This is a genomic window from Variovorax sp. RTB1 (assembly GCF_035018765.1).
GTDB lineage: Bacteria > Pseudomonadota > Gammaproteobacteria > Burkholderiales > Burkholderiaceae_C > Variovorax.
Genome location: NZ_JASJXG010000012.1, coordinates 57,672 through 111,010, shown reverse-complemented (window position 1 = coordinate 111,010; position 53,339 = coordinate 57,672). Strand labels below are relative to the sequence as shown.

54 protein-coding genes, 2 tRNA genes, 1 pseudogene and 1 riboswitch (1 of these 58 only partly in view) are annotated in these 53,339 nt (G+C 63.1%); of the genes and pseudogenes, 25 read left to right on the top strand and 32 right to left on the bottom strand.

Translation table 11 applies throughout. The features are described 5' to 3' along the window. From QN397_RS10620 to hemP, 4 genes are all read left to right on the top strand, one after another. The coding region (locus tag QN397_RS10620) for an energy transducer TonB (protein ID WP_323500852.1) at nucleotides 1-399 on the top strand (399 nt) is incomplete at its 5' end. A 12-nt stretch (nucleotides 400-411) separates the two neighbouring features. Then, nucleotides 412-1,128, top strand: a complete 717-nt coding sequence (locus QN397_RS10615; RefSeq protein WP_323500851.1) for a MotA/TolQ/ExbB proton channel family protein — start codon at nucleotides 412-414, stop codon at nucleotides 1,126-1,128. 5 nt (nucleotides 1,129-1,133) lie between these two features. Then, nucleotides 1,134-1,547, top strand: coding sequence for a biopolymer transporter ExbD (locus tag QN397_RS10610; RefSeq protein WP_323496518.1), 414 nt, complete (start codon nucleotides 1,134-1,136; stop codon nucleotides 1,545-1,547). Nucleotides 1,548-1,682: 135 nt separating this feature from the next. Beyond that, nucleotides 1,683-1,898 (top strand): hemin uptake protein HemP, encoded by a 216-nt coding sequence (gene hemP / locus QN397_RS10605; protein WP_323496519.1) that lies wholly within the window; start codon nucleotides 1,683-1,685, stop codon nucleotides 1,896-1,898. A gap of 196 nt (nucleotides 1,899-2,094) precedes the next feature. Here hemP and QN397_RS10600 read toward each other — a convergent pair whose 3' ends face one another. Further along, nucleotides 2,095-2,502: a heme-binding protein gene (locus QN397_RS10600; protein ID WP_323496520.1), complete on the bottom strand. Its 408-nt coding sequence runs from the start codon at nucleotides 2,500-2,502 to the stop codon at nucleotides 2,095-2,097. 162 nt (nucleotides 2,503-2,664) lie between these two features. Between QN397_RS10600 and QN397_RS10595 the strand changes: the two genes are divergently transcribed. Beyond that, entirely contained in the window at nucleotides 2,665-3,375 is a 711-nt protein-coding gene (locus tag QN397_RS10595; RefSeq protein WP_323496521.1) for a Bax inhibitor-1/YccA family protein, read from the top strand. Between the two features lie 81 nt (nucleotides 3,376-3,456). On the opposite strand, the gene rlmD is transcribed toward QN397_RS10595, so the two are convergent. The 4 genes from rlmD to surE are packed head-to-tail and all read right to left on the bottom strand — an operon-like array spanning nucleotide 3,457 to nucleotide 7,460. After that, nucleotides 3,457-4,890: a 23S rRNA (uracil(1939)-C(5))-methyltransferase RlmD gene (gene rlmD / locus QN397_RS10590; RefSeq protein WP_323500850.1), complete on the bottom strand. Its 1,434-nt coding sequence runs from the start codon at nucleotides 4,888-4,890 to the stop codon at nucleotides 3,457-3,459. 46 nt (nucleotides 4,891-4,936) lie between these two features. Continuing rightward, nucleotides 4,937-5,890 (bottom strand): peptidoglycan DD-metalloendopeptidase family protein, encoded by a 954-nt coding sequence (locus tag QN397_RS10585; protein ID WP_323496523.1) that lies wholly within the window; start codon nucleotides 5,888-5,890, stop codon nucleotides 4,937-4,939. Between the two features lie 10 nt (nucleotides 5,891-5,900). After that, the gene (locus QN397_RS10580) at nucleotides 5,901-6,683 is read right to left on the bottom strand and encodes a protein-L-isoaspartate(D-aspartate) O-methyltransferase (RefSeq protein ID WP_323496524.1); all 783 of its coding nucleotides are present in this window, start codon (nucleotides 6,681-6,683) and stop codon (nucleotides 5,901-5,903) included. Between the two features lie 9 nt (nucleotides 6,684-6,692). After that, nucleotides 6,693-7,460 (bottom strand): 5'/3'-nucleotidase SurE, encoded by a 768-nt coding sequence (gene surE / locus QN397_RS10575; protein WP_323496525.1) that lies wholly within the window; start codon nucleotides 7,458-7,460, stop codon nucleotides 6,693-6,695. A gap of 126 nt (nucleotides 7,461-7,586) precedes the next feature. Between surE and QN397_RS10570 the strand changes: the two genes are divergently transcribed. Beyond that, nucleotides 7,587-8,573 (top strand): NADPH:quinone oxidoreductase family protein, encoded by a 987-nt coding sequence (locus QN397_RS10570; protein ID WP_323496526.1) that lies wholly within the window; start codon nucleotides 7,587-7,589, stop codon nucleotides 8,571-8,573. Between the two features lie 157 nt (nucleotides 8,574-8,730). On the opposite strand, the gene QN397_RS10565 is transcribed toward QN397_RS10570, so the two are convergent. The 10 genes from QN397_RS10565 to uvrC form a co-directional block, all read right to left on the bottom strand. Continuing rightward, entirely contained in the window at nucleotides 8,731-9,069 is a 339-nt protein-coding gene (locus QN397_RS10565; RefSeq protein ID WP_323496527.1) for an H-NS histone family protein, read from the bottom strand. 140 nt (nucleotides 9,070-9,209) lie between these two features. Beyond that, nucleotides 9,210-9,285 (bottom strand) — tRNA-His (locus tag QN397_RS10560). A 30-nt stretch (nucleotides 9,286-9,315) separates the two neighbouring features. Further along, nucleotides 9,316-11,229: a SurA N-terminal domain-containing protein gene (locus QN397_RS10555; RefSeq protein ID WP_323496528.1), complete on the bottom strand. Its 1,914-nt coding sequence runs from the start codon at nucleotides 11,227-11,229 to the stop codon at nucleotides 9,316-9,318. Nucleotides 11,230-11,316: 87 nt separating this feature from the next. Next, nucleotides 11,317-11,392: transfer RNA gene (locus tag QN397_RS10550), tRNA-Val, on the bottom strand. A 16-nt stretch (nucleotides 11,393-11,408) separates the two neighbouring features. After that, the gene (locus QN397_RS10545; RefSeq protein ID WP_187052611.1) at nucleotides 11,409-11,681 is read right to left on the bottom strand and encodes an HU family DNA-binding protein; all 273 of its coding nucleotides are present in this window, start codon (nucleotides 11,679-11,681) and stop codon (nucleotides 11,409-11,411) included. A gap of 251 nt (nucleotides 11,682-11,932) precedes the next feature. Beyond that, nucleotides 11,933-13,018, bottom strand: a complete 1,086-nt coding sequence (locus tag QN397_RS10540) for a tartrate dehydrogenase (RefSeq protein ID WP_323496529.1) — start codon at nucleotides 13,016-13,018, stop codon at nucleotides 11,933-11,935. 22 nt (nucleotides 13,019-13,040) lie between these two features. Next, nucleotides 13,041-13,928, bottom strand: coding sequence for an alpha/beta hydrolase (locus tag QN397_RS10535; protein WP_323496530.1), 888 nt, complete (start codon nucleotides 13,926-13,928; stop codon nucleotides 13,041-13,043). A 62-nt stretch (nucleotides 13,929-13,990) separates the two neighbouring features. Next, nucleotides 13,991-14,866, bottom strand: coding sequence for a DMT family transporter (locus QN397_RS10530; protein WP_323496531.1), 876 nt, complete (start codon nucleotides 14,864-14,866; stop codon nucleotides 13,991-13,993). 13 nt (nucleotides 14,867-14,879) lie between these two features. Continuing rightward, a complete protein-coding gene (gene pgsA / locus QN397_RS10525) occupies nucleotides 14,880-15,446 on the bottom strand; it encodes a CDP-diacylglycerol--glycerol-3-phosphate 3-phosphatidyltransferase (protein ID WP_187052614.1) in 567 nt (188 codons plus the stop codon). 56 nt (nucleotides 15,447-15,502) lie between these two features. After that, on the bottom strand, nucleotides 15,503-17,482 hold the full coding sequence (uvrC, locus tag QN397_RS10520) for an excinuclease ABC subunit UvrC (RefSeq protein ID WP_323496532.1): 1,980 nt from the start codon (nucleotides 17,480-17,482) through the stop codon (nucleotides 15,503-15,505). Between the two features lie 74 nt (nucleotides 17,483-17,556). Here uvrC and earP point away from each other — a divergent pair, with 74 nt between their 5' ends. From earP to QN397_RS10505, 3 genes are all read left to right on the top strand, one after another. Next, nucleotides 17,557-18,681, top strand: a complete 1,125-nt coding sequence (gene earP / locus QN397_RS10515) for an elongation factor P maturation arginine rhamnosyltransferase EarP (protein ID WP_323496533.1) — start codon at nucleotides 17,557-17,559, stop codon at nucleotides 18,679-18,681. A gap of 128 nt (nucleotides 18,682-18,809) precedes the next feature. Beyond that, nucleotides 18,810-19,364: an elongation factor P gene (gene efp, locus QN397_RS10510; protein ID WP_068632364.1), complete on the top strand. Its 555-nt coding sequence runs from the start codon at nucleotides 18,810-18,812 to the stop codon at nucleotides 19,362-19,364. Nucleotides 19,365-19,553: 189 nt separating this feature from the next. Beyond that, nucleotides 19,554-20,417 carry a TIGR00730 family Rossman fold protein gene (locus QN397_RS10505; protein WP_323496534.1) on the top strand — a complete coding sequence of 288 codons (864 nt, stop codon included), beginning with the start codon at nucleotides 19,554-19,556 and terminating at the stop codon, nucleotides 20,415-20,417. On the opposite strand, the gene QN397_RS10500 is transcribed toward QN397_RS10505, so the two are convergent. Genes QN397_RS10500 through pncB form a run of 5 tightly spaced genes read right to left on the bottom strand, consistent with a single transcriptional unit; the run spans nucleotide 20,405 to nucleotide 26,560 of the window. Then, entirely contained in the window at nucleotides 20,405-21,613 is a 1,209-nt protein-coding gene (locus tag QN397_RS10500) for an MFS transporter (RefSeq protein ID WP_323496536.1), read from the bottom strand. The two genes, QN397_RS10505 and QN397_RS10500, sit on opposite strands and share 13 nt — an antisense overlap. Continuing rightward, the gene (locus QN397_RS10495; RefSeq protein ID WP_323496537.1) at nucleotides 21,610-22,971 is read right to left on the bottom strand and encodes a DNA recombination protein RmuC; all 1,362 of its coding nucleotides are present in this window, start codon (nucleotides 22,969-22,971) and stop codon (nucleotides 21,610-21,612) included. The genes QN397_RS10500 and QN397_RS10495 overlap by 4 nt, the downstream gene beginning before the upstream one ends. 9 nt (nucleotides 22,972-22,980) lie before the next feature. After that, a complete protein-coding gene (locus QN397_RS10490; RefSeq protein WP_323496538.1) occupies nucleotides 22,981-23,967 on the bottom strand; it encodes a D-glycerate dehydrogenase in 987 nt (328 codons plus the stop codon). 21 nt (nucleotides 23,968-23,988) lie between these two features. Continuing rightward, a complete protein-coding gene (locus tag QN397_RS10485) occupies nucleotides 23,989-25,326 on the bottom strand; it encodes a sodium:proton antiporter (protein ID WP_323496539.1) in 1,338 nt (445 codons plus the stop codon). A 25-nt stretch (nucleotides 25,327-25,351) separates the two neighbouring features. Next, nucleotides 25,352-26,560 carry a nicotinate phosphoribosyltransferase gene (gene pncB / locus QN397_RS10480; RefSeq protein ID WP_323496540.1) on the bottom strand — a complete coding sequence of 403 codons (1,209 nt, stop codon included), beginning with the start codon at nucleotides 26,558-26,560 and terminating at the stop codon, nucleotides 25,352-25,354. A gap of 213 nt (nucleotides 26,561-26,773) precedes the next feature. Here pncB and QN397_RS10475 point away from each other — a divergent pair, with 213 nt between their 5' ends. Both QN397_RS10475 and QN397_RS10470 read left to right on the top strand, forming a co-directional pair. Beyond that, complete coding sequence (locus QN397_RS10475; RefSeq protein WP_187052622.1) at nucleotides 26,774-27,007, top strand: CsbD family protein; 234 nt, start codon at nucleotides 26,774-26,776, stop codon at nucleotides 27,005-27,007. A 43-nt stretch (nucleotides 27,008-27,050) separates the two neighbouring features. Next, nucleotides 27,051-27,455: a hypothetical protein gene (locus tag QN397_RS10470; RefSeq protein ID WP_323496541.1), complete on the top strand. Its 405-nt coding sequence runs from the start codon at nucleotides 27,051-27,053 to the stop codon at nucleotides 27,453-27,455. A gap of 68 nt (nucleotides 27,456-27,523) precedes the next feature. Here the strand turns inward: QN397_RS10470 and QN397_RS10465 are convergent, their stop codons facing one another. Further along, nucleotides 27,524-27,988: a thioesterase family protein gene (locus QN397_RS10465; RefSeq protein WP_323496542.1), complete on the bottom strand. Its 465-nt coding sequence runs from the start codon at nucleotides 27,986-27,988 to the stop codon at nucleotides 27,524-27,526. A gap of 186 nt (nucleotides 27,989-28,174) precedes the next feature. On the opposite strand from QN397_RS10465, the gene QN397_RS10460 reads away from it, so the two are divergent. Together QN397_RS10460 and QN397_RS10455 are read left to right on the top strand one after the other, a co-directional pair. Then, complete coding sequence (locus QN397_RS10460; RefSeq protein ID WP_187052625.1) at nucleotides 28,175-28,726, top strand: phasin family protein; 552 nt, start codon at nucleotides 28,175-28,177, stop codon at nucleotides 28,724-28,726. A gap of 142 nt (nucleotides 28,727-28,868) precedes the next feature. After that, entirely contained in the window at nucleotides 28,869-29,624 is a 756-nt protein-coding gene (locus tag QN397_RS10455; protein WP_323496543.1) for a 3-hydroxyacyl-CoA dehydrogenase, read from the top strand. A 24-nt stretch (nucleotides 29,625-29,648) separates the two neighbouring features. Here the strand turns inward: QN397_RS10455 and QN397_RS10450 are convergent, their stop codons facing one another. Next, nucleotides 29,649-30,575 (bottom strand): YihY/virulence factor BrkB family protein, encoded by a 927-nt coding sequence (locus QN397_RS10450; RefSeq protein WP_323496544.1) that lies wholly within the window; start codon nucleotides 30,573-30,575, stop codon nucleotides 29,649-29,651. An 86-nt stretch (nucleotides 30,576-30,661) separates the two neighbouring features. Between QN397_RS10450 and dnaG the strand changes: the two genes are divergently transcribed. Continuing rightward, on the top strand, nucleotides 30,662-32,593 hold the full coding sequence (gene dnaG / locus QN397_RS10445) for a DNA primase (protein WP_323496545.1): 1,932 nt from the start codon (nucleotides 30,662-30,664) through the stop codon (nucleotides 32,591-32,593). Nucleotides 32,594-32,786: 193 nt separating this feature from the next. Here dnaG and QN397_RS10440 read toward each other — a convergent pair whose 3' ends face one another. Then, nucleotides 32,787-33,029, bottom strand: coding sequence for a hypothetical protein (locus QN397_RS10440; protein ID WP_323496546.1), 243 nt, complete (start codon nucleotides 33,027-33,029; stop codon nucleotides 32,787-32,789). On the opposite strand from QN397_RS10440, the gene rpoD reads away from it, so the two are divergent. Then, a complete protein-coding gene (gene rpoD, locus QN397_RS10435; RefSeq protein ID WP_323496547.1) occupies nucleotides 33,022-35,250 on the top strand; it encodes an RNA polymerase sigma factor RpoD in 2,229 nt (742 codons plus the stop codon). The genes QN397_RS10440 and rpoD overlap by 8 nt on opposite strands. A gap of 103 nt (nucleotides 35,251-35,353) precedes the next feature. Continuing rightward, nucleotides 35,354-36,583, top strand: coding sequence for a multidrug effflux MFS transporter (locus QN397_RS10430; protein WP_323496548.1), 1,230 nt, complete (start codon nucleotides 35,354-35,356; stop codon nucleotides 36,581-36,583). 25 nt (nucleotides 36,584-36,608) lie between these two features. Here QN397_RS10430 and QN397_RS10425 read toward each other — a convergent pair whose 3' ends face one another. Continuing rightward, nucleotides 36,609-37,547: a LysR family transcriptional regulator gene (locus QN397_RS10425; protein WP_323496549.1), complete on the bottom strand. Its 939-nt coding sequence runs from the start codon at nucleotides 37,545-37,547 to the stop codon at nucleotides 36,609-36,611. Between the two features lie 107 nt (nucleotides 37,548-37,654). Between QN397_RS10425 and hpaH the strand changes: the two genes are divergently transcribed. Genes hpaH through QN397_RS10405 form a run of 4 tightly spaced genes read left to right on the top strand, consistent with a single transcriptional unit; the run spans nucleotide 37,655 to nucleotide 41,806 of the window. Next, nucleotides 37,655-38,458 carry a 2-oxo-hept-4-ene-1,7-dioate hydratase gene (gene hpaH, locus QN397_RS10420; RefSeq protein ID WP_323496550.1) on the top strand — a complete coding sequence of 268 codons (804 nt, stop codon included), beginning with the start codon at nucleotides 37,655-37,657 and terminating at the stop codon, nucleotides 38,456-38,458. Between the two features lie 7 nt (nucleotides 38,459-38,465). After that, nucleotides 38,466-39,938 (top strand): aldehyde dehydrogenase family protein, encoded by a 1,473-nt coding sequence (locus tag QN397_RS10415; protein WP_323496551.1) that lies wholly within the window; start codon nucleotides 38,466-38,468, stop codon nucleotides 39,936-39,938. A 12-nt stretch (nucleotides 39,939-39,950) separates the two neighbouring features. After that, nucleotides 39,951-40,859 carry an extradiol ring-cleavage dioxygenase gene (locus tag QN397_RS10410; protein WP_323496552.1) on the top strand — a complete coding sequence of 303 codons (909 nt, stop codon included), beginning with the start codon at nucleotides 39,951-39,953 and terminating at the stop codon, nucleotides 40,857-40,859. Further along, nucleotides 40,856-41,806, top strand: coding sequence for a fumarylacetoacetate hydrolase family protein (locus tag QN397_RS10405; protein WP_323496553.1), 951 nt, complete (start codon nucleotides 40,856-40,858; stop codon nucleotides 41,804-41,806). Before QN397_RS10410 ends, QN397_RS10405 begins: the two co-directional genes overlap by 4 nt. On the opposite strand, the gene QN397_RS10400 is transcribed toward QN397_RS10405, so the two are convergent. The 5 genes from QN397_RS10400 to thiC are packed head-to-tail and all read right to left on the bottom strand — an operon-like array spanning nucleotide 41,763 to nucleotide 47,548. Continuing rightward, nucleotides 41,763-43,451 (bottom strand): bifunctional hydroxymethylpyrimidine kinase/phosphomethylpyrimidine kinase, encoded by a 1,689-nt coding sequence (locus tag QN397_RS10400; RefSeq protein ID WP_323500849.1) that lies wholly within the window; start codon nucleotides 43,449-43,451, stop codon nucleotides 41,763-41,765. The genes QN397_RS10405 and QN397_RS10400 overlap by 44 nt on opposite strands. Then, nucleotides 43,448-44,302: a thiazole synthase gene (locus QN397_RS10395; RefSeq protein ID WP_323496556.1), complete on the bottom strand. Its 855-nt coding sequence runs from the start codon at nucleotides 44,300-44,302 to the stop codon at nucleotides 43,448-43,450. The genes QN397_RS10400 and QN397_RS10395 overlap by 4 nt, the downstream gene beginning before the upstream one ends. A 16-nt stretch (nucleotides 44,303-44,318) precedes the next feature. Beyond that, entirely contained in the window at nucleotides 44,319-44,606 is a 288-nt protein-coding gene (gene thiS / locus QN397_RS10390; RefSeq protein WP_323500848.1) for a sulfur carrier protein ThiS, read from the bottom strand. After that, nucleotides 44,603-45,640: an FAD-dependent oxidoreductase gene (locus QN397_RS10385; RefSeq protein WP_323496558.1), complete on the bottom strand. Its 1,038-nt coding sequence runs from the start codon at nucleotides 45,638-45,640 to the stop codon at nucleotides 44,603-44,605. Before QN397_RS10385 ends, thiS begins: the two co-directional genes overlap by 4 nt. Before the next feature lie 12 nt (nucleotides 45,641-45,652). After that, nucleotides 45,653-47,548 (bottom strand): phosphomethylpyrimidine synthase ThiC, encoded by a 1,896-nt coding sequence (thiC, locus tag QN397_RS10380; RefSeq protein WP_323496559.1) that lies wholly within the window; start codon nucleotides 47,546-47,548, stop codon nucleotides 45,653-45,655. Between the two features lie 79 nt (nucleotides 47,549-47,627). Beyond that, a riboswitch (TPP riboswitch) is annotated at nucleotides 47,628-47,730 on the bottom strand. A 169-nt stretch (nucleotides 47,731-47,899) separates the two neighbouring features. Here thiC and QN397_RS10375 point away from each other — a divergent pair. From QN397_RS10375 to QN397_RS10365, 3 genes are all read left to right on the top strand, one after another. After that, nucleotides 47,900-48,628: a Coq4 family protein gene (locus QN397_RS10375; protein WP_323496560.1), complete on the top strand. Its 729-nt coding sequence runs from the start codon at nucleotides 47,900-47,902 to the stop codon at nucleotides 48,626-48,628. 22 nt (nucleotides 48,629-48,650) lie between these two features. Then, on the top strand, nucleotides 48,651-49,124 hold the full coding sequence (locus QN397_RS10370; protein WP_323496710.1) for a C40 family peptidase: 474 nt from the start codon (nucleotides 48,651-48,653) through the stop codon (nucleotides 49,122-49,124). A gap of 64 nt (nucleotides 49,125-49,188) precedes the next feature. Next, complete coding sequence (locus tag QN397_RS10365; protein ID WP_323496561.1) at nucleotides 49,189-49,632, top strand: universal stress protein; 444 nt, start codon at nucleotides 49,189-49,191, stop codon at nucleotides 49,630-49,632. 14 nt (nucleotides 49,633-49,646) lie between these two features. Here the strand turns inward: QN397_RS10365 and QN397_RS10360 are convergent, their stop codons facing one another. Then, entirely contained in the window at nucleotides 49,647-49,862 is a 216-nt protein-coding gene (locus tag QN397_RS10360) for a hypothetical protein (protein WP_187052642.1), read from the bottom strand. An 83-nt stretch (nucleotides 49,863-49,945) separates the two neighbouring features. Further along, complete coding sequence (locus tag QN397_RS10355) at nucleotides 49,946-50,908, bottom strand: helix-turn-helix domain-containing protein (RefSeq protein ID WP_323496562.1); 963 nt, start codon at nucleotides 50,906-50,908, stop codon at nucleotides 49,946-49,948. 192 nt (nucleotides 50,909-51,100) lie between these two features. Between QN397_RS10355 and QN397_RS10350 the strand changes: the two genes are divergently transcribed. Continuing rightward, entirely contained in the window at nucleotides 51,101-52,171 is a 1,071-nt protein-coding gene (locus QN397_RS10350) for a carbon-nitrogen hydrolase family protein (RefSeq protein WP_323496711.1), read from the top strand. Nucleotides 52,172-52,314: 143 nt separating this feature from the next. Then, a pseudogene (locus QN397_RS10345) lies at nucleotides 52,315-52,947 on the top strand (phenylacetaldoxime dehydratase family protein). A gap of 76 nt (nucleotides 52,948-53,023) precedes the next feature. On the opposite strand, the gene QN397_RS10340 reads toward QN397_RS10345, so the two are convergent. Next, nucleotides 53,024-53,339, bottom strand: partial view of a DEAD/DEAH box helicase gene (locus QN397_RS10340; RefSeq protein WP_323496563.1) — the final stretch only. Its footprint extends 1,655 nt past the window's final position; the window shows 316 of its 1,971 coding nt (coding positions 1,656-1,971); its start codon lies off the right edge, out of view — the gene reads right to left on this strand; it ends in the stop codon at nucleotides 53,024-53,026.

Below are 53,339 nucleotides of genomic sequence, written 5' to 3'. Positions count from 1 at the left end.
GCGCCGGTTGGTGTAGTGGAGCCGCCGCCGCCTGCACAGCCGCCGGCTCCAGCCGCGCCGCCTTTGCCTCCCGCCCCCCCAGCGCAGCCGCCCGCACCGCCGGCGCCCAAGCTGGTCGAACTGAGCGCGGGCCAAGTGCAATGGATACGCAAGCCGTCGCCCGGCTATCCCGCGATGAGTAAAAAGCTCAACGAGAGTGGGACCGTGATCATCGCGGCCTACTTCAGCAGCAACGGTTCGGCCAAACGCGCAGAGATTGCGAAATCGAGCGGCTTTGAGCGGCTCGATCGTGCTGCCGCCGACGCCGTGTTGCGCTCACAAATCACCCCTATCGTTAGCGGCAACTCAGAGACAGTTTTTCTGTTCAATGCGCCAATCAGTTTTACCCTTTCCGAATAGCCTGGACCCCGAATGAACAATCAATTTGGCCTGATGAACCTCTGGAATCAGGGCGACATCGTCACCAAGGCCGTCGCCGTGATGCTGATCGGCATGTCGCTCGCATCCTGGATCGTCATCATCATCAAAGCGGTCGACGTCATCAAATACAAGCGACTGGCAAAGCACTCATCGGATTTTTGGCACAGCGAAGATTTTGCGACGGCGTTGCAAAAACTCGGCAAGGACGACAGCAATCCGTTTCGCGCGCTGGCACTCGAGGGCCGTGAAGCCACTGCGCACCATCGCAACACCAAGGCGCATCTCCACGACACGCTCGATGTGAGCGACTGGGTCACGCGCAGCTTGCGCAATGGCATCGACGAGTTCACCGCACGCCTTCAAACCGGCTTGGCGATCCTTGCATCTGTGGGGTCCACGGCGCCTTTCATCGGCCTGTTCGGTACGGTCTGGGGCATCTACCACGCGTTGATGAGTATCAGCACGGCGGGCCAGGCCACCATCGACAAGGTCGCCGGGCCGATCGGCGAAGCGCTGATCATGACGGCGCTGGGCCTGGCGGTCGCCATCCCGGCCGTACTCGGCTACAACGCACTGGTACGCGGCAACAAGTTCGTGCTGACCAAGCTCAACAGCTTCGCGCATGACTTGCATGCCTACTTCGTGACCGGTGCACGCGTCCAGAGTGGCGGCAACGAAGCCATCGTCGTGCCGCTCAAGAAAGGCTGATCGACATGGCTTTCGGAACCCAAGATGAACCCGATGAAGTGATGAACGAGATCAATATGACGCCGCTGGTCGACGTCATGCTGGTGCTCCTCATCATCTTCATCATCACCGTGCCGGTAATGAAGCACGCCGTGGCCATCGATCTGCCTCGCGCCACGAGCGAGCCCGAGCAGAGCAAGCCGCAGAACATACTGTTCAGCGTGGCGGCCGATGGCACCTATTACTGGAACGAACAGAAGATAGAAGACAGCGAGTTGCCGGGTCGACTGAGCGCCGAAGCGGCCAAGGAGCCACAGCCGGAGTTGCATATCCGTGGCGACAAGGCAGTGCGCTACGAGCGAGTCGCCAAGGCGATGTCGGAAGCACGTGAAGCAGGTGTGCGAAAGATTGGCTTTATCACTGAGCCGGATCAGAAATGAAGCGCTTCGCAAGTCAATTTAGTTGATCGCCACGATTGACTTTGTATTTGAGAATAGTTATCATTTACTTATCGATTCAGAAGCAGGCCTCAGACGCGGTTTCGTTAGTCAGCCTCACCCGTGCAAAGGATTCATATGCCAACCCCAGCCAAGGCGTTTACCGTTTTGAACCATCCATCGCTCGACAACTCGGGGCGCGGCACAAGTCAGACGACAGCTTCCAGTCCAGCAGCAGGCCTGGTCGAAAGCGCAGAACTTCTTCGCGGCAACAAAACAGTCGGCATCCTGCACAACGGTTCGCTTTACCGGCTGCAGGCCACCAAACTCGGCAAGTTGATCCTCACTAAATAGTTAGGGACCGACACGCCACTGCGCAAGTTTCATCGTGGGGCGACTCAAGGAGATTCATCTCCGAAGGGTCGTTTTTTGCTAGCCAACGGTTCGCCGACCAGCCAAGCTTTTTTTCACGCTGAACGTTCATGAAAAACGCCGACTCAAGAGTCGGCGTTTTGCCTTTGTCAGCGAGCGGAACTCGACGCCTGGAGGATCAAAGCCCCAAGGCGGCGATCCCGGCCTTCGCGATTTGCGCATCTTCATTCGACTTCACGCCGCTCACGCCGACAGCGCCGATCACGATGCCGTCTTTCACGATCGGAACGCCACCTTCGAGCAAAGCATGGACGCCGGGCACAGTCAAAAATGCAGTGCGACCGCCGTTGATAACGTCTTCATACCCTTTGCTCTCACGACGGCCTAACGCGGCCGTGTGGGCCTTGGCTGGCCCGATGTGCGAGGAAAGGGCTGCGGCGCCGTCCATACGCTGAAGCCACAGCAAATGTCCGCCGTCATCGACGATGGCAATAGTCACGGCCCAGTTGTTTTTGAGCGCTTCGGACTCCGCTGCGGCGGCAATGACCTTGACGTCGGCGAGTTCGAGGAATGATTTGGTTTTCATGGTCAAAAGCAGGATGTGAAAGGCGAAAGCATAACGGCGAGAGCCCGCCAGCTCTTACATTCCGTAGCTCTACGCGAATGTAGATTTTTGTCTCGCAACGCTCTTGCAGCCCCCTAGAATGCGCCCACCTGCTGGCTAGCAGCAATCCAAGGAGTTTCAGCAATGAACGACCGCGTCAAGACCCTCGAAACCGCCGCCGGCCAAGGGCCATTCGGCCAGACCTTGCCACAAGCCGACCGACAGCGCGTATTGCGCAACACTTACTGGTTGCTTGCGCTCAGCCTCATTCCAACCGTGCTCGGCGCCTGGTTCGGCGTGGCCACTGGTATTACTGGCGCACTTACCGGAGGGCTCGGCTTGATGGTGTTCCTCGGCGGTGCGTTCGGCTTCATGTTCGCCATCGAGAAGACCAAGAATTCCGCCGCCGGCGTGCCGGTACTGCTCGGTTTCACCTTCTTCATGGGCCTGATGTTGTCGCGGCTTATCGCGATGGTTCTCGGCTACAAAAACGGGTCCGAACTCATCATGACGGCCTTCGGCGGGACCGCCGGTGTGTTCTTCGTGATGGCCTCGCTGGCCACCGTCATCAAGCGCGACCTGTCGGGCATGAGCAAGTTTTTGTTCGTCGGCGTACTGGCGCTGTTGATCGGTGGCGTCATCAACGTCTTCGTCGGTTCGACCACCGGCATGCTGGTGATGTCGGTCGCGGCCATCGGAATCTTCTCGGCCTACATGCTGTATGACCTGAAGCAGATCATCGACGGTGGAGAGACGAACTACATCACCGCGACGCTGGCGCTATATCTGGACCTGTTCAACGTCTTTCAGAGCTTGCTCGCACTGCTCGGGATCTTCGGCGGGGAACGCGACTGACAGCGATGTCGGATTACGCGCAACAGCACAAGACGACGCGCCAATAGCGCAATGAATGAAAAGGGCCTTCGAGCCCTTTTTTCATGCAAGTTCGAAAACCGCGATCGACTCCACATGTGCCGTATGCGGGAACATGTTGACCACGCCAGAAAACGTGCATCGGTAGCCCGCCTGATTCACCAGCAGCCCCGCATCGCGTGCCAAGGTCGACGGATTGCAGCTCACGTAGACGATGCGTTGCGGCGGCGCCCAGCCATCGGTACGCAGTTCGGGATTTTCGTGCAGTTCGACCATCGCCTTGGCCAGTGCGAACGCGCCTTCACGCGGTGGGTCGATCAGCCATTTGTCAGCCGCACCGTCGGCCACCAGCATGGCAGCAGTCATCTCGAACAGATCGCGCGCAACGAACTTCGTCGCTGACAACGCGCGGCGGCTGGCCGTCGCGGGTCGATTCGCCTCGAAGTTGGCTGTGGCACGCGCCACCAGCGTGTCGCTCCCTTCGATGCCCAGCACCTCGCGCGCCACACTGGCAAGCGGCAACGTGAAATTTCCAAGGCCGCAGAACCAGTCGATCACGCGTTCGGTCGGCTGCACATCGAGGAGACGCAAAGCACGCCCGACCAGCGACCGATTGATGTGCGGATTAACCTGCGTGAAGTCGGTCGGCTTAAAGGGCATCGTGATGCCGAACGCCGGCAGGTCGTAAGCCAGCGGCGTGCCGCCCTCTTCCAATAGCTTCACGGTGTCCGGGCCTTTGGCTTGCAACCACCATTGGACGCCGCGGTGCTCGCTCGCGAATGCCTTGAGCCGCTCGACGTCTGCGGCCGAGAGAACGTGAAGGTGTCGCAGCAACAGCGCGATCACGCCGAGACCACCATCAGGTGCATCGCCGCAGGCCAACTCGATCTGAGGACAGGTCTCGCGCGCGTCCATCGAACCGATCAAGGCACGCAGTGGCATCAGCATGTCGCTCACCTGCTTCGGCAGCACGGGGCATATCTTCATATCCGCCAGATACCGGCTTTTTCGCTCATGAAAGCCGATGAGCACCGTGCCTTTCTTGACCACATGGCGCACCGACAAGCGTGCGCGATAACGGTAATGCCAGGCCGGTCCTTCGAGCGGACGGAGCATGGTCTCGGGCTTGACCTTGCCGAGGTGCCAAAGGTTGTCTTCCAGTGCGCGCTGCTTGACCGCCACTTGGGCAACCGCGTCGAGATGCTGCATCTTGCAGCCGCCACAAGCGCCGGTGTGCATGCCGAAGTGTGGGCAGCCCGGCCGCACCCGCTGCGACGACTCGCGACGAATGGCCGTCACCGTGCCCTGCTCCCAATTGTTCTTGCGGCGGTGCACATTGAACTGCACTTCTTCGAAAGGCAGTGCGCCTTCGATGAACACCACGATGCCGTCGGCGCGGTGCGCCACGCCCTGAGCTTCGAGGTCGAGCGACTCGACGTTCAGCCACTCGGGCTCGGGATAAATCTTCGTCTTCTTTTCTTCAGTCTGTTCCGTCATGCCGCGATTGTCTCAGTGAGGCATGCACAAACCGGCCGGAGCACGCTTAACGAGATGGCAAATACCGCGCCGGATCGACCGGCTTGCCCTGACGCCGAATCTCGAAGTGCAGCTTGACGCGGTCGGCGTCGCTGTTGCCCATCTCGGCGATCTTCTGTCCCTTTTGCACCGACTGGTCTTCCTTGACGAGCAAGGTCTGGTTATGAGCGTAAGCCGTCAAATAGGTGTTGTTGTGCTTCAGGATGATGAGGTTGCCGTAGCCGCGCAGGCCGGCGCCGGCGTATACGACACGTCCGTCGGCAGCCGCGATGATGGGCTCGCCCACCTTGCCGCCGATGTCGAGTCCCTTGTTCTTGGCTTCATCGAAACCGGCGATCAGCGAGCCTTGCGCCGGCCAGATCCAGCCGACGTCTTCATCGCCCGATGCGGCCGCAGCAGGCGTCACGGAGGACGTGGTGACGGGCGGCTTCGTGGGCGTAGCTGCAGCGCTTGCCTGGCCCGTTGCCGCCGGCGTTGGGGCCGTTGCGGATCCGGCCGCAGGCGCGGGCCCACTGATCGTCGATTGCGGCACCACGGGGCGTGTAATGACGCCTGATGCGTCGGTGCTACTCGGTCCGCCCGCGACTGCAGTGCTGCCCGGCGGAATCACGCGGAGCACCTGCCCAACTTCGATCAAGTCCGGGTTGTCGAGGTTGTTCCACTTCGCGACGTCTTGCCAGCGCTGACCGGTGTCGGTCCCGATGCGACGAATGGTGTCGCCCGGCCGCACGGCGTAGTAGCCCGGCTTGCCGTAGTTCTCGATACCCGCCAGCGGCTTGCCATTGGCATCGGTGGTGACGAGCGGGCCGCCAGGCGTTGTGGGCGTTGCCGATGGCGCCTTGCTCATCGTGCCGCGGTCTTCGACCGGTGCGGGTCCGCGCGGTGCGGCACAACCCGCGATCACGAGCGACAAGACCAGCGCAATGCCGGTAACCCAGCTCCGACTTCCAATACCCTGCATGTGTTCTTCCTTAAGCGATTCCGGATTTTAGGGGGACAAAGTTAACCGCCTCGAGAACGCGGCGCTCGATCCCCCGAGCCGTCTTGTCGATGACAACAAGGGCTTGACCTCCGCCCGCAGATTGCGTCGGCGCGACGATGCGGCCACCCACCGCGAGCTGTGCGATCCATGCCTCGGGCACGGCCTCGCCACCAGCCGCGGCGATGATCCCGGCATAGGGCGCGCCCCTGGCATATCCAACCATGCCGTCACCGAACAGCAAGTGCACTGTCGCGAGCCTGAAGTGCCGCAGATTGGTCCTCGCCTTCTCATGCAGACCGCGAAGCCGTTCGATGCTGTAGACCTCGATCGCGACGTGGCTCAGCACGGTCGCCTGGTAGCCGCAGCCGGTGCCGATTTCAAGCACACGGCCCAGCTTGTCGTTCGGCTTGCCGACCAGCGCCGGGGCACCGAGGAGCAGTTCGATCATTCGCGCCACGACGTTGGGCTTCGAAATGGTTTGGCCCAGCCCGATCGGCAAGCTGGTGTCTTCATACGCCTGGTTGACCAGCGCGCTGTCGACAAAGCGATGTCGCTCGACCGTACCCATGGCACGCAGCACCCGCGTATCGGCAATGCCCTGTGCAGCGAGCCGCTGCACCATGCGCGCCCTGATGGCATCTGAAGCCATCGACGGCGTGGCCGTGATTGTGGGTACCGTCGGCCTTGACGGTGCCGCAGGCAAGCGCCCGCGCGTGGCTGCGGCGGCGGTCGGCGTGAGCCGCACCGGAAAACTGGGGCGCTGCGTGGCCACGTGCGCGCTTCAGGCGTCCGCCGCGCTCAAACGCGATACAGAGTCGCGCCAGGCACCGAGTTCGGCATGGTCGGTCAGGTCTATTTGCAACGGCGTGAGCGCCACATGCCCTGCCGCAGTCGCATGAAAGTCGGTGCCCTCACCACTGTCTTTTGCACCACCTGCGCCGGCGATCCAATACATCGTTTCGCCACGCGGGCTGTCTTGAGTGATGACTTTTTCTGCCGAGTGACGTCGGCCCAAACGACACACCTTGAGCGGCTTGATTTCGTCGAGCGGCCGGTTCGGAATGTTGACGTTGAGCAAGAACGCGCCACCGTCGAGCATGCGTTCGCGCTCGATGCGTTGCACCAGCAAGCGGGCGATCTGTGCCGCTGCATCGATGTGTGCCCAGCCTTTTTCGATCTGCGAGAACGCTATCGCGGGAATGCCGAAGAGATAGGCTTCCATGGCCGCGCCGACGGTACCTGAATAGATCGTGTCGTCACCCATGTTGGCACCGTTGTTGATGCCGGAGACGACGAGGTCGGGCCTGTAATCCAGCAGTCCCTTCAGCGCGATGTGGACGCAATCGGCCGGCGTGCCGGTGACATAGCGAAAGCCGTTGTGCGCGTCGCGCACGTAGAGCGGCGCTGCGAGCGTGAGCGCGTTCGACTTCGCGCTGTTGTTGTGTTCGGGTGCGACGACTTCGACATCTGCGATGTCCTTGAGCGCGGCGTGCAATGCAACGATGCCCGGCGCCTGGAAGCCGTCGTCGTTGGAAATGAGTATTTTCATGACGTCGGAGAGTACGCTTTATTGTAAGTGGCGGCTGCGTCACGGCAGGGACAACGGCACTCCAACACGCCGCCTATCATCGCCCGCATTTGCCCCACCGATCCCCCGGACCTCAGGAGACACAACATGCATGCATGGCTTTGCGAAAACCCTATCGGCGTCGATGCGCTGACATGGAAAGAACTGCCGACGACGCCGCCCGGCCCCGGGCAGGTCCTGATAGAGATCAAGGCCGCCAGCCTGAATTTCCCCGATCTGCTGATCGTGCAGAACAAATACCAGATGAAGCCGCCGCTCCCATTTGTCCCCGGCTCCGAATACGCGGGCATAGTTCAGGCGGTGGGCGAAGGCGTCACGCATCTGAAGGTCGGCCAAAACGTGGCATGCCTGTCGGGCACCGGCGGCTTCGGCACGCACACCCTGGCACCTGCAGCGCTGTGCATGCCGCTGCCAGATGGATTCGGCTATGTCGACGCAGCGGCATTCATCATGATTTACGCCACCTCTTGGCACGCTCTGATAGATCGTGCGCAATTGAAGGCTGGCGAGACGGTGCTGGTGCTTGGTGCGGCTGGTGGTGTCGGCACCGCGGCCATTCAAATTGCCAAAGCTACGGGCGCCAAAGTGATTGCGGCCGCATCGACGGATGAGAAATGCGCGCTTTGCAAATCGATCGGCGCCGATGCGACGATCAACTACACCACGCACGCATTGCCCGGCGGCTTTCGCGATGCCGTTAAGACGGCCACCGAGGGCAAAGGCCCCGACGTTATTTACGATCCGGTCGGCGGCGATTTCGCCGAGCCCGCATTTCGATCGATCGCGTGGCGCGGTCGTTATCTGGTTGTCGGTTTTGCGTCTGGTCCGATCCCATCGTTGCCATTGAATTTGATGCTGCTCAAAGGTGCATCGTTGGTCGGCGTGTTCTGGGGCGATTTCGCCAAACGGGAGCCCAAAGCCAATGCTCAGATGATGGCCGAATTGGCGCAGTGGTACGGCGCGGGCAAGATCAAACCGGTTATCGACAGCACGATGCCGATGTCAGAACTCAAAGCCGCCTACGCGCACATGGGCTCACGTGGCGTCAAAGGCAAACTGGTGATGGTTAACTGATATGCCGGCGACGCCGTTCACGCGGCGCTGCAATAGCGACGGCCCTATAGTCTTTCGGCAATACCGCTGCGCCGCAGCATCGGCTGAAACCGTCCACCCATGAAAAAGCCCGCTGAAGCGGGCTTTTTATTACTTAACCGATTCCTCGGGTGAAGCGTCAGATCTCGAAATCCGAAAGCGATTTTCCGGCGGCCAGCGCTTCAGTCACCCAACGCGGCTTGCGCCCTCTTCCGCCCGACCATGTTTCACCGGCCGGGCCCCTGTATTTGGCAACGCCTTTAGCGGCAGGTACGACGTTCGGCCGTTTAGCCGGGCCACGCCCAGTCAGCTTTAGGTCAGCCGCCGAGATTCCGTATTCAGCGATCTTCTTGCGCAGCTCTTCGACAACGCCTGCACGTTCATGATTTCGCAGTTCTTCTGCTTGCTTGCGCAATTGGGCGATCTGTTCATCATGCTTCTGAATCTGAGAATTGAGATCGGCGAGGGTGGAAGCCATCAGAATATTCCTTGGATTGAATGAGTCAAGGCGAAAATTCTAATTCAATTTGCAATTGCGAAATCGATCGGCAATAAAAAAAACGCGCCGGTCACAGGAACCGGCGCGTTTTCGCAATTTTTTCAATTTTCACATAAATCTGGGGTGGCTGATGGGACTCGAACCCACGACGACCAGAATCACAATCTGGGACTCTACCAGCTGAGCTACAGCCACCGGAGAGCGCGCAATTGTAGCGTCAAAAGGCTATCGAATCGCTGGCAGCGCCGAATCGGCGGGCTTCTTCGCCACGATTTCCGCTTTGAACCTTTGCTTCAGCATGTCGTAGTACGCCGTGCTTTCGGCACTGGCAACCGCTTGGGCGATTTGTCCGGCCTCTTGTTGGGCGACCTCCGGCGTCGGGGCAGCGCGAGGAATGCTTTTGAGGACGTTCACCACCGCATAGCCTTCAGCGCCCAGATCGACACCCATCAACGCCGGCAGTTTGGTCGTGTCGGCGCGAAGTGCGGCCTCGACGACCGGGATCGGTTGCGACTGCACATCCAGCCGCGACACGGTAACCGGTGCGCCGAAGGTTGCAGCTTTGGCATCCGCTTGCCATGCCGCCAGCTTGGCAGCGCCCTCGGACTTGGCCAGGGCCGATGAACGCTCAGCCAGCAGTTGTGTACGCACCTTGTCTTTGACCTCGGCGAAAGGCAATGTGCGCGCCGTGGCGTACTGTGTCACACGGCCCGCAGCGAGCTGGTTGGCGCCGACCTCGATCGCGTCCGTGTTGTGCTTGCGTTCGAGCGAATCGGGCGTGAATAACGCGGCCAGGAAATTTCGGCTCGCCAGCGCGCCGGTCGCGCCCGGGGCGGGCGTGCGCTGCACGTCCGCAGCTTTCAGGATCAAGAGCTTGAGCTTGTCCGCTGCAGGTTTCAAGCTGTCCGGCTGCTGGTACACGAGATCCTTGAACGCATCAGCGGCCTTGGCAAACTCCACGGTGGCCTGCTGGGTACGCAAGTCGTTCTCGACGCCAGCACGGGCTTGTTCAAAGGGTTGAACCGACGATGGCTTGATGTCGGTCAGTTTGATGATGTGATAACCGAACTGCGTCTCGACCACATCGCTGATGTCGTTCTTCTTGAGCGCGAACATGGCATCTTCGAAGGGCTTGACCATGGCGCCGCGCATCACGAAATCGAGGTCGCCACCCTTCTCTGCCGAACCGGGATCCTGCGAGTTTTTGCGTGCAACTTCGGCGAAGCTGTTGGGCGCCTTCTTGACTTCGGCCAGCAGCTGCTCGGCCTTGGCCTTGGCCTTCTCGCGATCCGCGGCGGGCGCAGTGGCGGGTGCAGTGATGAGGATGTGGCTCGCGCGTCGCTCTTCCTTAGTGCCTAGCCGATCCTTGTTTTGCTCGTAGTAGCTCTTGACGTCGGCCTCATTGAGCACGATGTTCTTTTTTGCGGCGTCCATGTCGAGCACGATGTACTCGATGCTCGCCTGCTCGGGCCGCTGGAACTGAGTAGCGTGCTGGTCGTAATAGGCCTGCAAGTCGGCGTCGGTCACCGTCAATTTAGCTGCAAAGTCGGTCGGATTGAAGCGCGCCACCTGGACTTCACGCTTGTCATAGAACGCATTCAACGCCGCATCGGCCTGGCCTCGAGTCGCGAAGGCCGTACCCGATACGCCCAACAGCACTTGCTGGGTAGAGAGGTCCGAACGCACAGCTGCTTCGTACTGCTCCGGCGTGCGGCCAGTGGCACGCATGAACTGCGCGCGATCGAACTTGCCATCTGCACCGCGAAACGATGCCAGACCCGTGTCCTCGGCGAACAGGCGCGACAGGCGCTCTTCCGACACGGTCATGTTGCTCTTCGCCGCCGCGGCAGCGAGCACACGGTCTCGCACCATGCGCTCGAGCGTTGCATAGCGAGCAGCGCCAGTGTCGAGCAGCGCAGCATCGACGCTCGGGTTCTGCTGACGAATGCGATCGATCTCGTTGCGGTGTTCCTGGTCCCATTGAGGTTGCGTTATCGCCTGGCCATCGACCGTAGCGACCTTCTCGCCCTGACCGTCGCCCTGGTAGCGCTCCACTCCGAACAACACGAACGAAGGAATGATCAACAAGAACAAGAACACCATCACGAACTTGTTGTACTTGCGGAAGAAATCGAACATTGAAAACTCTCTTTCACGACCACGTGTGCCGGTCGGCTCTGCAATAAAAAAGGCGAACAACCTGTTCGCCTTTGCATCGGATCGTGGTGGTGGGTGCTGAGGGGCTCGAACCCCCGACCTACGCCTTGTAAGGGCGCCGCTCTACCAGCTGAGCTAAGCACCCCACCGGAAACGATGTCTCAGTTCAACGCGTCTTTCAACGCCTTGCCCGGACGGAACTTCGGAATCTTGGCGGCTTTGATTTTAATCGCCTCGCCGGTGCGCGGATTGCGGCCTATGCGGGCTGCTCGTTTGCCAACGGCAAAAGTGCCGAAACCAACGAGCGAAACGGAGCCGCCCTTCTTGAGCGTGGTGCGAATGGCGCCGATGGTGGATTCCAGCGCGCGGGTAGCGGCTGCTTTGGAAATGTCGGCGTTCTTCGCGATGTGCTCAATCAGTTCGGTCTTATTCACAAGGGCCCCTTGTAGGTATTGAAAATTGATCGGGTGTCGTCAGCGGCGCAGCCATCCTCTCGGCGACACGAATGCCGTTTCGTTCTGGCAAGAGAATGGGCTTTCTGACGAGTCGACAGCGCACTGCCGAAAAAGATTACAACCACTGCTGTACGGGGTGTCAATACGACACGACGCTGCTCAGCTCTGTGAGGGTCGCGATTTTAGGGGCGTTTTCGCGAACTGCTTTCAAGTCCTTTTGAACTGTTGTCTCAAAGCGCCGCGGCGATCGCTTTTCCCACGTCGGCGGTGCCGGCGTCGCCGCCGATGTCCGCTGTGCGCGGTGCGCCGCTCTGCGGTGCCAGCACCTTTTCGATGGCTGTGAGAATCGCGTCATGCGCGTTCTTGTGGCCGAGGAATTCGAGCATCATTGCACCGCACCAGATCTGGCCGATAGGATTGGCGATGCCTCTGCCGGCGATGTCCGGCGCCGAGCCGTGCACCGGCTCGAACAACGATGGCGTGGTGCGTTCGGGGTTGAGGTTGGCGCTCGGTGCAATACCGATGGTGCCGGTGCAAGCCGGACCCAGATCCGACAGGATGTCGCCGAACAGATTGCTCGCAACCACCACGTCGAAAAAGTCGGGGCGCTGCACGAAGTGCGCAGTCAGGATGTCGATGTGAAACTTATCCAGCGTTACTCCCGGGTAGTTCTTGGCCATCTCGACCACACGCTCGTCCCAGTAAGGCATGGTGATCGAGATACCGTTCGACTTGGTCGCGCTGGTGAGGTGCTTTTTGGGCCTCGACTGCGCCAGTTCGAAAGCGAACTTCAGCACGCGGTCCACGCCGACGCGTGACATCACGGTTTCCTGCACCACGATCTCGCGCTGCGTGCCTTCGTACATGCGCCCGCCGATGCTCGAGTACTCGCCCTCGGTGTTCTCGCGCACGATGTACATGTCGATCTCTCCGGGCAGCCGCGGCGAGCCGTCGCGGCGCACCACCGGCGCGATGATGCCGGGCATCAGCCGCGCGGGCCGCAGGTTGATGTACTGATCGAACTCTCGTCGGAACAGCAACAGCGAGCCCCACAGGGACACATGGTCCGCAATTTTTTGCGGCCAGCCAACGGCGCCGAAGAAGATCGCGTCATGCCCGCCGATCTGCTTCTTCCAGTCGTCCGGCAGCATCTTCCCGTGCTTCTCGAAATAGTCCCAGCTCGAAAAATCGAAGTGGTCGAACTTAAGATCGATGCCGAACTTGCGCGCAGCAGCATCGAGCACACGCAGGCCTTCGGGCATGGTCTCCTTGCCGATGCCGTCGCCGGCAATGACTGCGATTCTGTGACTGGTCATGATCTCTGTCCTTGTGGGTTGGTTATGTTTTGTTCAGGGGCGAAAAGAAGTCGAATGCTTCGGCGAGCACTGCATCGGGCGCTTCTTCAGGGACGTAATGGCCGCACGGTATCGAATGGCCCGACACGTGGTGCGCGACCTCGCGCCACAGCGCCAGCACATCGAAGCATTTGCCGACCGCGCCATGTTCGCCCCACAGCACGCGCAATGGCGACGCGAGCTTGCGGCCGGCAGCAACGTCCTCGCGATCGTGCACGAGGTCGATCGTGGCCGATGCCCGGTAGTCGGCGCAGATCGATTCGGCCGTGCCATCGATGCCGATGCAACGCTCATATTCCGCCATGACCTCCGGCGCGAAAGGTGCGAGCCCCGCGTGCCGCCCGCCCATCACGCTGCGCACATAACGGACCGGATCAGATGCGATGAGCGCCTCCGGCAAGGGCGGCGGCTGGATCAAGAAGAACCAGTGCCAATAGGCACGCGCGAACGCTTCCGAAGTGTTCGCGTACATCGACAGCGTCGGGGCGATGTCGAGCAGCAGCATGCGATCGACTGCCTCACCATGATCGGCGGCGAGCCGGTGCGCCACGCGCGCGCCGCGGTCGTGCGCCAGCACGCCGAAGCGTGAAAATCCGTGATGCGCCATCACGGCCATGGCATCGAGTGCCATTTCGCGTTTGCTGTAAGCGACATGGTTTGCATCGTCGGCCGGTCGCCCCGAATCGCCATAACCGCGCAGGTCCATCGCGATGACGGTGAAGCGCTCTGCCAGCGCAGGTGCCACACGGTGCCAGATGACATGCGTTTGTGGATGACCGTGAAGCAGGAGCAAGGGCGCACCGCTGCCGCCGATGCGGCCGTGCAGCACGACGCCTTCTCTCTGTACGTCGAAGGGTGTGAACTGAGTCATCGCGCTGAACATCATCGGATTGTGCGTCGCACGGTCACCTGCATGGAATCGTCAGCGCCGGTTCAGCGTTCCGCGCGCACTACCAGGCTGACACCGATGGCGGTCAGCGCGATACCTGCCAAGGTGACCGCGGTGATCGGCTCATCGAACAGCAGCCATGCCATGACGGCTGTGCAAGGCGGCACCAGATAAAGCAGGCTTGTTACGGCTGTCGCAGTGCCGCGCTGAATGAGGATGTAGAGCAACGAGCTGCCGCCCAATGTCAGTGCCAACACCGACCACGCCAAGGCGCCGATCGAATGCGAGTTCCACTGAATCGCCTCGGATTCGAGCATTGCGAAAGGCAAGGTCACGATCAGCGCCGCGCCGAGTTGCACCACGCTGGCGCTGCGCACATCGCATGGCGCCAAAAACCTCTTTTGGTACAGCGTGCCTGCGGTGATGCAGAGCAATGCGAGCAAGGCGAGGCTCATCGTGACGCCCGTCACCTCGCCGCCCTGCCCGACTTTGCGAGCCACGACAAGGACCAGTCCGGCGAAGCCGAGCAACAAACCCACCCATTGGCGGCGGCTGACGGCGCCGCCTCGCATCGACATCCAGATAGCCGTCAGCACAGGCTGGACCCCGACGAGCAATGCCACCAACCCCGAGCCCATGCCGAGCTTGACTGCAGCCCATACGCCCCCGAGATAACCCGCCTGAATGAGCGTGCCTGTCACCGCGAGATGTCCCCATTGGGAGCGCGATGCAGGCCAGGTCACGTGCGCCAGCCGGACCCATGCATAGAAGCAGACAAGCGACAGCGCGTAGCGCATAGCGAGAAACTTGAACGGCGGCGCGAAGGGCATGCCGTAGCGCGCAACGATGAAGCCGGTACTCCATATCAAGACGAACACGACCGGCATCGCTCGCAACCAGCCCGCGCCGCGGGCCGTCATGTTCTCGCGAAAGTCATTTGGCCCGCGCCCTGATCTCCGGAATGGCTTTCTGCAGGTAGTACACCATCGACCAGACCGTAAGCACGGCAGAAATCCAGATCAGCCAGTGACCCCACAACCCGGTGTCGATCAGGCCGAAGAGCCTTCCGTTGAACAGCAGGAACGGTATTGCGACCATCTGCACAACCGTCTTCACCTTGCCGAGCATGTGCACGGCGACGCTTTTTCCCGCCCCTATCTGCGCCATCCACTCGCGCAACGCAGAGATGGCGATCTCACGGCCGATGATGATGAGCGCGACGAACACATCGGCCCTTTGCAGATGTACCAGCACGAGCAGCGAAGCACAGACCAGAAACTTGTCGGCCACGGGATCGAGGAATGCACCGAAAGCCGATGTCTGGTTGAGCTTGCGTGCCAGGTAACCGTCGAGCCAATCGGTCAAGGCGAAGATGATGAACATCACCGTCGCGATCAAGTTGCGCATCGGCTCGGCGATGGGCAAATAGAACACGCCGACGATCAACGGGATCGCGACGATGCGCGTCCAGGTCATGATGGTCGGCAGAGTCCAGAACATCGGTCGATTGTGACGTGGTTCGATGACGGGGTTACGGCGCTTCTTGCAGACCTGTGTCAGTGAAGCGCCCGATAGATCTCTTCGGCCAGGTCCGTCGCAATGCCGTCGACCGACGCGATGTCTTCGACGCTCGCTGCCGCCACACCCCGAATGCCGCCAAAACGTTGCAGCAAACGCGCACGCCTCTTGGGACCGATGCCCGGAATGTCTTCGAGCTGACTGCCGCCCACACGCACCTTGGCGCGCTTGGCACGCATGCCTGTGATGGCGAAGCGATGCGCTTCATCGCGGATTTGCGCGACCAGCATGAGCGCGGCGGAATCGCGGCCCAGGTAGACCTTCTCGCGCCCATCGGCGAACACCAGTTCTTCCAGCCCGACCTTGCGCCCCTCGCCCTTTTCGACACCGACAATCAGCGAAAGTGGAAGCCCCAGCGCGCCGAAGACTTCGCGCGCCATCGACACCTGGCCTTTGCCGCCATCGACCAGCACCAGGTCGGGCATGCGCGCGGCACGGGTTTTGGCGGGCGCATCGGTGCCAGCGCCGCTCGCATCGCCCGCGGTCGGCGCATCCGTCTCTGCCGCCATGACTTCAGCCAGCTTGCTGTAACGACGGTGCAGAACTTGCCTCATGGCGGCGTAGTCGTCGCCCGGCGTGATGCCCTCGATGTTGTAGCGGCGGTATTCGCGGTTCTGCATTGTGTGATGCTCGAACACCACGCACGATGCCTGCGTGGCCTCGCCGGCCGTGTGCGAGATGTCGAAGCACTCGACGCGGAAGTTGTCGAGATCGTCAGGAGCGAGTTCGAGCGCATCGGTCAGTGCCCGCGTCCGCGCTTGCTGGGAGCCTTCTTCGGCCAGCAGGCGCGCCAGCTGCAGGCCGGCATTGGTCTGCGCCATTTCCAGCCAGCGCCGACGCTGCTCGCGCGGCTGGAACACGGCCGTGATCCGCGTGCCCGACTGCTGCGACACCGCCTCGATCAGCTCGCGGCTGACGAGTTCGCTCAACACCAGCGTGGCCGGCACCGGCACGTCGATGTAATGCTGTGCGATGAATGCCTCGAGCACCTGGACCTCGACCGAATCGACGGCAGCAGCCGGTGCGCCCGTATCGGCTACATCGGCTTGCTCGGCTTCGAAGTCATCGCTGTTGATGGCGGCCGCGTCTTCCACATGCACGGGGAAGTAGGGCCGGTCGCCGAGGTGCCGACCACCGCGCACCATCGCCAGGTTGACGCAGGCCTTGCCGCCCTGCACCTTCACCGCCAGGATGTCGACGTCCTTGTCCGAGGCGATCTCGATCGACTGCTGGTGCAACACGCGCGACAGCGCCGACATCTGGTTGCGCAGCTCGGCCGCCTGCTCGAACTCGAGCCGCTCCGCGTGGCTCGTCATGCGGCCTTCGAGCGCAGTCAGCACGAGGTGCGTGTCACCCATCAAAAAGGCTTCGGCGTTGGTCACGTCGTGCGCGTAGTCCTCGGGCGTGATGTTGCCGACGCACGGCCCGGTGCAACGCTTGATCTGATACAGCAGACACGGCCGCGTCCGGTTCGCATACACGGTGTCCTCGCAGGTGCGCAGCTTGAAAACCTTCTGCAGGAGCTGGATCGTTTCTTTCACCGCCCACGCGCTCGGATAGGGCCCGAAGTAGCGATGCTTGCGATCGGTTGCGCCGCGGTAGTAGGCGAGGCGCGGAAACGTGTGCGAAGCGATCTTCAGGTACGGATAGCTCTTGTCGTCGCGAAAGAGAATGTTGTAGCGCGGCTTGAGCGACTTGATCAGGTTGTTTTCGAGCAGCAACGCCTCGGCTTCCGAGCGCACCACGGTCGTCTCCATGCGCACGATCTTCGAGATCATGTGGCCGATGCGCGTGCCGCCGTGGCTCTTCTGGAAGTAGTTGGCGACCCTCTTCTTCAGGTTGCGCGCCTTGCCCACATAGAGCACGGCGCCCGCCGCATCGAAATAGCGGTACACGCCCGGCAATTGCGGCAGGGCCGCCACTTCACTCAACAGTTGATCGGAATGCACGTCTGACATGGCGGCTATTGTGGCGCGGCGGCACGGGCTACATCAGCCATGCCGCGCGTCGGCCCTGACGCTAAAGTGCCCGCATGCAATGGGACATCTTCTGCAAGGTCATCGACAATCACGGCGATCTGGGCGTGTGCTGGCGCCTGTGCTGCCAGCTTGCAATGCGCGGGCAACGTGTCCGCCTGTGGCTTGATGAGCGGTCAGCGCTGCAGTGGATGGCGCCGAAGGGACGCGCCGGCGTAACGGTCATCGACTGGAGTGATCCAGACGCAGTGAAGGCCGCCGCCTCGGACACCTCTTCCGACGTACTGATCGAGGCCTTCGGCTGCGACCCGGCGCCCGAACTGATCGAGCGTTTTGCAAACGCGCAAGACGCCACTGCATTGCCGCAAGGACGCCGGCCGTGGATCAATCTGGAATACCTCTCGGCCGAACCCTATGTCGAGCGTTTGCACAGTCTGCCCTCTCCTGTCTTTCGCGGTCCAGGCGCCGACCTGACCAAGCGCTTCTTCTATCCCGGCTTTACGGCAGGCACTGGCGGGTTGCTGCGTGAACCCGACCTCATGGCCGAACGCACACGATTCGATCGTGCAGCTTGGCTGGCGCAGCGACAGATCGACTGGCATGGCGAACGATTGATTTCTCTCTTCTGCTACGAGCCCCCCGCCCTCGCTGGTCTGCTGAACCAGTTGGCGACCGCGATGGAGCCGACGCGGCTGCTAGTGACTGCCGGCCGTGCGACCTTGGCAGTGCAAGCGTGCCTGTCGAGCAATGCCAAGCATGATGCCGCTTCAACAAGCGAAGGCGCCTTGTCCATCTCCTACCTGCCGCATCTCACGCAGCCAGATTTCGACAGGCTGCTGTGGTCTTGCGACCTCAACTTCGTACGAGGCGAAGACTCCTTCGTGCGCGCCCTCTGGGCCGGCGCGCCCATGGTCTGGCAGATTTATCCGCAGGACGACGACGCGCACCACGTCAAGCTCGGCGCATGGCTCGACTGGCTCGATGCTCCACCGTCGCTGCGAGCGTTTCATAGGACATGGAACGGCTTTGGCGGTGTCGATTCTGGCGAAGCGGCACTGCCCGCACTCGAAGCCGAAGCGCTCGCTGAATGGCAGGCCACGATCAACGCGGCGCGTGACCGCCTCCTCGCACAAGACGACCTCGTCACCCAACTGATGCAGATGTGCGCCGGGAAAAGCTAAAATAGCTGGCTTTGCGGTCAGACCGCCGAACCCGCCGCGGGAACCATGCATCACCAGGTCGCACTGGACAAAGACCGCCACACTGGCTTTCCGATGCACCGAGCGGCCCAACATCCAGAGACCCTGATATGAAAATCGCTCAAGAAATCCGCGCCGGCAACGTGATCATGCACGGCAAGGACCCCATGGTCGTCCTCAAGACCGAATACAGCCGCGGCGGCCGCAATTCCGCCACTGTCCGAATGAAGCTCAAGAGCTTGGTCGCCAACTTCAACACCGAGCAGGTTTTCAAGGCCGACGACAAGATCGACCAGATCGTGCTCGAGAAGAAAGAGTGCACCTACTCGTACTTTGCCGACCCGCTGTACGTCTGCATGGACACCGAGTTCAACCAGTATGAAGTCGAAGCCGAGAACATGGGCGACGCGCTCAACTACCTTGAAGACGGCATGACACTCGAAGTCGTGTTCTACGACGAGAAGGCCATTTCGGTCGAACTGCCGACCAGCGTCGAGCGCGAAATCACCTGGACCGAGCCTGCCGTCAAGGGCGACACGTCGGGCAAGGTGCTCAAGCCGGCCAAGATCTCGACCGGCTTCGAAGTACCGGTGCCGCTCTTCGTGGCGCAAGGCGACAAGATCGAAATCGACACGCGCACCGGCGAATACCGCAAGCGCGTCTGAGCGCTCCTTTAGCGTTTCGCCCGCTGTCGAAAAAGCTCCCTCGGGAGCTTTTTTTATGTCTTACCCGACCTTCTCTCTTGCCCAGTCTCTGACCGTTCCCCAAGCTGCCGAGTGAGCTGGCCCGTATCCTGCTGTGGCCTCTCCTGCAGACGCAGCAAGCACAATCAGCAAGACTCCCGGAGCCAACGCATGAACAACACACACAACCTCCACGACAAACGCCTGGCCGACGCCTGGGCGACGCTGCAAACCCACTCCGACAAGGGCTTGCCGCTCGATCCGGACCCGTCCCGCCTTGCGTTCGCCGACCCGGAATTCCTGTTGCGCCGCGAGACCCGCGGCCTTCGCATGCAGCTGGAGCTGATGAAGCCCGACATCGAGATGCGAGCGCACGGCATCGAGAACACCGTGGTCGTATTCGGCAGCGCGCGCTTTCGGAGCGAAGAAGAATCCGGCGCGCTGATCGCCCAGGCGGAAGCGGCGGGTGACGACGTCGCCGTGGCTCGGCTGCGCCGTCTGGCACGCGGTTCGCACTACTACGAGCAGGCTCGAGCCTTCGGCAAGATGGTCGCGCAGTACAGCAACGACAAGGAACCGGAAGACAAGCTCTTTATCTGCACCGGCGGCGGCCCCGGCATCATGCAGGCCGCCAATCGAGGCTCTTACGAAGGCGGCGGTCTCAACATCGGCCTCGCCATCGCCCTGCCGATGGAAGAGGAACCCAACCCGTACGTCACGCCAGCGCTGAGCTTCAAGTTCCATTACTTCGCGATCCGCAAGATGCACTTCATGATGCGGGCGAAGGCACTGGTCGCGTTCCCCGGCGGCTTCGGCACGCTCGACGAGCTGTTCGAGGTCATCACGCTGGTCCAGACCAAGAAGTCGAAGCCGGTGCCGATCGTGCTGTTCGGCTCCGACTACTGGAAGCAGCTGCTCAACTTTGATTTTCTGGTGGACGAAGGCGTGATCTCGCCCAACGACGTCAAGCTCTTCGAATACGTCGACGCACCCGCCGATGCTTGGCAAGCCATCAAGGCTTTCTACAAGCTCTGAGCCGTCTGTGCCTCCGGTGCCGGTGCTTCGGGCGGCGGCACCTTGAGGCCCCATACAGAGCGCGTGCCGGCAGCCACCACGCCGCCGACGATCCAGAACACGCCCGCCACGCCGATCAAAGCGCCAGCCGCACCAAATAGCATCGGCATCGCCACGCTCGATGCGTTCAGCGTCATCAGGCGCAAGCCGAGTGCCTCGCCGTGACGTGAATGCGGCGTTGTCTGGTGCAGCATGCTCATCACCATCGGCTGCACTGCGCCCAGTGCCAGGCCGAGCGCGACCGAGCAGCAACCCATGCCGAAGGCCGTGGTCATGAATGGATAGACAGCGAACACGAGCGCTGTGACGACGTTCGATACGGTGATCACGCTGCGCTCGCTGGCACGTGATGCAATGGCCGGCAGCACCACGCGCACGACGGCTGCGGCCACCGCGAACGCACCGAGGATCGACCCGATGACCGAGGCACTCAGGCCGCGTTGGTGACCGAGAAGCGGCAGCACGAATGTGTGGACGTCCCACGACGCGGACTGCAGCCAATTGACGAACAACAGCCGACGGAACATCGGCTCCGACAACAGATCCCAGGCGCGCGGCTTCGTTGCGCCGAGGACCGACGGCGGCATCGGCAGGTCGCGTGCACTGCGCGCCAGCCACCAGCAGGCGAGCGGCAGCAGCGCCAGCAGTCCGAATGCCACACGGTAGCCGACGATGTCGCCGGGCGCGCCGCCCGCATGGTCGATCAGCAGACCGACGGCGAACGGACCGACAAAATTGGCGGCAGCCGGCGCGATGGCCAGCCAGCTGAAAACCTGCTTCAACTGAGCCGGACTTTGTGCAGCGCGGCCGACGTGTCGTTGCAATGCGATCACTGCGATGCCGGTTGCGCCACCGGTGAGAAGTGCGGCGACGCACAACGCCGGAAAGACCGGAAACGCCGCACACAAAGCAGCGCCCAGTGCCGCAGAGACAACAGCGATCAAGAGAGGCTTGCGCAAGCCATGCCGGTCTGCGAAACGCCCGGCCGGCAGCGCCAGAAAAACCTGCGTCAGCGCGAACAGCGCCAGCATGACGCCGACGGCCGCCGGGCTATAGCCCTGCTGCAGCGCGAGCAGCGGTGCGGCGAGACGCGTGCCGGTCATCACGGCATGCAGGCAGACCTGCGCCAGGATCAGGCGCAGCAGTTCAGCTGTCACGGCGTCTCATCATCTCCCTCGAGGGCCGGTGGCAGCAGCACCTGCGCCTGGGCTTCAGGCAACGCCTCTACCTGGCGCAGCGCGCGGTGCATGACATTGCTGCGCGTCTGCGCCTGGTCCAGCGTGTTGAGCACCGTCTGCGCCTGGTTCTTGACGCGCGCGAGCACATCGCCGAACTTGCCGAACTCGGCTTTGACCGCGCCGAGCACCTGCCACACCTCGCTGGAACGCTTTTCGAGCGCCAGCGTACGGAATCCCATCTGCAGCGAATTGAGGATGGCGAGCAAAGTCGTCGGACCCGCCAGCGTGATGCGATGCTTGCGCTGCAGCCCCTGCATGAGGTCAGGGCGGCGCAGCACCTCGGCATACAGCCCCTCGGTCGGCAAAAAGAGGATCGCGAAGTCGGTGGTGTGCGGCGGCGCGATGTACTTTTCTTCGATGGCCTTCGCCTCCAGCCAGATGCGTGCCTCCAAGGCACGGCCAGCCAGTTCTGCGGCGATCGGGTCGGCGCGCTGCTGCGCGTCGAGCAGGCGCTCATAGTCTTCGTTGGGAAACTTGGCATCGATCGGCAACCACAGCGCGTCTCCTTCTGCGGTGCGGCCCGGCAGCCGGATGGCGAAGTCCACCGTATGACGCGCACCGGGACGCGTCACGACCTGCGCGGCGTACTGGTCGACAGTGAACACCTGTTCCAGCAGCGCACCCAGTTGCGCCTCGCCGAAGATGCCGCGCGTCTTGACGTTGGTGAGCAAGTGCTTGAGATCGCCCACGCCCTGCGCCAGCGTCTGCATTTCGCCCAGACCCTTGTGCACCTGTTCGAGTCGGTCGGCCACCTGCTTGAAGCTTTCGCCGAGGCGCGCCTCCAGCGTGCTTTGCAGCTTCTCGTCGACGGTCTTGCGCATCTCTTCGAGCTTGGCGGTATTGCTCTGCTGAAGCTGCGCGAGCTGCGTTTCCATGGTGGTGCGCACCTCGGCCAAGCGCCGTGCGTTCGATTCCGAGAGGCCTTGCAACTGCGTGTTGAGCGTGTCGGCCAGGGTCTTTTGCAGCATTGCCAATTGCTGGCCGAACGCGTCGATCTGCGCGTTCTGCGTGCGGGTCGATTCGGCACCCTGCTGAAGCAAAGCATGCTGGAACGTCGCGAAGACCTGTGCCGTTTCCTGCCGCGTGCCACGCGCGTTCTCGCCGATCTCTCGGCGTAACTCGCGCTCGATGCGCTCGTTGCCAGCGCCGAGCGTCGCGATCAGTTCGGTGTGATCCTGCTTGGGCGCACGACGTGCCAGCAACCAGACGAGGAGCACCAGCTCGACAGCCGCCAGCACCATCGACACGAGAAGGATCAATGGGAAATCGAATGGCATGTCGACGGTTTATGTTCCTGCCGGGGCCAGGGGTGTGACTGGCGTCACCGGCCCCTTGCCCTCGAAGAACGCGATCAGGTTGTCCGCTGCCAATTCGGCCATGGCACGCCGCGTCGGTACCGTCGCACTGGCGATGTGCGGGGTCAGCACGACATTCGGCACGGTGAGCAGATCGGGATGCACTTCGGGCTCGCCTTCGAACACGTCGAGGCCCGCCGCGGCGATGCGCTTGTCGCGCAATGCAGCAGCCAGCGCCGCATCGTCGACGATGCCGCCGCGTGCGATGTTGACCAGCGTGGCGGTCGGCTTCATCAGCGCAAGTTCAGCGGCACCGATGGTGTGATGCGACGCTGGTGTGTAAGGCACCACCAGCACCACGTGATCGGCGGTCTTCAGCAATTCTTCCTTGCCCACATAGCTGGCCTTGCACTCGGCTTCGAGTGCAGCGTCGAGCCGCGAACGGTTGTGATAGATCACCTTCATGCCGAAGCCGTGCGCACCGCGTTTGGCGATGCCCTGTCCGATGCGACCCATGCCGATGATGCCGAGCGTGGCGCCATGGATGTCGGAGCCCGAAAACATGTCGTAGGCCCACTTCGTCCACTTGCCGGCGCGCAAGTAGTGCTCGCTCTCGGCGATGCGGCGCGCAGTGGCCATCAGCAGCGCGAAGCCGAAGTCGGCGGTGGTTTCGGTCAGCACGTCGGGTGCATTGGTGCCCGTGACGCCGCGAGAGACCATGGCCTCGATATCGAAGTTGTTGTAGCCGACGGCCATGTTGGCGCAGATCTTCAGCTCGGGGCAAGCGTCGAGCAACTCGCCATCGATGCGCTCGCTGCCGGTGGTGAACACGCCGGCTTTGCCCTTGAGTTTGTCGATAAGCCGGGCTTTCGACCACACGTCGTCGGCCTGATTGGATTCGACGTCGAAGTGCTGCGACAGGCGATCGATGGTCTCGGGAAATATGGCTCGCGCGATCAGGATTTTTGGTTTGCTCATGGTGATCCTTTCAGTGGACGTTCAGCGAAAAAACAGGAACGTGCAGACGACAAAAAGCGGCAGCAAGATGGTGCACGACCACGCGATGTAGCCGAAGAAGCCCGGCATGCGCACGCCCCGGCTCTCGGCGATGGCCTTGACCATCAAGTTCGGTGCATTCCCGATGTAGCTGACCGCCCCCATGAACACCGCGCCAGCCGAGATGGCGGCCAGGGTCGATGCGCGTGCGGTCATCAGCACGTCCGCGTCGCCGCCGGCGGTGTTGAAAAAGACAAGGTAGGTGGGTGCGTTGTCAAGAAACGCGCTCAGCAAACCGGTGGCCCAGAAATACATCGGCGGGTTCGGTTCACCACCGGGCAGCGTGACGGCTGCGACCACCGCGGCGAACGGCCCAGCCGCCCCTGCCTTGAGCATCATGATGACCGGCGCGATGGTCACGAAGATGCCGGCGAAGAGCTTGGCCACTTCGCGCATCGGCTCCCACTCGAACTGGTTGGCAGCGTGAACCGGGGCGGCGGTGAGCTTGAGCGAAATCAGCGTCAGCACCACCAGGCCCACATCGCGCACCAGTCCCGGCAGCCCGACCGACGTGCCGTACACATCGAACACCATGTCCGACTTCCACAGGCCGCTCATCAACACCAATCCGATCACGCCGGCCAGCAAAATGAAGTTGACGCCACCGTCGATGCCGATGCGCCCGGTGTCGGGCGTCGGGTCTTGCGGCAGCACGCCTTCTTTGCGGTACCAATGGCGGTCTAGCAAATAGAAGATGGCGAGCAACGCGGCGACCAGCAGCAGTGTCTCGGGCAGGATGTTGCGCGCAGTCCAGAAGAAATCCACGCCTTTCAAAAAGCCGAGGAACAGCGGCGGATCGCCCAGCGGCGTCAGCGAGCCACCGATGTTCGACACGATGAAGATAAAGAACACCACCGTATGCACTTTGTGCACCCGGTTGTCGTTGGCGCGGATCAGCGGACGTATCAACAACATCGAAGCGCCGGTGGTGCCCATGACGCTCGCCAGCAGCCCGCCGATAGCAAGGATGGCCGTGTTGGTCCGCGGGTCGCCGTGCAGATTGCCGCTGATATGAATGCCGCCCGATACCGTGAACAGCGCGACCAGCAACAGGATGAACGGAACGTACTCAGCGAGCAATGCATGCACAAGCTCATGCGCAGCCGACGAGGAGCCGAACACGGCCATCAACGGCAACAGAAACGAAAGCGCCCAACCCAACGCCACCTTGCCGTAATGCCCGTGCCAGAAGTGCGGCGCAATGAGTGGCAGCAATGCGATCGACAGCAGCAACCCGGCAAAGGGCAGCGCCCACATCACGGACAGCGTGGCTCCTTCCATCAGCGCTGTCCCGTCGTGCGGGCCGTCACGCGGGCTGCTCGATCTCAAACACCTGGCGCAGGTAGGCCAGATATTTCTCGTCTTCGCACATGTTCTTGGATGGTGTGTCCGACAGCTTGGCAACCGGCTGGTCATTGCAGCGGATCATCTTGATCACGATCTGCAGCGGCTCGTAGCCGAGGTCGTTTGTCAGGTTGGTGCCGATGCCGAAGGCGAGCAGGCACCGCCCGCGAAACTGCTGGTAGAGCTCGATGGTGCGCGGCACCGTGAGTCCGTCGCTGAAGATGAGCGTCTTGGTGCGCGGGTCGACACGGTTGGCCGTGTAGTGCGCCAGCATGCGCTCGCCCCACTGGAACGGGTCGCCGCTGTCGTGTCGCGAACCGTCGAACAGCTTGCAGAACAGCAGGTCGAAGTCGCGCAGGAAGGCGCTCATGCCATACACATCGGACAGTGCAATGCCGAGGTCGCCGCGGTATTCGCGCCCCCACATTTCGAAGCCGAAGACCTGGCTGTCGCGCAGCCGCGGGCCGAGCGCCTGACACGCCTGCAGGTACTCGTGCGCCATGGTCCCGAGCGGGATCAGGCCGAGCTTCATCGCGAAGAGGACATTGCTGGTGCCGGCGAACTGCGGCGGCTCGCCGGTGATTCTGGCGGGCACCAGTACCGGACCGAGCTTGGAGCTCAGCGTGCGCAACACCTCTTCATGCCATTCCTTGGAGAAGCGTCGGCGCGTGCCGTAGTCGGCGATCTTCAGATCGACCAGACCCTCGCCCTGCAGTTGCTCGATCTTGTTCTCCAGCCGGCGCCGCCCCTCGTCAACATCAGCCTGCGGCTGGGTGTTGCGAAAGTAGACCTCGTTGACGATGGCCAGCACCGGGACCTCGAACAGGATCGTGTGCAGCCACGGCCCCTTGATGCTGATCTCCAGTTCGCCCGACGGCTGCGGGACGATGTCGATGTACTTCTCATTGAGCTTGAACAGTCCGAGGAAGTCGACGAAGTCGCTTTTGATGTAGCGCATCGAACGCAAGTAGTCGAGCTCGGCGTCGAGAAACTGCAGGGAGCACAGCGAGCGCACTTCATCGCGAATCTCGTCGGCAAAGCGAGCCAGATCGACGCCGGGGTTGCGGCACTTGAAGCGGTATTCGACCTGCGCCCCAGGAAAGTGGTGCAGAACGACTTGCATCATCGTGAACTTGTAGAGGTCGGTGTCCAGCAGGCTTTGAATGATCATGGTGCAGCGCGTGTGTCTCTCTTCAAGGTGCAAGGCTTTGCGACTGGGCGTCGACGATGACGTCGCTAGGGGTGGCTCGATTATCACGGGGCGCGTCGGCATGTGCCTACGGTCGGTTGCCGGGGCGTCCTACCGGCTCGCAACCATGACGCTACGTACATTTTCTCCACGGCAACAAGGCACGCCGGACCATCCAAACCGAAGGAGAGAGTCATGAACAAAGACACCGTTGAAGGCAACTGGAAACAGCTCAAGGGCAAGCTCAAGGAGCAGTGGGGCAAGCTGACCGACGACGATTTCGACGTCATCGCCGGCAAGCGCGACCAGCTGCTCGGACGCATCCAGGAGCGTCACGGCATCAGCCGCGACGAGGCCGAAAAGCAGGTCAAGGATTGGGAGGGCCGCGATGGCCGTACGCCTGACGCACTCTGGTTCGAAAAAGTCTGAACCGCTGAATCTTCAATTTATCAACTCAACGAGGGAAACTCTCATGAAAAAACATCTGCTCATGCTGGCACTCGCATCGTCTTGCTTCGTGATGACGCACGCCAGTGCCATGACAAAGGACGAGTACAAAGTCGCCAAGCAAAAAATCGAATCCGACTACAAGGTCGCCAAGGCGCAATGCGACACGATGAAGGACAACGCCAAGGACGTGTGCATGAAGGAAGCCAAGGGCACGGAGAACGTCGCCAAGGCTGACCTCGAGCAGCAATACAAGCCGAGCGACAGCCATGCTCGCAAGGTCGCTGAAGAAAAGGCCACGATGACCTACGACGTCGCCAAGGAAAAGTGCGACGACCAGAAGGGCGACGCCAAGAGTGCATGCGTGAACCAGGCCAAGGCCGATCACGACAAGTCCAAGGCCGACATGAAGGCGATGAAGAAAGGCTGATCCAGCGGTCGTCCTTTGGGACGGCTTTTTGGCGATCAGCAAGAAAAAGGCGCTTAGTGCGCCGTTTTTTATTCCGCTCGGAGTTCTTCGACAACGCGCCGCAACGCCTCGGGCAAGGGCATGGGCCTCTGCGTCGAGCGGTCAACATACACATGCACCAGGTGCCCTTGTGCTGCAGCCATCTCGGCGCCCCGGGCGAACAGTGCGATCTCGTATCGAACACTGGAACTGCCGGCCTGTGCGACACGCAGGCCAGCTTCCACCGTTTGCGGAAACGCCAGCGGCGCGAAATAGTTGCATTGCGTCTCCACAACGAAGCCGATGATCTGGCCCGCGTGAATGTCCAGTACGCCGCGCTCGATGAGCTCCCCATTGACCACGGTGTCGAACCAGCCGTAGTACACGACGTTGTTCACGTGGCCGTACATGTCGTTGTCGGCCCAACGCGTGGGGATGGCCCTGAAAGTGCGGTAGGCGCTGCGACTCTGAGGTTGGGGACGGGCAATGACAGGAGGCAGTGGACGTTCGCTCATGGCACCGAATTCTGCCAGCCACTGCATCGGCAGGCGTTTTAGAAAGCCTGTTCTAAATTGCTGCACAGCAGCAAAAAACGCTTGAAAGCTTGAGTCAGCTGCCTATACTTCAGTCCATGCTGCACCGCAACATAGACGGCTCGGCAACGTACCAAGCACCCCTTTTCAACACTACTGGAGATCATCATGGCCCTCAACGCTGACCAACTCATCGCTTCGCAAAAAGCTTCGCTCGAAACCCTGTTCGGCCTGACCACCAAGGCATTCGAAGGCGTCGAGAAGCTGGTCGAACTGAACGTGACCGCCTCAAAGGCAGCACTGACCGAAGCTGCTGGCACCGCCAAAGCCGTGATGGGCGTCAAGGACGCGCAAGAACTTTTGGCTCTGCAAGCCAGCCTGTTCCAGCCTCTCGCCGAAAAGACCGCTGCCTACAGCCGTCACCTGTACGACATCGCTCAGGGCACCAGCGCCGAATTCACCAAGGCATTCGAAGCCAAGGCCGCCGAAACGCAAGCCACCATCGTCGGCATGGTCGACAGCGCTTCGAAGAACGCACCTGCAGGCTCTGAAACCGCCGTCGCCATGATGAAAAGCGCTGTGGCTGCCGCCAACAACGCATTCGAATCGGTGCAGAAGGCTGTCAAGCAAGCTTCCGACGTTGCCGAAGCAAACTTCACGGCCGTGTCGACGCAAGCCGTCAACGCTGCCAAGACCGCTACCGCCAAGACCAAGCGTTAATTCACAAGTTGTCTCCTTGGGTCCTCACGGATCCAATTCAGGGCCCTGTTTTCGGACAGGGCCCCTTTTTTTGTCCGATCGCTTTTGTGCACCCTGCAGGCGGCGTCTTCGATAATGCGACCCTCACTATTTGGAGATACGCATGCAGATCGAAGGCAAGGTTTTCATCGTCACCGGCGGCGCGTCGGGGTTGGGCGAGGGCACGGCGCGGATGCTGGCCGCCAACGGTGCCAAGGTCGTGATCGCCGACATGCAGGACAAGGGTGAAGCGGTCGCACAAGACATCGGCGGCGTGTTCGTCAAGTGCGACGTGAGTAAGGAAGCCGACGGGCAAGCCGCTGTTGCTGCCGCGCTCAAGCTCGGCAAGCTTTTCGGCCTCGTCAACTGCGCCGGCATCGCGCCGGCCGAAAAAACGGTGGGCAAGAACGGCGCGCACGCGCTGGCTGTTTTCAGTAAGACGGTGACGGTGAACCTCATCGGTAGCTTCAACATGATCCGCCTCGCGGCCGAAGCCATGGCCAAGAACGAGCCCGAGTCGACCGGCGAGCGCGGAGTGTTGATCTCGACGGCTTCCGTGGCCGCCTACGATGGGCAAATGGGCCAGGCCGCCTACGCTGCGTCGAAGGGCGGCGTGGTCGGCATGACACTCCCGATCGCGCGCGATCTTGCGCGCAACGGCATCCGCAACATGACGATCGCTCCCGGCATCTTCGGCACACCAATGCTGTTCGGCATGCCGCAAGACCTGCAGGATGCGCTGGCCGCCAGCGTGCCGTTTCCGTCGCGCCTCGGCACGCCGGAGGACTACGCCAAGCTCGCGAAGCACATCATCGAAAACGACATGCTCAACGGCGAAGTGATTCGCCTCGACGGGGCGATCCGGCTTCCGCCGCGGTAAGTGCCTCGCCCATGACTGTCCGCGTCAAGCGTCGTCTCCAACGCCGATGCGGCCTTCGATCGGCTCGGTGCTTCCGGTGCGCTCCAGCCGTTCATATTGCGAGATGACCTGGGCGCCGAAGAGCACCAGCGTCGCAGCGATTTCCAGGCTCAGAAGCACCACGATGGCCGTCGTCAGCGAGCCGTACACGACATTGACTTGCGACAGCGACGAAAAGTACCAGACCAGGATGCGTCGCGTGACTTCCCACAGCAATGCCGCAGTGATGCCGCCCAGCAGCGCGTGGTGCAGCGACAGCCGTCCGACCGGCATCACCAGATAGAGCGAGGTCAGCATGAAGATCTCGCCGCCGAGGCCAAGCAAGTACAGCAGCACGCCCGACACACCTGAGAGCGACCAGCTGCGCCCGAACAGGTCGACGCTCGATTGCCCGATGAGCTGCAGCGCGCCCGACACCAGCGTGACCAGCAGCAGCCCGACGCACAGGCACAGGATGTAGACGTAGGGCATGACCACCGACAACAGCGCATGGCGCCGATGAGTCGATTTTCGGTGATGGAAGATCACTGCCATCGCCGCTTCGAGCACAGTGAAGGCCAGCGAGCTGAAGAAGATCATCGTCACCAGCAGCACCGGCCCAAGCACGTCACGATGGTCGAGAAAATTCGACAGCTCCTGCACGACGGCCTTCGACTGGCCCGGCAGCAGCCATTCGAGATAGCGGCCGATCGTCATGAGCAACTCGCGCTGATCTATGAAATGCGACAGCGCGATGACGCTGACGATCAGGAGAGGGACGATCGACAACAGCGCGTAATAGGCGACCGCGCCCGCGAGCAGCAAGCCCTGGTTGGCGCGAAAAGCCTTGAGCGCGTCCCAGATGAAACGGAACGGATGGCGCAGCAGCGGCGCCGCATGACGGACTGCTTGTTGTAAAGGGCGAGGGGTCATGAGGCGGGGATGAACCGGATGAAGAAGTATGCCGGCTGAGCGCGGGGCCGCGAGCGCATGCGTATGATTTGGCGCTCCCGTCCCACATGACCATCCCCGCCTCTTTCATCCAGGAACTCATCGCACGGGCGGACGTGGTGGAGATCGTCGGACGCTATGTGCAGTTGAAGAAGGCCGGCGCCAATTTCATGGGGCTGTGTCCGTTCCACGGCGAAAAATCACCCTCGTTTTCAGTGAGCCCGACCAAGCAGTTCTATCACTGCTTCGGCTGCGGAGTGCATGGTAACGCGATCGGTTTTCTGATGGAACACGCTGGCATGGGCTTCGTTGAAGCGGTGCACGATCTGGCCGGCCAATACGGCCTGCAGGTGCCTGAAGACGATGCCTCGCCGGAGGAGCGCGCCCGCGCCGCCGGGCAGCGCCAAAAGCAGGCGACTTTGTTCGACGTGCTCGAAAAAGCCGGCGAGGCCTACCGCAAGCATTTGCGCAATGCACCGGGCGCCATCGACTACCTGAAGCGCCGCGGCGTCTCTGGCGAGGTCGCCAAACAGTTCGGCATCGGCTATGCGCCGGCCGGCTGGCGCGCGCTGGCCAGCGTCTTCCCCAACTACGACGATCCGTTGCTCGCAGAGAGCGGGTTGGTCATCGTCAGCGAAGGCACGCAAGGCGTGAACGCGGAGCAGGCCAGCGAAGGCGAAGCGCGACGCTACGACCGCTTTCGCGACCGCGTGATGTTCCCGATTCGCAACGTCAAAGGCGAGTGCATCGGCTTCGGCGGACGCGTGCTGGGCGACGAAAAACCCAAATACCTCAACTCGCCCGAGACGCCGGTATTCAGCAAAGGCCGCGAGCTCTACGGCTTGTACGAAGCACGCGCAGCCTTCCGGGAGCGCGGCTTCGCGCTGGTGACCGAGGGCTACATGGACGTGGTTGCGCTGGCGCAATTGGGCTTTCCGAACGCCGTCGCCACGCTCGGTACGGCCTGCACGCCGGAGCACGTGCAAAAGCTTTTTCGCTTTACCGAATCGGTCGTATTCAGCTTCGACGGCGACGCGGCCGGCCGGCGCGCAGCGCGCAAGGCGCTCGACGCTGCGCTGCCATATGCGAACGATGTCAGGAGCATGAAGTTCCTGTTCTTGCCGGCCGAGCACGACCCCGACAGCTTCATTCGCGAGTTCGGCGCCGACGCTTTTGCTCGCTTCATCGACGACGCGACACCCTTGTCGCGCTTCATGCTCGAAGCCACGCGCGAAGGTTGCGACCTGGCAACCGCCGAAGGGCGCGCTCACATGACCAGCAACGTGCGACCGCTGTGGGGCGCCCTGCCCGACGGCGCCTTCAAGCGCCAGTTGCTGGGCGACATTGCAGGCATGGTTCAGATGGGCGTCGAGGCGCTGAACGAACTTTGGGGTTCGACGGCAGGGCCTCGAAATGCGCCGCCATCCGCGTCCGCGCCGACAAGTCGTTACAGAAACGACGGCGACCGAACCGCATCCGATGGTCGATATGGCGGCAAGCCATCGCAAAGTCGGCCGCCGAGCCGCGGGCGCGTGCTGCCGCTCACCCGCCCCGACCTGGCGGTGCGGCTGCTGCTTTCGAACATGACCGAATGGGAAGGCCTCTCGCATGAACAGCACGCCATGCTGTGCGACCTGCCCGGTGAACACGGCCGTTTGTTTGCGTGGCTCGACAGCCAACTGCACGAGCACGGAGCTCAGCCGTGGGCGGCGTTGCGCGAAGGCCTGCGCGAGCAGCCGTTCGAGGGGCTGGCGACGCGGCTCATGACAGCCCCCGACGGCGGCCCGATCGGCGATCCCGAGGGAGACCAGGCGGCCGATGCAGCGCGCGAACTGCGCAGCGTGCTCGACTTCATGCTGGACGATCGGCTAAAAGCGCAGCAGAGCGAGGCGATCGCGGCGGTCGGCACCGACCCGCAGGCGCTGGAGCGCTACAAAGCGCTCGAATCGCGCCGGCTGACGCTGCGCGCTCGCCTGAAAAGCAACACAGACACTGCTTGAAAAAAGTGCAGCGCGCTATAATGTCAGGCTTCGCTATCAGCGAATTCGGCAAGAGCGACAGCAGCACCTCCGGTCCGGCCCCATGCGCAATGCACTCCCCTAGCGGGAACGGGCCAATACACCGCAAGGACTGCACACCAAATGTTCGCCCGACATCTTGCCGGTGTGCTTAGTTAGTTTGGCCCATGAGGATTCATTTCCTCTGTGCCCCCTTGTATGCCTGCACCGGGTCTGTGGTGCGCGTGTGATTCCGCTTGTTAATTCTTGATGTTCGAGGTTGTATGCCCAGTTCAAAGAAGCCTGCCGTGTCCGCCAGCCACCCCGCTGCTAAAAAACCGTTGAAGGCGACCATTGCACCCTCAAGTGCAAAGGTAACCAAAGCGGGTGCCGCCGCCTCAAAGCCGGCTGCCGCAACGAAAGTGAAAACAGTGCCCACGACCAAATCGAATCCTTCCGCCGACCTGAAGAAGCCCGCTGCAACCGCCGTAGCTGCGACGCCAGCCGCACCCGCTCCAAAGAAAGTGGGCCGTCCGCCCAAGGCAGCCGCTGCTTCAGGCGCGGCTGCACCCGCTGCCACCGGCGCCAAGCGCGGCCGAAAGCCCAAGGCTGGCAACGAAGCACCCACGAGCGACGTCGACCTGTCGGACATAGAGGACGATCTGGCCGGTGAACCCGTCGTGACGTCGACCGAAGAAAAGGTCAAGCCACTGCGCATGAAGATCAGCAAGGCGAAAGAACGCGCCTTGATGAAGGAGTTCGGCCTCGACGAGACCGTGCTGTCTGAAGAAGACCTGGCCAAGCGCCGGTCGCGCCTCAAGACCCTGATCACGCTCGGCAAGACCCGCGGCTATCTGACGCACGGAGAAATCTCCGACCACTTGCCCGACAAGCTGGTCGACGCCGAAACGATGGAAGTCGTGGTCACCATGCTCAACGACATGGGCGTGGCCGTTTACGAGCAGACACCCGATGCCGAAACGCTGCTGCTGAACAACACGGCGCCGACTGCCGCGACCGTCGAAGAAGCCGAAGAAGAAGCGGAAGCTGCCCTTTCGACCGTCGACAGCGAATTCGGCCGCACGACCGACCCTGTTCGCATGTACATGCGCGAAATGGGCACCGTCGAACTGCTGACGCGTGAAGGCGAAATCGAAATCGCCAAGCGCATCGAAGGTGGCTTGATGGCGATGATGGAAGCGATCTCCGCATCGCCCGCCACCATCGCCGAAATCCTGCGGCTGGCCAACGAAATTCGTGCCGGCGTGGGCAAGGCCGTCATCACCACCTTCGTCGACGGTTTCTCGAACCCCAACGAAGCCGACGACTATGTGGCCGAAGAAGACTTCGACGAGTTCGACGCTGAAGACGACGACGACGGCAAAGGCGGCTCCAAGGCGCTGACCAAGAAGCTCGAAGAACTCAAGCGCGATGCGCTCGAACGCTTCGACCGCATGGCCACGATGTTCGAAAAGATCCACAAGATCTACGAAAAAGAAGGCTACGGCACGCCGTCGTATGTCAAGGCGCAAGCGGCCCTGAGCGAAGAGCTTATGACCATCCGCTTCACCGCAAAGACGATCGAAAAGCTGTGCGACATGGTGCGCAGCCAGGTCGACGATGTGCGGAAGAAAGAGCGCGAGCTGCGCCGCATCATCGTGGACAAGTGCGGCTTTCCGCAGGACGACTTCATTCGCGACTTCAGCGGCTACGACAAGAACGGCAACCGCGTCGCCTCCCACCTGCTGAACCAGAAATGGGTCGAAAAGCAGGCGGCATCCGGCAAGCCATGGAGCGTGGTGCTCGCGCGCAACATCCCACCGGTGCAGGAACTGCAGCAAAAGCTCGCCGACATCCAGGCGCGCGTCGTGGTGCCGTTGCCTGAGCTGAAGGACATCAACAAGCGCATGAACGAGGGCGAATATTCGTCGCGCGCCGCCAAGAAGGAAATGATCGAAGCCAACTTGCGCCTTGTGATTTCCATCGCCAAGAAGTACACCAACCGCGGCCTGCAATTCCTCGACTTGATCCAGGAAGGCAACATCGGTTTGATGAAGGCGGTCGACAAGTTCGAATACCGTCGCGGCTACAAATTCTCGACGTACGCGACCTGGTGGATTCGTCAGGCCATCACGCGATCGATCGCCGATCAGGCCCGCACCATCCGTATTCCGGTGCACATGATCGAGACGATCAACAAGATGAACCGCATCAGCCGGCAGCATCTGCAGGAGTTCGGATTCGAGCCCGATGCATCCATCCTGGCCGCCAAGATGGAGATCCCGGAAGACAAGATCCGCAAGATCATGAAGATCGCCAAAGAGCCGATCTCCATGGAAACGCCGATCGGCGACGACGACGATTCGCACCTGGGCGACTTCATCGAGGACAGCAGCAACACGGCGCCGATCGAGGCTGCCATGCAGGCTGGCCTGCGCGACGTGGTCAAGGACATCCTCGACTCGCTGACGCCACGCGAAGCCAAGGTGTTGCGCATGCGCTTCGGCATCGAGATGAGCACCGATCACACGCTCGAAGAAGTCGGCAAGCAGTTCGACGTGACGCGTGAGCGGATTCGCCAGATCGAAGCGAAGGCGTTGCGGAAGTTGAAGCACCCGAGCCGTTCGGACAAGCTGCGTTCGTTCATCGACACGCTCTGACCCCGCGGATCCCGTTACAAGGATCTCGAGCCAAAGCGCCCGCTGCGCCCTTCACAGGGTGCCGGGCGCTTTTTTTATCGCACGACAACAAAGAGAGACAAGCATGAATCCGGACGCCGCCAAACTCTGGCAAGCCCCCCGATGGGCGCTTGCCGCGCTGCTGGCTGTGCTCGGCATGGTTGGGCCGTTTTCGATCGACACCTACATCCCGGCGTTCTCGGGCATCGCGCAATCGATCGGGGCGACGCCTGTCGAGATGCAGCAGACGCTGTCGGCGTACCTCTTCGGCTTCGCCTTCATGAACCTGTTCCACGGTGCGCTGTCGGACAGCTTCGGGCGTCGGCCGGTCGTGCTGTGGGGTATGGCGGTGTTCACGCTCGCGTCGCTCGGCTGTGCGCTGTCGCAGAATATCGGCCAGCTCGTGCTGTTCCGCGCGCTGCAGGGCCTGTCGACCGGTGCCGGCATCGTGGTGTCGCGTGCGGTGATTCGCGACATGTTCCCGCCCGCCGAGGCGCAACGCGTCATGTCGCAGGTCACGATCTATTTCGGCGTCGCGCCGGCCATTGCGCCCATCGTCGGCGGCTTTTTGTTCGTGCACCTGGGTTGGCACAGCGTGTTCTGGTTTCTGGTGGCGGTAGGCTGCGTACTGTTTACCGCCAACTACAAGTTGCTACCCGAGACGCTGCACGTAAGTCATCGGCAGCCATTCGAGTTCAAGCACCTGATGCGCGGTTATTGGGACTTGTGCTCTGACCCGCGCTTTCTGCTGCTTGCGCTGGCCAGCGGCGTGCCGTTCAACGGCATGTTTCTTTACGTGCTCGCTGCACCGGCTTTTCTAGGTGACCATTTGCAGCTCGCGCCGACGCAGTTCTTCTGGTTCTTCCTGCTGACCATCGGCGGCATCATGTCGGGCGCATGGGTCAGCGGCCGTATGGCCGGCAAGGTCACACCCAAAAGGCAGATTCGCGACGGCTTCCTGATCATGCTGGTGACGTCGATCGTCAACGTGGCGGCCAACGCCGTCTTTGCGCCGCACGCGGCCTGGTCGCTGTGGCCGATCGCCTTCTTCGCGTTCGGCTGGGCACTGATGGTGCCGGTCGTCACGCTGCTGGTGCTCGACCTGCATCCCGAACGCCGCGGCATGGCGTCGTCACTGCAGGCCGTGATCGGCTCGACTGCCAACGGCATCGTCGCTGGCGTGATCGCGCCGCTCGTCATGCACTCGCCATTGGCGCTTGCGGTGACGTCGATCCTGATGCTGTCCATCGGGCTCGTGGCGTGGGTCTGGCTGCATGGCCGCTGGCCGGAGATCGGCCGGCGCATCGCGGTCTGAACAGACTGACCAAGGCGCAGGCAAGTCACCCGCGCCTGGACGACGGCGTGAAGCGCGGGCCTTCGGCCTTCATCCACTTTTCCAGCGCTTCCGCGAAGCCTGCAGACGCCGGTGACGTCACGCGGCGCAGCGGCCGGTACAGGCAGACGTGGCGCATGACTTCGGGTGCAGTCACACGACGCATCACCAAACCCCAGCGCTCACCCGCCCACACGCCGACATAGGCCGGTGACAGCGTCGCTGCCAAGCCCGCCGCGGCAATGCCGAGCGCAGTCGAGATGTTATCGACCACGTCGATTGGCGTGATGCGCTCGTCTTCCGGCAGACCGAGCCGCATCTGCGCCACGCTGCGTTCATGGTCGCGGCCAGCGGTAACGAGCGCATGCGCGCGCAGGTCGCGCCAGCGCAGCGTGCGCTTGGTGGCGAGCGGGTGGTCCGGCGCACACCACAACACCCAGGGACTTTCGAACAGCGGCACGCGCTGCACGTCGTCGCCGGTCGGCCTGTCAGGACCGATCGCCAGATCGACATCACCGCTCGCGACCATCTCGACGAGTTGCTCGACCGCGGCATCTCGAATGCGGACTACGACCTTGGGCCGCAGCCCTGCGTAGTCGCGGATCGCGCGCGGCAGCATGGCGCTCGCGATGACCATCGGCGCCGCCACGCGCACCAGGCCGGCGGCGCGATTGCGCAGATCGGCGGCCGCGGCTTCTGCCAAGCGAAGGTGCTTGAGCACGGGTTCGATGGCGCCGAGAAACTCCTTGCCTGCTGCGGTCAGCGCGACGCGGCGCGTGCTGCGCTCGAACAACTTGAAGCCGGCAGACGACTCGAGTTCGACGACGAGTTGACTCACTGCCGATGGCGTGAGCGCCAGTCGATCGGCCGCGGCAGTAAAGCTGAGCGTGTCGGAAACGGTGGTGAATGCGTCGAGTTGGCGCAGTGTGTAGCGGGGCAATGGCATCGTTCGATTATCCAGCCCAGCTACGCAATCGACCCAAAAGCATCGATTGTCTTCATGGCCGCTAGCAGGGAGACTTGCGACCGTTACAACGAACGAGAGACAACGCAATGCTCGACCACGCGACACACAAGACGCTCGCGCTCGCGCTGCACGAATCCGAACGCAACCGCGTGCAGGTCGAACATTTCTCCAAACGCTATCCGGCGATGGAGATCGCAGACAGCTACGCCATACAAAGGGAATGGGTCGCCCTCAAGCTGGCCGAAGGTCGCACCATCAAGGGCCACAAGATCGGCCTTACATCGCGCGCGATGCAGGTGTCTTCGAACATCACCGAGCCGGATTACGGCGCGTTGCTCGACGACATGTTCTTTCGCGAGGGTGCCGACATTCCGGCCGCACGATTCATTCTTCCGCGCGTCGAGGTCGAGCTCGCCTTCATGTTGCAGCGCGACCTGCGTGGCCCCAACGTCAGCATCTTCGACGTGCTCGCAGCGACCGACTACGTGGTGCCCGCCATCGAGATCATCGATGCGCGCATCGAGCAGGCCGATCGCATCACAAAAGTACCGCGCAAGGTGTTCGACACCATCGCAGACAACGCAGCCAATGCCGGCATCGTCATGGGCGGACGGCCGGTCAAACCCGATGCGGTCGACCTTCGCTGGTGTGGCGCCCTGCTCTACAAGAATGGGGTCATCGAAGAGTCGGGCCTGGCGGCTGCCGTGCTCAATCATCCGGCCAACGGCATCGTGTGGCTGGTCAACAAACTGGCAGAGCACGACGAAGGATTGAAGGCCGGCGAAGTCGTGCTGGCCGGCTCTTTCACGCGGCCCGTGGCCGCGGCGGCGGGCGATGTTTTTCACGCCGACTACGGCCCGCTCGGCGCCATCGCATTTCGATTCGTCTGAACCCGCCATGACATCCATGATCCACGTCGCGGGTATCCACGTCTCGCCCGACCACTACATCGACGGCCAGCGCGTCGCATCGACCGAAACCTTCGAGCTACGCTCGCCGATCGACCAGCGCGTGCTGGGCCATATCAGTGAAGGCAGCGATGCCCAGGTCGACGCCGCCATCACGGCAGCGCAGCGCGCATTCCCTGCCTGGGCCGCACTTGGCGCCGAAGGCCGCAAGCCCATCCTCGACCGCTTCGCCGACGAAATCGGCAAGCGTGCAGACGCCTTCTGCATGCTCGAATCGAACGATGCCGGCGTGCTGCTGTCGCGCATGAAGCATGGCGTCGTGCCACGCGCGATGCTCAACATCCGCTGGTTCGCCGAGCACGCACTGACGTTGCAAGACAGGCCGATCGATACCGAGCAGGCGACGCACATCGTGCGGCACGATGCGGCCGGCGTCGTCGCCATCATCACGCCGTGGAACGCGCCGCTGATGCTCACGACCTGGAAGCTCGGTCCGGCGCTGGCCGCGGGCAACACGGTCGTCGTCAAGCCGCCGGAATGGGCGCCGCTCACCTGCTCGATGCTGGCCGACGCGGCCCATGCGGCTGGCCTGCCGCCGGGTGTTCTCAACTTCGTGCAGGGCGCGGGCGCAACCACGGGCGCGCGTCTGGTGAGTGATCCGCGACTCGCGCGCGTTTCGTTCACGGGATCGGTCGGCACGGCCAAACGAATCGCGCAAGCCGCTGCGGCCAATCTCGTGCCATGCAGCCTCGAACTCGGCGGCAAGTCGCCCTTCATCGTGCTCGAAGATGCCGACCTCGACGGCGCGGCTGCGACGGGTGCGCTGATGTACCGCAACGCCGGTCAGGTGTGTCTCGCGGGCACCCGCTTTCTCGTCCACTCGAAGGTCGCCAACACCTTCGTCTCGCGCATGCGGGCGCATGTCGAACAGCTGACCGTCGGCGATCCGCGCGAGGCTGCAACGGAAGTCGGCCCCATCATTCATCCGCGCCAGGTCGAGCGCGTGAAAGCGTTCGTCGAACGTGCCGTAGCCGACGGCGCCGAGTTGCTGTGGGGCGGCGCAATGCATCCGTTCGGCGCGCAGTATTTCCAGCCGACCATGCTCACTCATGTGAAGCAGGATTCGGAGATCGTGCAGAACGAAGTCTTCGGCCCGGTGCTCACGCTGCAGACCTTCGACGACGACGCCGAGGTCATCGCGATGGCCAACGGAACCGACTACGGCCTCGGCGGTGTCTGCTACGGAGAGGTGGCGCATGCGACCGCCATTGCCATGCAGGTCGCGACCGGTTTCATCTGGGTCAACTCCTTCGGTATCCGCGATCTGGCGGCGCCGTTCGGCGGCATCAAGCGCTCCGGTGTCGGACGCGAAGGTGGCGACTGGAGCTTCGAATTTTTCTGCGACGTGAAAGACGTCGTGGTGCCGAAGAAGCCTTTCAAGGCCAGCTTCAGCCACCGTTGAAAGGAGAACGACATGGCACAGATCGTCGGCGCCGCACTGGTGTCGCACCACCCCGGCTTGATGCAGGACGACGACTTCCGCGTGAAGATGGGCGACGGCGCGGACTCGGACCTGATCGCTGGTTACCAGCGCCTGCGCGACCGCATCGACGCGGTACGGCCCGACACCTTCGTGCTGTTCGATACGCACTGGTTCACGACCGGCTATCACCTCATCGACGGCGGTGCGCACATGCAAGGCACCTACACATCCGACGAGATGCCCTGGTACCTGCACGGCCAGCACTACGACTACCGCGGATCGCCTGCGCTCGCGGAGCTCATCGAAGAGGTCGCGGTGGAACAGGGCGTGATGAGCAAGGCGATCTATGACGAAGCGTTGCCGCGGCACTACGCGACCATCAACGTGGTCAACAAGCTTGTGCACGGTGAGCGGGTGGTGTCTGTCAGCACCTGCCAGAACTGCCAGCCGCGCCACTACCTCGAGTCGGGCCGCGTTGTCGGCGAGGCGATCCGGCGCATGGGCGCCGACATCGGCGAGCGCGTGGTGCTGCTGGCTTCAGGGGCGCTGAGTCACAAGTTCAATGAGATCGACTGGGTGCAGAAACATCCGCGGATGTACCACGAGGCCAACGTGTCACGGCCATCGAACGTGGCGGCCGACAAGGAAGCGATCGCGCTGCTTGCGCAAGGACGGCACGACCTCGTCCTCGACCAATGGGACAGCAAGTTTCGCCCGCTGCCGTGGGAAGGTTTTGGCGGCCATTACCTGCAGATGATCGGTGCGCTCGGTGGCGCCGATTGCCGCAGCAAGGGGACCGCGTTGTCCGACTACGAGAACGCACGCGGTACCGGCAACGTCCACATGTGGTTCGACATCGAGACCACCGAGGCGAAGACAACGCAAGAGGCTTTGGCATGAGCAAGTACCTGCACGAATTTCCGTTCGCGGAACTGCCAGCGGTGATGCGCGGCCCGCGGGTCGAGCGCCGCCGTGTGCTGAGCCATGGCTCGCCATACTGGGGCACCGTGATCGACGGCGACACGCTGCGACTCGACGACGGTCGCGACGTCGCGCTGGCCGATGTCACGCACCTGCCACCGTGCGAGCCGACCAAGATCATCTGCGTGCACCTGTCGTACAGCTCGCGCGGCATGGAGACGCGCAACAAGGCCAAGCCGACGGAGACGCCGACCTATTTCACCAAGCCGCCGACCGCGATGAACGCGCACGGCGGTGAACTCGTGAAGCCTGCCGACTGCAGCTACCTCAACTACGAAGGCGAGCTCGCCGTCGTCATCGGCAAGGTATGCCGCAACGTGACGCCCGACGAAGCCTGGGACTACATGCTCGGCTTCGCACCGGCGCTCGACATGGGACTGCAGAACTTTCGCGACACCGACCAGGGCTCGATGCTGCGCGTGAAGGGCGCCGACGGGATGCTACCGATCGGCCCGGGCCTGGTGACCGGCGTCAACATCTTCGACCAGACCTTGCGCACCTACCGCAACGGCCTGCTCGTTCAGGAGGCCCACATCGGCGACGAGATGGTCTGGGGACCGCACTACATGGTGGCCGACATTGCACGCCACATCACGCTGATGCCCGGCGACGTGGTGCTGACCGGCACGCCGTGCCATTCACGATCGGTCGATCCGGGCGACACCGTCGAAGTGGACATCACGGGCATCGGGCGGCTGACCAGTCATGTGGTCGCGGGCTCGGTGCCACGCGCTTCTGCCCTCGGCGTCGGCCACGCACCGACCGATTCAGACGAAGTGCGGCGCGTGGCGATGGGTCACGATCCGCGGGTGCCGGATCGCTTCAAGGACAACTACCGGGCGGCGGCGCAAGTCCCCAACCGTTAGGCAGGCTCGGGTGCGGCAGGGGCAGCAGCGACTCTTGCTGAGCTTGCTCCGGTCGCTTGTGCTTCTTCAATGCCGTGGTTGCGACGCCTTCGCGCAATGCCGTCGCCAGCACCGGCACGGTGGTCGTCGCGTCGACACCCAACGCGCGCACGACGCACACGCCCGACACACCGCACGCGGCCGCCTCACTCACCTGCCCCGGCTGCAAGATGCCGCCAATCGCAACGACTGGCGCACCGGCCATGGCGTTCCACCAGCGCAGGTTGTCCAGCCCTTGCGGGCGCCACGGCATGTCTTTGGTGAGCGTCGGCCACACCGGCCCGCACGCCACGTAGCGCGGCGCCAGGGCACGGGTCCGGCACAGCTCCCACAGACTGTGCGAACTGATGCCGAGTGCGAGTCCACTGCGCAGCAGCTCGCCGCGACCCGCCTCACCCAGCGCCAGTAAGTCGTCCTGCCCGAGATGCACGCCGCTGGCGCCCAACTCCTGCGCCAGCGCCCAGTGGTCGTTGATGAACAACTCCGCCTTCGCCGCGCGGCAAGCCGCCACGCTGCGCGCGATTTCGTCGCGCAGCATCGCCGTCCAGCGCGCGTCGGGCGCTTGGGCTGGATTCGCGGCATCGAACAGCGGCGGCGTCTTGATGCGCAGTTGCACCGAGCGCACACCGGCGGCCAGCACCTGTCGCACGCGTTCGGCGCTGTCGACGATGGCGTAGAGACCCAGCAACGGATCGTCGCTGCGGCGTGGTGCCGCGAAGCAGGCCGCCTCGCCCCACGACATGCGCGGCAACAGCGCAGGGTCGGCGTGAAAGCTCGGCCGTGCGATCACAGGTCCTGCGCCGGTGCCTGCCGCATGACCGCTTTGGAGCGCCTGCGTGGTCGCCATCTTCGCAAGGACGAGCGCATCGGCCGCGACGTAGCCGAGTGCCAACGCTGCGGCAACACTGCTCGCGAAAGTGCAGCCGGTGCCGTGGTTGTGCGTCGTGTCGACACGCGGCGATGCGAGCCAGCCGGCGGCGTGCTCGGTGTCGATCCAGTCGAGTGCCTCACGCTGCGCACTCTGCACATGGTCCGTGCTGTCGCCGCCGGTAATGCAAGCCGCCGCAGCGCCGCACGCGCGCAGTCGTCGGGCGAGTGCCGGCACGTCGCTGCGGCCAGCGTCATCGCTATCGCCAAGGCCGCTGTCTTGCGCCTCCAACAAACGATGCGCCTCGCGCACGTTCGGCGTGACGACCGTGGCGCGCGGCAGCAGCAGCGCACGGTAGGCCTGCAACACGGCCGCGTCGGCGAACGGCGCGCCACTGCTGGCCGCCAGCACCGGGTCGACGACCAACCCGACCGGGTGATCGCGGCGCAGCCGGTCGATCCAGCGCGCCACGCATTCGATCTGCGCCACACCGCCCAGCAAACCGGTCTTGATGACCAGCGGCGGCATGTCGGCAGCGAGTGCTTCGAGTTGTGCGTCGAGCCACGCGACCGGCAGCGGCTCGATGCGCGCGACGCTGCGCGAGTTTTGCGCGGTGACAGCCGCCACCACCGGACACAGGTGCACGCCGAAGGCATCGGCGGCGCGCTGATCGGCTGCCAGCCCCGCGCCGCCGCCGCTGTCGGTGCCGGCGATGCTCCAGATCACCGGCGGCCTCATCGCGCGACCTCGCCGATCAGAAATGGTTGCCCACCCACCGGCGTGCTGGCGACCGCGAAGTCTTGCCGTGCCATGACGCCGGCTTGCCAGCCACCGCGCCCGGCCTCGACGGCATGCCGAAACGCACCGGCCATTCGCACCGGGTCGCGCGCTTGTGCGACCGCAGAATTCAACAGCACCGCGTCGAAGCCCATCTCCATCGCCAATGCCGCGTGCGAGGGCGCACCGAGGCCGGCGTCGACGATCAACGTCGCGTCGGGCAGCCGCTCGCGCAAGGTGCGCAGGGCCCAGGGGTTCAACAGCCCCTGCCCCGAGCCGATCGGCGCGCCCCACGGCATGAGCACGGCGCAACCCGCATCGAGCAATCGCCGGCAGGTGACGAGGTCGTCGGTGCAATACGGCCACACTACGAAGCCGTCGCGAACCAGCGTCTGTGCAGCGACCAGCAGTTCGGCCGGGTCGGGCTGCAGCGTGTGCTCGTCGCCCACGACCTCCAGCTTGATCCACCGGGTGTCGTACATCTCACGCGCCATGTGCGCCAGCGTGACCGCGTCGCGTGCGGTGCGACAGCCGGCGGTGTTGGGCAACAGGCGGGCGCCCTGTCGCAGCAGTGCCTCGCGCACGATCGTCATGAAGCCGTTGTCGCCACCGCCGCCATCCGTTCTTGCCATCGCCCGCTTCAGGCCGACGGTGACGACCTGCGTACCAGCGGCAGCGATGGCGTCGCGCAGCGTGTGCGGCGATGGATAGCCGGCCGTGCCGAGCAAGAAGCGGCTGCGCATCTGCACGCCATCGACCGTCCAGAAGTCGTCGGATGCAGTGGCGGCGGGTTGCGTGGGTTGTTCTGTCATCACAAGTCTCCCCGGCTCAGCCGCCGACGATGGGTTGAAAAAACAGCACGACATCACCTCTTTGCAGCACGCGCCGGTCGCGTTGTCCGCGCGGCACGAAGTCGCCGTTGATGGCCGTGCCCATGGCCAGCGGCGCGTGGCCCAGCGACTGCATCAATGCAGCCAGCGTCATGCCGGCAGCGACTTCGCGAGGTGCACCGTCGAGTTGCACGGTGATCGTTGCGATGGGCTTGCCGGTATGCATGTCGGTTTGGGTGGCGTCGGTCACGCGGTTCAGGTCGTTCATGTCAGTCATGTCGTTCATGCAGCAAGCGCCTCTTCCACCAACGCTGGCGCCAGCAGCCAGCCATGCCTGAACAGTCCGTTGATGCGCACCAGTCCGTCGCGCACTTCCACCACCGGCGCATGGTCCGGTAATGCGGGTCGCAGGTTACGGTCGAGCCGCAGGATGCGGGCTTCGGCGAGCGCGGGCAGGATGCTGTGCGCCGCGGCCATCAACTCGACCGCGCTTTGCAACGACACCGGCGAACGGTCTTCGCTTTCGATCTCGCTCGCGCCCACGACGACAACGTCACCGGGCCGCGGCACGACATAGACGCGGTGCCGAGGATGCAGCAGTCGGACGGGCCGCGTCAGCCCGAGTCCCGGCGCATGCAGCCAGACAGTTTCACCACGAACGCCGCGCACCGGCAAGGCGGGCCGCGCGCCCACGCCGCGCACGTCGAACACCGTGTCGAAGCGCTGCCAGCCGAGTCTCTCGACGTGCAGGGCGCCGGGCTCGAGGTCGGTCACGCGGCGCTGCCAACACCAGCGCACACCGGCCGCGCCGTCGTGCAGTGCCGCCATCGCGGCGGCAGCGTCGATCTGCGCTTCACCCGGCAGCAGCCATGCATGCGCCACGCTGGCGAGCGCCGGTTCGAGCGCTGCCAATGCGGCTGCATCGAGAGTCTCTGCCGGCATCAGCCCGGCGACTTCGTGGTTGCCAAGGCGGGCGAGCACGCGCTCGGCGCTGCCCTTGTCGGCGCGGTGCGCGAGCATCAGACTGCCGCGTTCCGCGAAGTGCGGCGGCCCCGGAAGCTGCCGCACGATGTCGCGCCAAAGCCCAATGGAACGCAGGCCCCGCACGGCGATGTCGGCGGTCGCGTTGTCGAGTTCGGCCAGCGGGCTCAACATGCCGGCCGCGGTGAAGCCGGCGGCACCCTGGCCGTTGAAGCGCGCTACCGCGTCGTCGGCCGGATCGAACACCGTCACCGCATGGCCGGCGCGCGACAGCTGCCAGGCGAGCAAGCGCCCGAGCAGCCCGGCACCGGCGATGCCCATGCTTTTGGCGTGCGCCATGGAAGGCGCCACTCAGGCCTGCGGCACGATCGGAATGTAGAGCTCGCCGCCGGCTGCCTTGAACTCGCTTGACTTGCTGGCCATGCCCGCATCGAGCGCCTGTGTTTCGGTCAGGCCGCGCAGTGCCGCGAACTCGCGCACCTCCTGCGTGATCTTCATCGAACAGAATTTCGGGCCGCACATGGAACAGAAGTGCGCGACCTTGCTGCTGTCTTTGGGCAAGGTCTCATCGTGGAATTCGCGAGCGGTGTCGGGGTCGAGACCGAGGTTGAACTGGTCCTGCCAACGAAAGTCGAAGCGCGCCTGCGACAGCGCATCGTCACGCGCCCGTGCGCCGGGATGGCCCTTGGCCACGTCGGCCGCGTGGGCTGCGATCTTGTAGGCGATGATTCCCTGCTTCACGTCGTCGCGGTCCGGCAGGCCCAGGTGTTCCTTGGGCGTGACGTAGCACAGCATGGCGGTGCCGGCCCAGCCGATCATGGCGGCGCCGATGGCGCTCGCGATGTGGTCGTAGCCCGGCGCGATGTCGATGGTCAGCGGCCCGAGTGTGTAGAACGGCGCTTCGTGACAGGTCTTCAACTGCTCGTCCATGTTGGCCTGGATCAAGTGCATCGGCACGTGGCCCGGTCCTTCGATCATGGTCTGCACGTCGTGCTTCCAGGCGATTTTGGTGAGCTCGCCCAGCGTGTGCAGTTCGGCAAACTGGGCCTCGTCGTTGGCATCCGATGCGCAGCCCGGGCGCAACGCATCGCCCAGCGAAAAGCTCACGTCGTAAGCCTTCATGATGTCGCAGATGTCTTCGAAGTGCGTGTAGAGAAAGCTTTCCTTGTGGTGCGTGATGCACCACTTGGCCATGATCGATCCGCCGCGCGACACGATGCCGGTACGCCGCCCCGCCGTCAGATGGATGAAGCCCAGGCGCAGTCCGGCATGGATGGTGAAGTAGTCGACGCCTTGTTCCGCCTGCTCGATCAGCGTGTCGCGGTAGATCTCCCAGGTGAGGTCTTCGGCCACGCCGTTCACCTTCTCGAGCGCCTGATAGATCGGCACGGTGCCGATCGGCACCGGGCTGTTGCGCACGATCCAGTCGCGCGTGGTGTGGATGTTGCGGCCGGTCGACAGGTCCATCACGTTGTCTGCGCCCCAACGGATCGACCACACCAGCTTTTCGACTTCTTCCTCGATGCTCGAGGTGACTGCCGAATTGCCGATGTTGGCGTTGATCTTGACCTTGAAGTTGCGCCCGATCGCCATCGGCTCGACTTCGGGATGGTTGATGTTGCCCGGGATGATGGCGCGGCCACGGGCCACTTCGTCGCGCACGAACTCGGGCGTGATGATCTTGGGAATGTTCGCGCCCATCGGGTTGCCGGCGAGGCGTTTTTCGCGCGCCGCATCGGCCATGTACGGCGCCATCCATTCGCGCTTGCCGTTCTCGCGCAACGCGACGTATTCCATCTCGGGCGTGACGATGCCGCGCCGCGCGTAGTGCATCTGCGTCACGTTGCCGCTCTGGCCGGCACCGGTGCGGGCGCGCCGTGGCGTGCGTTGCAACGAGGCGGCGCCGGCACGCAATTCGGCAATGCGCTGGGCATCGCGGTCGGCATGCGTCGCCCCGTCGTCCAGCGCCAGATGCAGGCGGCCTTCATAGCTTTCGGTGTCGCCGCGCTCGGCCACCCACATATCGCGCACGCTCGGCAGTCCGCGGCGCACGTCGATGTCGATCGTGGCATCGGTGTAAGGGCCGGAGGTGTCGTAGAGCGAGACGCGCTCGCCATTGGTTAACGCCACCTCGCGCACCGGCACGTTGAGGTCTGGGCGGCTGCCGGCGATGATGCCTTTGGTGGAAGCGGGAAAGGGTTCGCGGGTGAGCGCGAGAAGAGACGCGAACTTGTCGATGGCATTCATGCGGGGCACTCCTGGTTGCAAGACAACGGGTGCTCCGCGATGGCTCCGGGACAGCGCCCGTCATCGGCGGACGGGCACACAGGGGAGTCGCAGCTCTTCTTACGCTGGTATGAACCAGATCAAGTTCGCGGGTTCGGACTGACCATCTCAGCACGCGCTTGCGTGCACCCCGAAGCGGGGCCGATTCTGGGCATGGTGCGCGCGGAAGTCAACCAGCAATGCCCCGCCTGACGGTCTTCCACCGCAACGTTGGGGCGGTGAAAATAAGTCCTGCCCGGAGACCGCGAGACTGCACGGTGTCTCCTCAGTGACTTCTCAGTGATTGCGCTGTGGGCTGTTCAAGAAAAAACCATGACGACTTCAGCATCTCCCACACCGTACAAACGCGACTTCCCGACAGCGTTCGGCGCCATTCGCAAGCTGCTCGCCGATGGCAACGACACGACACAGGTGTTCGTCATCATGCGAGCGCTCAACGGCCCGGCACCGCGCCATAACTACGCTCGCTTGATGCACACGCCGGCTGGCAGAAAGCTTGCCTACCGCCGCGTCGAACTAGCGGAGCGATTCTCCGATCCGGCCTTCATCGCGAGCTTTGCGCCGGGCACCGTCGGCGCCGAGTACCGCGCGTTTCTTGAACGAACCGGATACAGCGCCGCCGGTCTGGCAGAGATATCCAATCTCAAACGTGAGCCGCTGGTCGAAGACCCTTACGCATGGAGCGCAAGGCGCACGCGCGACGTGCACGACATCTGGCACGTGCTCACCGGCTACAAGGCCGACGAGAGTCTGGGTGAAGCGGCGCTGGTCGCGTTCAGCTTCGCCCAATCGGGCGGACTGGGCTGGGCCTTTATTGCGTTGGCTGCCTCCTTGAAGAGTCTGCGCGTGACTGGAAATTCCGTGTTCGCGCGTGCGGTGATCGAAGGCTGGCGCAACGGCCGCAAGGCGGCGTGGCTACTGGGTGAAGACTACGAGTTGCTTTTGCACGAGCCGCTCCCCGCAGCGCGCGAACGCCTCGGCATCGCGCCTCCGACCCGCTATGTGTCGGCGCAAGGCGTGCTGGCCGAGCATCTCGCCTGATGGCGCTCGTTCGATGACGCCTATGCGGCGGCTGCCCGGCTCGGCGCTTCTCCTGGCCGCCGCATTGCTCGCGGGTTGTGGCAGTCAGCAAACTTCAGCGCCCCGCGCGCCACGCGCCGCGCTGTCATCGGAGCAAGCCAACGACATCGCGATCCATGCACTCGGTCTGGTCGGTACGCCCTATCGATATGGTGGCAATACGATCGAAGGCGGCTTCGATTGCAGCGGCCTCATCGGCTATGTCTACCGCTCCCGCATGGGCGCCACGCCGCCGCGCACGGTGGCGCAACTCTCCGACTTCGGCGATCCGGTAGCGACACGCGAACTCCGCTCCGGCGACATGGTGCTTTTCGGAAGCGGAAGGCCGACGCATGCCGGCATCTACGTCGGTGAAGGGCGCTTCGTGCATGCGCCTTCGACTGGTGGTGAAGTACGGCTCGACCGGCTCGACGGTCCTTACTGGTCGCGGCAGACGCTCAAGGTGCGGCGGCTTTGATGTGCGTCAAACCCGATGACATCGCTCGGCCGCAAGATCGCGCCAGACACTTGAGGATCGATCCATGTTCAAACGCATTCTTGTAGCCACCGACGGCTCTACGTTGTCGAAGAAGGCCGTGCGCGCTGCCATCACGCTGGCGGCGCTGCACGACGCGCAACTGGTCGCGCTGACCGTCGTGCCGCGCTATCCGACGAGCTACCTCGATGGCGCGATGGCGTTTTCTGCCGAGGAGATCGCAACCACCGAAAAGCGCTGGGCCGACTCCGCGCAAGCCGTGCTCGACGACATCGTTACGGCCGCCGAGGCCAAAGGCGTGGACATCAAGACCGCGACCATGAGTTCCGATCAGGTGGCCGAATCGGTGATCCGCGCGGCACGCAAGCATCGCAGCGAGCTGATCGTGATGGCATCCCATGGCCGCAAGGGGTTGAAGCGGTTGCTGCTGGGCAGCGAGACGCAGCATGTGCTCACGCACTCTTCTCTGCCGGTGCTGGTGCTGCGCTGAAGCTCATCTGAACATCAAGGAAGCAACCGCTGCCACAACGGCTTGCGCTTTGGCTCCAACGCCTCCAACGTCCCGTTGATGGTCGTGGCGCCGGCGAAGCGACGTCGCGCTTCCTCCTCGTGCGCTTGCGCCACATGACGTGCCCCCTCGTCGCCATGCATGACCGCGCGGCGCCAGTTCAAGGTGCGCGCGATGAGGTCTTGATCTGTGAGTTGGTCGGGTTGTGTCATGCCCGGATTGTCAGTTACATATTAGTTACAAATAGGGAACTTTCGCACGGCTGAGGGCTAAAAGCGGGCTGTGCGCCTCAGCGTCATTGCATCCGTGAATTACGCCACTCGCGCGGTGACCGACCGAAGCGCTCACGGAACGCGCGGCTGAAATGCGCGGCGTCGTTGAAGCCTCGCGCATAGGCGATTTCGCCTACGGGGCGCCCCGCCAGTCGTGGCTCGAGCAGGTCTTTGCTGCATGCTTCGAGCCGGCGTTCCCAGATGTATTGCGAGGCGGTGAGCGGCTCGCTCTTGAAGACCCGATGGATGTGGCTGGCCGACACACCGAGCTCGGCGGCCAGGCTGCTCACGGACAACGTCGGGTCGGCCAGTTGCTCGTCGATGCGGCGCTTCACGCGCGCCAAGTGATAGGCCGTCAGATTGCTGAGGCCGGGTGCGCGCGCCGCCGGCAAGGTCTGCAGACCCGCGACAAGAATGCTCTGCACGCCGTTGGCCACGGCGAGCGCTGAAGCCGGCTGCAAGGTGTCGATGTCTTCTCGCAGCGTCCGAATCATGCCGAGCAACAGGTGCCCGGCGCCTTCACGGCCGGACACCGTCGTGGCGGTCAGTGTTTCGGTGTTGCGCAGTTCGCTGCGCAGACGCTCGCCCGGCAGCTTGAGCACGATCTGCTCGAACGCATCGTCGAAGCGCAACTCGTAGGGCTGAGTGCTGTCGTACAGCGCAAAGTCGCCGGCCGACAGCACCGCGTCGCGGCCGTCTTGCCGCACCACCCCTTTGCCCTTCGCCTGGATGCTCACCAGAAAATAATCGTCCGACGAGCGCGCAATGTGGCCTGCGGTGCGTGTCACGTTCTGTGCGCTCGACGTCACCACCGACACGTCGAGGCTGGGCAGCGTGTGCTGCCGGATGCTGCCTTCGAAATTGCCTGCCTCGTCCGGGCGCACCGGATCGCATCCGAGCTGCACGTAGACGTTGCAGATCATGTCGGTCCAGTACGCGAGTCGCTGGTTGCGGGGAACCGCGTCGGTGCTGAGCAATTGATTCATGGATAAGTCCCGAAGTGCGCTCCAGAAGTGCGTTCTCGAAATGCGTTCTGCCACGCTGGAACAAGAACGCCGCGCGTGTCGGACAAAGTGTTTGCTGGCGGCGAACTTACGCTTCAAGCAACCCGCATGCCATCGCGCAAACCCGAAGCGCACGGCGCGGCCGATCCTTCCAACCCGCCAGGAGAAACCAACATGCCCCGTGCTGCCCATCCCAAGTTTCGCGTCGCTGCCGTGCAGGCGGCGCCGGTGTTCCTCGACCTCGACGGCACCATCGACAAGACCATCGACCTGATGGCCGACGCTGCCGCGCAAGGCGTCAAGCTCATCGCGTTTCCGGAGACCTGGCTGCCCGGCTATCCGTGGTGGATCTGGCTCGATTCACCAGCGTGGGGCATGCAGTTCGTGCAGCGCTACAACGACAACTCGCTGGTGGTCGGCTCACCCGACTTCGACCGGCTCCGCGATGCGGCGCGCAAGCACAAGATCTGGCTGTCCACAGGCTACAGCGAGAAAGCTGGCGGTAGCCTCTACATTGCGCAGATGCTGATCGACGACCAGGGCAACACGGTGCAGACGCGCCGCAAGCTCAAGCCCACGCACGTCGAGCGCACGGTGTTCGGCGAAGGCGACGGCTCCGACCTGACGGTGTGCGAAACAGCGATCGGCAATATCGGCTCGCTCTGCTGCTGGGAGCATCTGCAACCGCTCAGCAAGTACGCCATGTACGCGCAGAACGAGCAGATCCATTGCGGCGCATGGCCGAGCTTTTCTCTCTACCGCGGCGGCGCATACGCGCTTGGAGCCGAGGTCAACAACGCGGCAAGCCAGGTCTACGCGGCGGAAGGCCAGTGCTTCGTGATCGCACCCTGTGCCACCGTGTCGCCGGCGATGAGCGACCTGCTGTGCACCGACGCGGGCAAGAAGCAGATGCTGCTCACCGGAGGCGGCTTTGCGCTCATCTACGGCCCGGACGGCTCGCCAATGGGAACCAATCTCCCGGAAGACCAGGAAGGCCTGGTCATCGCCGACATCGACCTCGGAATGATCTCGCTCGCCAAGGCGGCGGGGGATCCGAGTGGGCACTACTCGCGACCCGACGTCACGCGCCTGCTGTTGAACAAGACACGGCGTGAGGCGGTGGTTTTCGAGCGGACGGCCGAGCGCGAATCGGGTGCGTTCGAGGTGGCTGCGCCGGTCGCCCCTTCGCCCGCCGTTGCCGCGGAATCCATCTTGCAGAGCGCGCGCGTCCCGCTCGCTGCCTGACCGGAACCGAGCCACGGAGCAACGCATGGAGTCCGCCATCGCAGAGCATTTGAAGTGTCCGCGTACACGGCATCGCCGGGTCGAGGACGACTACGCACCGCCCTACCCCGATCGCATCGCCGCGTGTCGAGCACTACGAGACCATGTTCAACACGCCCGATCGCTTCGAAGGCGTCGGCATGGTCATGGGCGAACTCAGCGGCGAACTGCAGGAGCACGGCTACTGGGGCTCGATGCGCGACCGCATTCCACTGTCGCAGACCGATGCGATGTCGCCGTCGGGCTCGCGCGCGGTCGTGGCCGGAGCGCCGCTGCCAGGCCAGCGCGTTTGAGTCGCTGGTCACCAGAACATCGCGATGATCCGCTCCGGTCAGGAATGGACCGACACCGCGGGCACGGAACGCACGATGTATGTCGAAGAAATGGAGCCCGTGTTGCGCGAAGGCATGGACTTTCTGCGCGACCGGGGTTTGTCGATCGGCTGCTACAGCAACCGCTACATGACCCATCTCGACGCCGCGGGTGCGCCACTGCAAAAGTCGTTCGGTCTCAGCTATTGGCGGTCATTGGCAGACATGGAACGCTGGGCCGAATCGCATCCGACGCACGTGGCGATCTTCGGCGGCTTCATGCGCTACGTGCAGGCGCTCGAGTTCCAGGTCAAGCTGCGCGTGTATCACGAGGTCTCGGTTTTGAAGGCGGACGAGCAGCGCTACGAGTACATCAACTGCCATGCACGCACCGGACTCATGAACGGCTTGCAACATGCGAGTTGAGTAGACAACGAAAGGCCCGCCGTCTTGCGAGGGCGGGCCTTTCGATCAAGCGCCATTGCGGGCGCTGACATTCGGTTTAGCGCGTCGGCTTGAACGGAGCGCGCTTGGCAGCTTCACGAGGAACGAACACCTTGCCGGCACCACCGTGGCCTGCACCATGACCAGCGCTTGCGCCGCGGGGCGCGAAGCCCTCGCTGCGACCACCGCCAGCACCACCGCGCGGTGCGCCGTCGCCGAATCCGGGCTTGCGACCGTAGCCGCCGCCTTCTTCGCGAGCGCCACCACCGAAGCCGGCATTGTTACCGCCGCCGAAGCCGCTGTTGCCGCCACTGTTGCCCTGGTAGTTGCCACGCGGGCCCGGTGCGCTCGGACCACGCGGAGCGCGGTCGTTG

Coding starts and splice junctions, on each gene's coding strand:
- QN397_RS10505 (WP_323496534.1), top strand. CDS start 19,554: ATGAACAACACACACAACCTCCACGACAAACGCCTGGCCGACGCCTGG.
- QN397_RS10470 (WP_323496541.1), top strand. CDS start 27,051: ATGAAAAAACATCTGCTCATGCTGGCACTCGCATCGTCTTGCTTCGTG.
- QN397_RS10360 (WP_187052642.1), bottom strand. CDS start 49,862: ATGACACAACCCGACCAACTCACAGATCAAGACCTCATCGCGCGCACC.
- QN397_RS10375 (WP_323496560.1), top strand. CDS start 47,900: ATGACGACTTCAGCATCTCCCACACCGTACAAACGCGACTTCCCGACA.
- QN397_RS10495 (WP_323496537.1), bottom strand. CDS start 22,971: ATGCCATTCGATTTCCCATTGATCCTTCTCGTGTCGATGGTGCTGGCG.
- QN397_RS10410 (WP_323496552.1), top strand. CDS start 39,951: ATGGCACAGATCGTCGGCGCCGCACTGGTGTCGCACCACCCCGGCTTG.
- pncB (WP_323496540.1), bottom strand. CDS start 26,560: ATGATCATTCAAAGCCTGCTGGACACCGACCTCTACAAGTTCACGATG.
- dnaG (WP_323496545.1), top strand. CDS start 30,662: ATGACCATCCCCGCCTCTTTCATCCAGGAACTCATCGCACGGGCGGAC.
- QN397_RS10355 (WP_323496562.1), bottom strand. CDS start 50,908: ATGAATCAATTGCTCAGCACCGACGCGGTTCCCCGCAACCAGCGACTC.
- QN397_RS10405 (WP_323496553.1), top strand. CDS start 40,856: ATGAGCAAGTACCTGCACGAATTTCCGTTCGCGGAACTGCCAGCGGTG.
- hpaH (WP_323496550.1), top strand. CDS start 37,655: ATGCTCGACCACGCGACACACAAGACGCTCGCGCTCGCGCTGCACGAA.
- QN397_RS10350 (WP_323496711.1), top strand. CDS start 51,101: ATGCCCCGTGCTGCCCATCCCAAGTTTCGCGTCGCTGCCGTGCAGGCG.
- QN397_RS10475 (WP_187052622.1), top strand. CDS start 26,774: ATGAACAAAGACACCGTTGAAGGCAACTGGAAACAGCTCAAGGGCAAG.
- thiC (WP_323496559.1), bottom strand. CDS start 47,548: ATGAATGCCATCGACAAGTTCGCGTCTCTTCTCGCGCTCACCCGCGAA.
- earP (WP_323496533.1), top strand. CDS start 17,557: ATGCAATGGGACATCTTCTGCAAGGTCATCGACAATCACGGCGATCTG.
- QN397_RS10570 (WP_323496526.1), top strand. CDS start 7,587: ATGCATGCATGGCTTTGCGAAAACCCTATCGGCGTCGATGCGCTGACA.
- QN397_RS10610 (WP_323496518.1), top strand. CDS start 1,134: ATGGCTTTCGGAACCCAAGATGAACCCGATGAAGTGATGAACGAGATC.
- rlmD (WP_323500850.1), bottom strand. CDS start 4,890: ATGACGGAACAGACTGAAGAAAAGAAGACGAAGATTTATCCCGAGCCC.
- QN397_RS10535 (WP_323496530.1), bottom strand. CDS start 13,928: ATGACTCAGTTCACACCCTTCGACGTACAGAGAGAAGGCGTCGTGCTG.
- surE (WP_323496525.1), bottom strand. CDS start 7,460: ATGAAAATACTCATTTCCAACGACGACGGCTTCCAGGCGCCGGGCATC.
- QN397_RS10540 (WP_323496529.1), bottom strand. CDS start 13,018: ATGACCAGTCACAGAATCGCAGTCATTGCCGGCGACGGCATCGGCAAG.
- QN397_RS10425 (WP_323496549.1), bottom strand. CDS start 37,547: ATGCCATTGCCCCGCTACACACTGCGCCAACTCGACGCATTCACCACC.
- uvrC (WP_323496532.1), bottom strand. CDS start 17,482: ATGTCAGACGTGCATTCCGATCAACTGTTGAGTGAAGTGGCGGCCCTG.
- QN397_RS10530 (WP_323496531.1), bottom strand. CDS start 14,866: ATGACGGCCCGCGGCGCGGGCTGGTTGCGAGCGATGCCGGTCGTGTTC.
- QN397_RS10490 (WP_323496538.1), bottom strand. CDS start 23,967: ATGAGCAAACCAAAAATCCTGATCGCGCGAGCCATATTTCCCGAGACC.
- QN397_RS10615 (WP_323500851.1), top strand. CDS start 412: ATGAACAATCAATTTGGCCTGATGAACCTCTGGAATCAGGGCGACATC.
- QN397_RS10465 (WP_323496542.1), bottom strand. CDS start 27,988: ATGAGCGAACGTCCACTGCCTCCTGTCATTGCCCGTCCCCAACCTCAG.
- pgsA (WP_187052614.1), bottom strand. CDS start 15,446: ATGTTCTGGACTCTGCCGACCATCATGACCTGGACGCGCATCGTCGCG.
- QN397_RS10450 (WP_323496544.1), bottom strand. CDS start 30,575: ATGACCCCTCGCCCTTTACAACAAGCAGTCCGTCATGCGGCGCCGCTG.
- QN397_RS10415 (WP_323496551.1), top strand. CDS start 38,466: ATGACATCCATGATCCACGTCGCGGGTATCCACGTCTCGCCCGACCAC.
- QN397_RS10370 (WP_323496710.1), top strand. CDS start 48,651: ATGCGGCGGCTGCCCGGCTCGGCGCTTCTCCTGGCCGCCGCATTGCTC.
- QN397_RS10365 (WP_323496561.1), top strand. CDS start 49,189: ATGTTCAAACGCATTCTTGTAGCCACCGACGGCTCTACGTTGTCGAAG.
- QN397_RS10565 (WP_323496527.1), bottom strand. CDS start 9,069: ATGGCTTCCACCCTCGCCGATCTCAATTCTCAGATTCAGAAGCATGAT.
- QN397_RS10430 (WP_323496548.1), top strand. CDS start 35,354: ATGAATCCGGACGCCGCCAAACTCTGGCAAGCCCCCCGATGGGCGCTT.
- QN397_RS10395 (WP_323496556.1), bottom strand. CDS start 44,302: ATGACAGAACAACCCACGCAACCCGCCGCCACTGCATCCGACGACTTC.
- efp (WP_068632364.1), top strand. CDS start 18,810: ATGAAAATCGCTCAAGAAATCCGCGCCGGCAACGTGATCATGCACGGC.
- QN397_RS10600 (WP_323496520.1), bottom strand. CDS start 2,502: ATGAAAACCAAATCATTCCTCGAACTCGCCGACGTCAAGGTCATTGCC.
- QN397_RS10595 (WP_323496521.1), top strand. CDS start 2,665: ATGAACGACCGCGTCAAGACCCTCGAAACCGCCGCCGGCCAAGGGCCA.
- QN397_RS10455 (WP_323496543.1), top strand. CDS start 28,869: ATGCAGATCGAAGGCAAGGTTTTCATCGTCACCGGCGGCGCGTCGGGG.
- QN397_RS10400 (WP_323500849.1), bottom strand. CDS start 43,451: ATGAGGCCGCCGGTGATCTGGAGCATCGCCGGCACCGACAGCGGCGGC.
- QN397_RS10555 (WP_323496528.1), bottom strand. CDS start 11,229: ATGTTCGATTTCTTCCGCAAGTACAACAAGTTCGTGATGGTGTTCTTG.
- QN397_RS10585 (WP_323496523.1), bottom strand. CDS start 5,890: ATGCAGGGTATTGGAAGTCGGAGCTGGGTTACCGGCATTGCGCTGGTC.
- QN397_RS10385 (WP_323496558.1), bottom strand. CDS start 45,640: ATGGCGCACGCCAAAAGCATGGGCATCGCCGGTGCCGGGCTGCTCGGG.
- QN397_RS10460 (WP_187052625.1), top strand. CDS start 28,175: ATGGCCCTCAACGCTGACCAACTCATCGCTTCGCAAAAAGCTTCGCTC.
- thiS (WP_323500848.1), bottom strand. CDS start 44,606: ATGAACGACATGACTGACATGAACGACCTGAACCGCGTGACCGACGCC.
- QN397_RS10485 (WP_323496539.1), bottom strand. CDS start 25,326: ATGGAAGGAGCCACGCTGTCCGTGATGTGGGCGCTGCCCTTTGCCGGG.
- hemP (WP_323496519.1), top strand. CDS start 1,683: ATGCCAACCCCAGCCAAGGCGTTTACCGTTTTGAACCATCCATCGCTC.